The following is a 46,213-nucleotide window of genomic DNA, read 5'->3' on the forward strand; positions in this document are numbered from 1 at the left end:
CAGCATGATGTCCATGCCGACCTGGCCCGAGGCGCCGGTGACGATGCCGCCACCGCCGAGCAGCACGCTGCCTGCGGGGCAGGACTGGTTCTGCGTCTTGGCCAGGCTGTTGCTCGGGCCGGTGCTGCTCTGTCGGATCAGACCCGGGACCGCCGCCGCCGGTGCGGCGAGCGTCAGCTGGGCGAGCACCACTGCGCTGAGCAGGCCACCAGCAACGGTGGTCACCCGGTTCCGGCGGCTCTGGTCTGGTCGTCTGGGCATGTAGCTTTCCTCCCGAATCGCGATGGGTGGCCGGTTCTGCTCCGTACCGGCCGTCCCGGTCGCGTCAGGCTACACAGTGGACAGTGGTGGTAGGCGGCGTCGAGGTGTTGGGCTGACGACACTGACGGACTTTGGACCCGGGCCGATGGTCAGCGCGGTGGTGGCAGCCGGTCGATCAGCCGGGCCAGGGCGGTGTTACCCAGTGTGGCGCCGAGCGCCGACCCGGTGGCGATGCCCCAACCCACCGGTCCGAGCGGCGTGCAGCCGAAGAAGTGACTGAGCCCCGGGGTCTGCACGATCCCGACCAGCACCCCGATCGACGCGGCGGTGGAGGCGATCACGGCCGGGCTGGCCCCGCCCGCGAGCAGGGTCTGGCCGAGCTGTGTACCGACCAGCGAGGCGAGGGCGACGGTGTCGGCCCGGCGACGGCGACCGGTGTACCGGGCGAGGGTCCAACCGGCGGTGGCGCCGAGAGTGGTGGCAGCGGCGCGCAGCCCGATCTCCCGGCTCAGGCTGGCGCCCAGCGAGGTGTCCGGCCCCTCACCGAGCAGGTCGTCGGTCCGGTCCGGGTTCGGTGGGCGTACCGCGATGGCCAGCGCCGGCACCAGGTCGGTGAGCAGGTTGACCAGCAGCAGTTGCCGGCCGTTCAGCGCCGAGCGCCCGGTGGTGGCGGCGGTGAGCACGCTGAACGCGATCTCCCCGAGGTTTCCGCCGACCAGGATGCTGAGAGCGTGGCGTACCGACGACCACATCGCCCGCCCCTCGACCAGGGTGGCGATGATGGTCTCCAGCCGGTCGTCGGTGACGACCAGGTCGGCGGCGGCCCGGGCGGCGGGCGTACCCCGCCGGCCCAGCGCGATGCCCACGTCGGCGAGCCGGATCGCGGGAGCGTCGTTCGCGCCGTCGCCGGTCATCGCGACGGTACGCCCGGCCTGCTGGAGGGCCTGGATGATGCGGACCTTGTGGGCCGGCGTGCACCGGGCCACGACGTCGGTGGCGGCGAGCCGGGCGGCGAGTGCCGCGTCGTCCAGGTCGTCGAGTTCGGTGGCGGTGACGACCCGCTGGTCGGCGCCGTCCGGGCTGATGGTGTCGGCGATCGCCTCGGCCGTGGCCGGATGGTCTCCGGTGATCATGATGGTGTGCACACCGGCGGCGCGGATCCGCCGGACGGCCGGGGCGGCGCTGGCGCGGATCCCGTCCGCCAACGCGAGGAAGCCGACGAAGACCAGGTCGCGGACATCCTCGTCGGTGACCCCGGGGTCGGTACCCGCCGGTAGTGGGCATTCGGCGACCGCCAGGATCCGGTGTCCGCCGCCGGCATGCCGGGTGAGGACCTGCTGAAGCTCCGCCCGACCCGACTCGTCCAGCGGCCGGTCCCGGCCGCCGACCCGGCGGCTGGTACATCGCGGCAGCACGGTCTCCGGTGCCCCCTTGACGCTGAGCAGCAACCGGCCGCCGCAGGTGGCGGTGGTGGCGTGGTACCCCCGGGAGGGCTCGAAGGGCAGCCCACCGGCCGGTTCCCAGCCCGTCGTGCCGGTGTCGGGACGTACCTCGGCCTGCTGCGCGCCGAGCAGCACCGCCCGGTCGGTCTGCTGCGGCAGGTCCTCCGGTCGCGCCGCCACCGGGGTGGCCCGCAGTGCCGCGGCGAGGACGCGTTGGAGCGTACCGTCGAGGCGGTCGGGCGGGCCGTAGTCGACGCCGTCGCCCACCCCGGCGAGCCGGAGCTCCCCCTCGGTGAGGGTGCCGGTCTTGTCGAAGCAGAGCACGTCGACCCGCCCCAGCGCCTCGATGGTGCGCGGGTTGCGGACCAGGGCGCCGTGCTCGGCGAGCCGACGGGCCGCCGCGAGCTGGGCAGCGCTGACCAGGAACGGCAATCCCTCCGGTACGGACGCCACGGCGAGGTTGGCGGCGGTGGCGGCGGTCTCCGCCAGGGGTACGCCCCGCAGCAGTCCGGCCCCGGCCACGGCGACCGCCGAACTGGCCGCGAGCGGGATGGAGGCCCGGGTCAACCGGCCCAGGCGTGCCTCGACGCCGTTGACCGGTGCCGCCTGCCCGGCCAGGGCCATGCCCCGACCCACCTCGGTCGCCGAGCCGGTGGCCACCACCACCGCCACGGCCTGCCCGGCGGCCACGGTGGTCCCTTCGTAGAGCATCGAGCGCCGCTCGGCGACGGCCGGGGCGACCACCGGCCTGGTGGTCTTGGCGACCGGCAGGGACTCACCGGTCAGGGACGACTCGTCGGCCTCCAACCCGACCGACTCGACGATCCGGCAGTCTGCGGGGACCGCGTCACCCGGTTCGAGCACGATCAGGTCACCGGGTACCAGATCCTCGGCGGGAAGGACCTGTTCGGTGCCGTCCCGGCGTACCCGGGCGGTGACCGCCGAGCGGGACAGCAGTTCCGCCAGCGAGCGTTCCGTACGGACCTGGTGTGCGGCACCGATCAGCGCGGAGCCGCCGACCACCCCGCCCACCAGGGCGGCATCGACGAACGACCCGAACGCGGCGGAGAGCGCCGCTCCGGCGACGAGTACCGGGGTCAACGGGTTGGACAGCTCGTCGACGAAGGCCCGGAGCAGGCCTGCCGGTCCGGGTGCGGCCGCACCGTCGGGGGTGTGCCGCCGGCGTGCCTCGGCGGTGGTCAGACCGTCCGGGCCGGTGTCCAGCCGGTCCAGCACCACGTCCACCGGCATGAGATGCCAGGCGGTGGAGACCGGTGCCGGCGGGTGCGGGCGGCCGTGGACGCGGTGCGCGGACCAGACCCCGTGGGCGAACGCCAAGCCGGCGGCACCGTTGACCGCTGCCAGGGCCCGGGACGGGAGCTGCGCCGGGTCGGTGGTGAACGCGGCGATGCCGGCCAGGCCACTGCCGGCAGCGGCCAGGCCGATGCTCTGCCTGACGAGCCGTCGGGCCGCCCCGGTCGCCTCGATGACCAGGGCGGGTACCCGCAGGTCGGCGCCGACCAGCAGATGCGCGCCCCACGGCGGCGGGTCGTCCGGCCCGCCCACGCCGAGCCCGCAGTCGGCGGCGGCCAGCGCGGTCCGGTCGGCGGAGACCAGCAGCACCATGGCCCCGTCGGCCTGGAGCGAACGGACCGACTCGGCGAGCCGGGCCCCACCGGGCAGCACGGCGTCGGCGTAGCCGTACCGGGACCCGTCGTCGGTGGCCACCACCAGCCGGAGACCGGCCTGCCGGGCGGCGGCGGGCAGGGCGTCCGCGCCGGAGGCCGGTTCCGGGTCGACCCGGATCACCGCCGCCAGCCGGTCACCCTCGGCCAGCCCGAGCACGGTCCCGCCCCCGGTACGGATCCGCCGGACGTCGTCGCTCTGCGCGCCCCCGCTGTCCGTTTCCCCGGTGGCCGCCTCCCCGGTGCCCGGCGGTCCGGGCACGTCGAGGGCGGCGAGTGGACCGAGCCGCCACCCGTCGCCCTGTTGCAGGGCGTCCGGGGCGGTCGGGTCGAAGAGGGCGAAGGCGCGTACCGCCACCTGCTCCGGGTCAGCACCGGGCAGCGGAGCCAGGTCGGTGAGGATACCCCGGGAGGAGAGCAGCACCGCAGCGTCCAGGACGACCGTGTCGATCCGGTCGAGTTCCCGGAGCACGGAGCGGTCCATGGCGACCACCCCCCGCCGGGCGAGCACCATACCGAGGTGGGCGGCGTACCCCTCACGACCGGAACCGGGCGCCTTCGGCAGGGTCGCCAGGCCGAGCGAGGCGGCCCGCTTCCGGCCGATCACAGGAGCCGCGACGGCGGCAGCGGCGGCTCCGGCGGCCAGTACCCGACTCGTGTACCGCTCGACCGGCCCGTCCGGCTTCGGTCGGGGCCGGCCGGCCACCGGGATCGGGGCGGCAGCCCGTTCCGGGGTACCGGTGAGTGCAGGCTCGGCCCGACCCCACGCGCGCAGGTGGGCGTGTGCCTCCTGCCACTGCACGATCCGCTGCGCGCCGTCCAGCACGATGCCCGCCCAGCCGCCGGTCAGCCCCTGCACCACCGCTTCGGCCAGCGGGAAGAGGTTGTCCGCCCAGTGGTGTCCGGGAAGTTCCCGGTTGGCGAGGTCGTGCAGCCTGGGATGCAGGTCGACGGCGGTGAGCAGTCCGGCGACCTCGCCGGGGACCGGGGTGAACGGCAGGATCCGGGTGGCGGCGCTGATGGTCAGACCGAGAGCGTCCGCCGCCAGGGTGCCGACCGCCCGCCGGGTCCGGGGACCCTCCTCGGGCGGATGCGGTGTCGGCGCGTCGGGATCCGGTTCGTGATCCGAGATGCGCTCCACCGCCGCGACCATGGCGATCAGGTCCCGCAGTCGTGGTTCCGGTGGTTGCACCGCCACCACGACCCGTCCGGTCGGTGCGTTGACCCGGGCCCACGCCACCCCCGGTAGCCGTTCCAGAGCGTGCTCGACCTGTCGGGCCAACCGGTCGCCGCCGTCCTGGCAGACCCCACGGACCTCGATGTGGTGCCGACCGGGCCGGGACCACACGCCACGTGGGGTCAGGCCGGCGGCCCGGGCGAGCCGACCGGCTGCCGCACCGGCCTGCCGGGAAAGGCCCGCGAGGTCAGGCAGGCGTACCGGTGGGCGTCCCTGACCCATCTCGCCTCCCGTGCCGCATCTCGGGTCGGCTGGCTTCCCGGCGTACCGCCCGTTATGCCCCCGGGACCCGGGGAAGTTTCCGACGTCGGCCGGGCATGGTGCGGTCCGGTCGTGGAATGCGCCGGGAGGATCACGAGGGGAGAGAGCACGATGAGCGAACTGACCCGGCACCTGACGGAACCCGGCAGAGCGGTACGGAGGTACGGCCACCGGGTGGAGGTGCCGTTGCTGGGTGAGGTGGCGGTGCCGACGCCCGACAAGGTGGCGTACTACGCCGGCCTGGGGGTGCTGGCGGCGTTGCAGGTGATCGAGTGGCCGCTCGCCCTGGTGATCACCGCCGGTCACCTGCTAGCCGACCAGCATCTCTCCGGACTGGCCAAGGGGCTCGGCGAGGCACTCGAAGCCGCCTGACACCCGCCGACCCTTGACCTGAAGTCCGCTTCAACCCGCAGGCTGGGACGGGGCGGCCCGATGGCCCGCTGTCGGGACGCCTGCGAGACGGTGGGTGCCGGCCTGTCGCGCGACGGGGGGCGGCAGGGCGGCACCCGACCGAATCAGCCCGCACCGTCACATCCGCTGCCGCTGTCCCGTCCGATCCGGTGCAGGCGTGCCGGGGGTCGGCACGCAGGTACGGAGGGAGAGTCGGATGCGGGTACTGGTGACCGGAGCGAGCGGCACACTGGGCAGTGCTCTGGTACCCCGGCTGGTCGACGCGGGGCACCAGGTTCGGGCCATGAGCCGGCGCCCGCGTACCGGATCAGGGTTGCAGTGGGTGACGGCGGACCTGGCCACCGGCGCGGGGATCACCGGGGCGGTGGCCGGTGTGGACGCGGTGGTGCACCTCGCCTCGGTGCCGTTCCCCGGCCGCCGTACCGCCCGGGTCGACGTCGCCGGGACCCGCCGCCTCGTCACCGCCGCGACCTCGGCCGGTGTCGGACACCTGCTCCACGTCTCCATCGTCGGCGTGGACCGGGTGCCGTTCGGCTACTACCGGCACAAGGTGGCGGCGGAGGCGGTGGTCCGCAACGCGCCGGTGCCGTGGACGGTCCTGCGGGCCACCCAGTTCCCACAACTGCTGGACACGATGCTGCGGGTGGCCGGCACGCTCGGACCGGTGATCGGGGACCCGGCGATCATGGCTCAACCCGTCGACCCCCGCGACGTCGCCGAGCGGATCGTCACCCGGCTGGCCACCGGTCCCCTCGACGACCTGGAGGAGTTCGGTGGACCGCAGGTACTCCGCTTCGACGAGGCGGCCCGGGCGTGGCTCGCCGCGCGGCACTCGACCCGCCCCCTGCTGCGGGTACCCGCCCCGGGGCAGCTCGGCCGCGCGCTGCGGGCCGGCCGGCTGACCACCACGGCGACCCCTCGGGGCAGCCGGACCTGGGCGGACTACCTTGCTGACACGTACGGGGGAGCGCACCGGAAATGACACCGACCCGGAACCGTCCGGACCTAACGTGACGCCATGTTCATCTTCGTCGCCACGGTGCTCCTCTACGTGTTCGGCTTCGTCTTCCTGTACGGCGTGATCCGGCTGGCGGTCCGGCACGGCATCGAGGACGTCGAGTCGCGGCGGTCGGACACCCCGGACGCAGCCCGTTCGACCGCCCGGGACACCCGCGCCCTGGTGTAGGGATGTGCGGTAAGGAAGGGCCCCCGCTTAACGCTTTCGGTAGAGGAAGGGCCCCTTATTAACACCTGTGCACAACCGCCCCCGTGTGCCGTCGCCGCTGGCATGGGCGGCGGGCGGTCCGGGGTGCGAGGATCACAGACGTGATGGGGACCCTGAAGACCGAGCCGGCCCGGAGCCGGCTCGACCTGCTCGCGCAGCCGGTGGCGGCAGCGGTCGAACAGTGGCCGACGGATGCACCGGTGGACGTCGACGACGTGCTGGTGGCTCCGATCGACGCGGATCTCGCCGACACGGCAGCCTTCTGCGCTGCGTACGACGTGGGGCTCGACGTCTCGGCGAACTGCGTGATCGTGGCGGGGAAGCGCGAGGGTGGGATCAGATACGCGGCCTGTCTCGTCCTGGCCACCACCCGTGCCGACGTCAACGGGGTGGTCCGCCGGCACCTGGGCGTACGCAAGGCGAGCTTCGCGCCGATGGCCGACGCGGTCGAGTCGACCGGCATGGAGTACGGCGGGATCACCCCGATCGGCCTGCCGGAACAGTGGCCGATCCTGGTCGATCCGCGGGTGATCGCTACGCCGTACGTCATCATCGGGTCCGGTCTGCGGCAGAGCAAGATTGCCCTGCCCGGACCGGCGTTGGCTGCCCTGCCCAATGCCGAGGTGGTGGAAGGCCTGGCCAGGCCGGTCGACTGAACGGCAGTGGTCGATACCGTTGCACGTGAAACCATGCCGGACGGCAGAAACCACGCCGGAACGTGAGACCGGGCTGAACCGCGAGGCCGTGCCGGACGCGCGAGACGCGCGAGACCGTCAGCTGCCCGTCTCGCGGCGGGTCACCTCGTCCAGAGCTGCCCGAAGGGTCGCCGGCTCCTGAGCCCCGGTCACCGCGTACCTGCCGGCCAGGACGAAGGTGGGCACGCTGCTGACGCCCAGCTCGCGGGCGGCCTCCAGTTCGGCGCGTACCTCTGCCGCGTCAGCGGTCGACGTGAGGAACGCGGCGGTCTCGTCGCGGTCGAGGCCGACCCCGACGGCGAGCGTGACCAGCGCCGCATGGTCGCCCACGTCGACCCCTTCGGTGAAGTGGGCCCGGTAGAGGGCCTCCACCAGTTCGGCTTCCCGGCCGCGCCCTGACGCGAACCGGACCAGCCGGTGCGCGTCGAAGGTGTTCGCCGCCACCGCACGGTCGAAGTTCATGGTGATCCCGACGCTGGCAGCCACCCCGGTGACCTGTGCGGCAATCGCGCGGGCCCGGTCCGGACCGCCGAACTTGTCGGCCAGCGCGTCCAGCAGTGGCTGGGGATGCGCCACCGGTCGGGGGTCGAGCTGGAAGGGGCGGTAACGCACCGTCACCGGGTGGTTGTACGACTCCAGCGCCTGCTCCATGCGGCGCTTGCCGATCCAGCACCAGGGGCAGACCACGTCAGCGTAGATCTCGATCTCCATGACGTGGGACAACCCGCAGGTCAGGTGATCTGTTCCCGTACCTGTCGCTTCAGCCGGGCCAGGATGGCGTTGCCGCCGCGCACCCGGAGCGGACTGATCGCCTGAGCCAGACCCATCCGTTGGTAGAGATCGTCCGGCACGGCGAGTACCTGCTCGGCGCTCGCATCGGCCAGCCCGTCGGCGAGGATGCCGGCGAAGGCCCGGGTGGTGGGTGCCTCGGGCGGGCAGTCGAACCAGGTGGTGACCGTCCGGTCAGGGTTCACCCGGGCGCGCAGGAAGAAGGCGGTCTGGCACTCCGGTACCTGCTCCATGCCCGCCCGGTCGGGGAACTCGGCCGGCAGCGGCGGGATCTCGTCGGAGAATTCGAGCAGCATCTCCAGCACCACCTCGCGGGGCGCGGCGGCGAACTCCTCGACGATCTCGGCGAGCCTCGTCGGCATGGTGGCGTCGGCAGACATGTGCCCAGGTTACCGGTGTTAATAAGGGGCCCTTGCTCTACCGAAAGCGTTAACAGGGGGCCCTTCCTTACTGCCGGGCGGGGGCCTTTTCGGCGATGTCGCTCAGCGCGGAGTTGGGGTCCAGGCACATGGCCAGGTCGCCGAGGGAGATGATGCCGACGAGTTGCCGCTCGGCGTCACAGACGAGGACCCGCCGTACCCCCCGCTCCCGCATCAGGTTCGCGGCGTCTGCAGCGTTGGAGTGCTGCTCGATCATCACGACCTCCCGGGTGGTGATCGAGCCGATGGTGGTCGACCTCGGGTCCTTCCGCTCGGCCACCGCCCGGACCACGATGTCCCGGTCGGTGACCATGCCGACCAGGCTCGCGCCCTCGGTCACCACGATGTCGCCGATGTCGGCCTCCCGCATCGCGATCGCCGCCTCGTCCAGAGTGGTCTCCGCCGGGAGGTAGATCACCTCTTTGGTCATCACGTCGGCGACGCGGTAGGTAGTCATCGGAACCCTTTCACAGCACACCGGAGCGGATGCCCGTTCTGATACCCCGTCAGCGGTGTGTTACACCCTGTCGGCGTTGCGATACCGGCGCGACCTGCGGAATCACCTACCGTGAAGGCCATGAAGGCCACCGAACTGTCGATACCAGGTGCCTGGGAGTTCGTACCCCAGCAGTACCCGGACGACCGGGGTACGTTCCTGGTCTGGTACGACGCGACGGTCTTCGCCGACGTGCTGGGCTTCACCCTCGACGTGGCCCAGGCCAACCACAGTGTCTCCCGACGGGACGTGGTGCGGGGCGTGCACTGGGCCGACGTGCCACCCGGTCAGGGGAAGTACGTCTACTGTCCCCGGGGGGCCGTGCTCGACGTCGTCGTCGACCTCCGGGTCGGCTCGCCCACCTTCGGCCGGCACGAGACGGTACGGCTGGACCCGGTGGAGCACCGGGCCCTCTACCTCTCCGAAGGGCTGGGGCACGCGTTCGTCTCCCTCGCCGACGACAGCGTGCTCTGTTACCTCTGCTCGACCGGGTACAACCCGGGTCGGGAGCACGTGGTGAACGCGCTGGACCCCGACCTCGCCCTGCCGTTGCCGGCCGACCGGCCACTGGTCCGGTCCGCCCGGGACACCGACGGCCCCGGGCTGGCGGAACTCGCGGCGGCCGGCCGGCTGCCGTCGTACGAGCAGTGCCAGCAGCACTACCGCGAACTGCGCAGCCGGCACCGCACCCGCTGAGAGAGCAGGCCAGCCGACCAGGGCCATCGGTGACGCCGTCGCTGAGATCAGCGGCGACCACCGGTCGAGCCGACGGTCACGCTCCGGTCAGCCGGGCCACCAGGGTATCCACCGGCACCTCGTCGCGCTCCCCCGTGGGCCGGTCACGCAGCTCGACGTACCCGTCGGCGAAGCGGCGGCCGACCACGACGGTGCGGGGGATGCCGATCAGCTCGGCATCGGTGAACTTCACCCCGGCGGAGACGTGGGTCCGGTCGTCGACCAGCACCCGCAGGCCCCGGCCGGCGAGCTGCCCGCCGAGGTCGAGCGCCGCGTCGACCTGCGGCCCCTTGCCGGCCGCCACCAGGTGTACGTCGCACGGCGCGACCTGCGCCGGCCAGACCAGTCCCCGCTCGTCGTGGTGCTGCTCGGCGATCGCGGCGACCGCCCGGGACACCCCGATCCCGTAGCAGCCCATGGTCGGGCGGACCGGCTTGCCGGCCGGACCGAGCACGTCGACCGCGAACGCGTCGGTGAACCGGCGTCCGAGCTGGAAGATGTGCCCGATCTCGATGCCCCGCCGGATGGTCAGGGTGCCGGCGGCGCAGGCGGGGCAGGGGTCGCCGGCCCGCACCTCCGCCGCCTCGACGGTGCCGTCCGGGACGAAGTCCCGCCCGCAGACCACGTCGACGGCGTGCCGGCCGGGCTCGTTCGCGCCGGTCAACCAGGCGGTACCCGGGACCACGCGCGGATCCACCAGGTACCGGATGCCGAGGCCGGCCAGGACCTGCGGCCCGATGTACCCGCGCACCAGTTCCGGCCGGTCGGCGAAGCCGTCGAACATGGTCACCGTGGCCGGATGCAGGGCCGCCCCGACCCGCTTCAGGTCCACGTCGCGGTCCCCGGGTACGCCGACGACCAGCAGCTCCGGCTCGTCGGCGCCGGGCCGCCGGACGGACAGCACCACGTTCTTGAGGGTGTCGGCGGCGGTCCAGCCCGTCCGGTCCCCGAGCCGGCGGGCGTTGGCCAGCTCCACCAGGCTGTCGATGGTCGGGGTGTCCGGGGTGTCGTACACCCGCATCGGCGGTGCGGCGTGCGGGTCCCCGGCCGGCGGGGCGGGGGTGGTCACCGCTTCGGTGTTCGCCGCGTAGTCGCAGCCGGTGCAGGCGACGAAGGTGTCCTCGCCGACCTCGCTGGCCGCGACGAACTCCTCCGAGACCGAGCCGCCCATCGCACCGGAGGTGGCGGCGACGACCGTGTGGTCCAGGCCGAGCCGGTCGAAGACCCGCCGGTACGCGTCGCGGTGCCGTTCGTACGCGGCGGCGAGACCCGCCTCGTCCAGGTCGAAGGAGTACGCGTCCTTCATCAGGAACTCGCGTCCGCGCAGCAGCCCGGCCCGGGGACGGGTCTCGTCGCGGAACCTGGTCTGGATCTGGAACAGCGTCACCGGAAAGTCCCGGTACGACGTGAAGAGGTCCTTCACCAGCAGGGCGGCCATCTCCTCGTGGGTCGGGGCGAGCAGGTGCTCCGCGCCGCGCCGGTCGGCGAGGGTGAAGATGTCGTCGCCGTACTCGACCCACCGGCCGCTGGTGCGGTAGGGCTCGGCCGGCAGGAGCGCCGGGAAGAGCACCTCCTGGTCGCCGATCGCCGTCATCTCCTGCCGGACGACGTCGGCGACCCGGTCCAGCACGAGCTTCCCCAGCGGCAGCCAGGTGTAGCCGCCCGGTGCGGCCCGGCGCAGGTAACCGGCCCGCAGCAGCAGCCGGTGGCTCGGCACCTCGGCGTCCGCCGGGTCCTCGCGGAGGGTCCGGAGCAACAGGGTGGACATGCGCAGCAGCATCCGGGCAGCGTACGACCGCAGGGCCGGGACGCTCGGCAGAATTTCCCGGCCGACTGCCGAGTTTCACGTCGACTGTCGGAAATCGGCGGATCGACCGGCAACCGTGCCGGACCAGGGTGACGTCTGGAAAGGCATCGAAGTCGCGCACCATTACCCAAGGATCGGCTCGTGTGGATGCTCTCCTGACTGAGTTCGACTCGTTCGTACGGACCCGAACCCCCGCACTACTGCGGTCGGCGTACCTGCTGACCGGGGACCAGCACCTGGCCGAGGACCTGGTGCAGTCCGCGTTGGCGCGTACCCACCGGTCGTGGCGCCGGCTGCACCACAGCGGCAACGCCGAGGCGTACACCCGCAAGGTGATGTACCACCTCCAGGTCTCCTGGTGGCGGCGTCGCCGGATCGCCGAATCCATGCCCGGCGACCTGCCCGAGCCGAGCGGAGGCGGCTCGGCCCCGGACCACGCCCAGCAGACCACCCTCCGGCTCACCCTCCGGGCCGCGTTGCAGAAACTGTCGGCCCGGCAGCGGGCCGTCCTGGTGCTGCGGTTCTACGAGGACCGCAGCGAGACCGAGGCCGCCGAACTGCTCGGCGTGACCGTCGGCACCGTCAAGAGCCAAACGTCGAAGGCCCTGGCCAGGCTCCGCACCGTCGCCCCGGAGATCGTCGAGCTGTACGTACTGGAGGGAAGCACCCGATGACCCCCGACCGTTTCCGTGCCGACCTGGCCGACCTGGCCGACGAGGTGACCTCGGTCGACCTGCGTGACCGGGCCGTGCGTACCTCCCACCGGCTCCGCATCCGGCGGGTCGTCGCCATCTCCGCCGCCGCGCTGGTGCTGCTCGGTGCCGCCACCGGTACCGCGATCGTGCTGCGTTCCGGCGGTACGGCCGCGCCACAACTACCGGCCGGGACGCCGTCCGTCACCGCTCCGGTACAGCCGGCTCCCGTGCCGTCGACGGCCGACCCGTCGGTACCGGCCGGCGGCGGCCCCTCGAATCTGCCCGGTGCCCCGTTCGGCCAGCTCTTCTACGGTCAGGGACCGGAGATGACGGACGCGGAGCGCGGCCGGGTCTACTCGCTCCGACCCGGCTCGACCCCGGCCCGGCTACTGGAGCTACCACGCATGGCGGCGCTGCTCAACGCCGCGGTCTCACCGGATGGCCGGCGGATCGTCTGGGTGGACGAGCAGGCGGCGCTCTGGCTCGCCGACGTGGACGGTACCGACCGGCGCAAGCTCCGGGACGGGGTGGACGGCCAGTGCTGGGGTCCGACCTGGGCGCCCGACTCGGACCGGCTTGCCGTCGCACTGGTCACCCCGACCAGCCCGGGTGATTACCGGACCGGGGTCCTCGACGTCGGGTCGGGGACGTTCACCGAGGTCGGGAAGCTCAAGGGCTGCCACCCCCTCTGGTCGGCCGACGGCCGGGTCCTGGCCTTCCCGGACGGGGACACCGGCCGGGTGGTTGTCGCCGACCCGGACGGTACCGGCCAACGCTTCATTCCGGACCTGGGTGGTGACGCCCGGTACGACAGCTTCGACGTGGCCGGTCTCTCCCCGGACGGGACCCGGATCGCACTCCTGCGCCGGGGCCCCGACGTACCCTCCGGCGACGTCGCCCGCGAGTTGGCCGTCAACGCCGTACTCGACACCCGCACCGGAGCCGAGATCGGACTACCGCTGGGTGGGCACCGGCTGCTCCAGGCGTACTTCCAGAGCGACGGCAATCTGCTGGCCCGGGTACGGGCCGGCACCGGCAACCGGCTGATGCTGATCTCCCCCGACGGCCGGAAGCTCGCGGAGACCGCCGAACCGGCGGCGCTGAAGGACATGCAGATCATCCAGGTCACGGGCTGATCCGGCCGACGTGACCGGCGCCGGCTGCAGCGGTGCCGGTCACGTCGGGACGCAGACCGGAGCACGTCGTTGCGGACCGGATGACAGACTTGCCGGCGCACGGTAAGCGGGGAGAACGGCAGGGGGGACACCTGTGCGCTGGCGCAGCTTCGTGGCGGTGGGTGACAGTTTCACCGAGGGAATGGACGACACGTACCCGGACGGCAGCTACCGGGGTTGGGCGGACCTGGTGGCGACGCGGCTGGCCGCCGGGGCCGGACCGGACTTCGGGTACGCGAACCTGGCGATCCGGGGTCGGCTCTTCCCGAGCGTCGTCGCCGAGCAGGTCCCGGCTGCCCTGGCCATGCGTCCCGACCTGATCAGTTTCGCCGCCGGTGGGAACGACGTGCTGCGCCGCAGCTTCGACCCGGACACCCTGGTGGAACGCTTCGACCAGGTGGTCGGCCGGCTCCGGGGTACCGGCGCGGACCTGCTGCTCTTCCGGTTCGCCGACGTGATGGCCCGGCTGCCCGGGCAGCGCCTGGTGGCGCCCCGGGTGCAACTGCTCAACCGGGCGGTCGGGGAGATCGCCGACCGGCACGGCGCGATCCTCGTCGACCTCTTCGCCGACGACACCTTCCTCAACCCGGCGCTGTGGAGCGCCGACCGGCTGCACCTGTCCGCCGCCGGGCACCGGCGGGTCGCCGGTCGGGTGCTCGACGCCCTCGGGGTCGGCTGCGACGAGGAGTGGCTCCTGGTACCGCCGCACCCGGAGCCGACGCCGTGGCTGTCCGCCCGCGCCGCCGACCTGCGCTGGGCCGGTCGGCACCTGGCGCCGTGGATCAGGCGGCGACTGACCGGCCGGTCCTCCGGTGACTTCGTCACCGCGAAGCGCCCGGTACTCACCCCGTTCACCGACTGACCGGCCGGGGGGCGGGTTCCGGCGTACCTTGGGGATCATGCCACTGCCGAGTGATCCCGCCCCCGCCCTGCAGTCGTACGCCGATCCGCAGCGACTCGTCACCACCGGATGGCTCGCCGAGCATCTCGGGGCCGACGGGCTGGTCGTCGTCGAATCCGACGAGGACGTGCTGCTCTACGACACCGGGCACATCCCCGGTGCGGTCAAGGTCGACTGGCACCTCGAACTCAACGACCAGGTGACCCGGGACTACCTCGACGCGGCCGGGTTCGCCGAGCTGTGCGCCGCCAAGGGCATCGGGCGGGACGACACGGTGGTCTTCTACGGCGACAACTTCAACTGGTGGGCGGCGTACGCGCTCTGGGTCTTCTCGCTCTTCGGCCACCCGGACGTGCGGCTGCTCGACGGTGGCCGGCAGAAATGGGTCGCCGAGGGGCGGGAGCTGACCCGGGAACGGGTCGCCCGGCCCCGTGCCGACTATCCCGTGCCGGTCCGCGACGACGCGCCGATCCGGGCGTACCGGGACCAGGTGATGGCACACATCGCGGCGGCCCGGCCGTTGGTCGACGTCCGGTCGCCCGGTGAGTACACCGGCGAGATGCTGCACATGCCGGACTATCCGCAGGAGGGTGCGCTGCGTGGCGGGCACATTCCCGGTGCGGTCAACAAGCCGTGGAAATCGGCGGCCAACGACGACGGTACCTTCCGGTCGGCGGAGGAACTGCGGGCGATCTACGCCGACCAGCTCGGGCTGGACCCGTCCGACGATGTGATCGCGTACTGCCGGATCGGGGAACGGTCCAGCCACACCTGGTTCGTGCTGCGGCACCTGCTCGGCTATCCGCAGGTCCGGAACTACGACGGATCGTGGACGGAATGGGGCAACCTGGTCCGGGCTCCCGTCGTCCGGGGCGACCAGCCGGGCGGCCTGGCCGGCGGCTGAGAGCCACCCCGGAAACCGGTACCCCGGACGTCGCCCCCTACCGGTACGGTGGGCGCCGGCATTCCAGGTGGGGAGCAATCAGGCGTGGACCGTACCTTCCAGGTCGACCTCCGTGGTGTGGTCGACCTGCTCAGTCATCACCTGTACGGCAGCCCACGGGTCTTCGTCCGTGAACTGCTGCAGAACGCCGTCGACGCGATCACCGCGCGCCGGTCCGCCGACCCGGGCGCACCTGCGGTGGTCTGGATCGAGCCGCCGGAGCTGACCGGCGACGGCACGCTGCGGGTGCACGACACCGGGATCGGGTTGACCGAGGCGCAGGTGCACGAGCTGCTCGCCACGATCGGCCGCAGCTCCAAGCGGGACGAGCTGGGGTTCGCCCGGCACAAGTTCCTCGGCCAGTTCGGCATCGGGCTGCTCTCCTGTTTCCTCGTCGCCGACGAGATCCGGGTGGTGACCCGGCACGCCGACGAGCCGACCGTGCTCTGGACCGGTCACTCCGACGGCCGGTACGCGGTCGAGGTAGCCGCGCCGGACGCCCAGCGGATCGAGCCGGGCACCACGGTGACCCTGGTCCCGCGCCGGGACGCCGACCAGTGGCTCTCCGTACCGACCGTCACCGAACTGGCCCGGCTCTACGGTTCGCTGCTGCCGGTCACCGTGCGGGTCGGTGACGTGGAGACCACCGCCGGGCCGCCGCCGTGGTCGGCCGTTGCCGGCCGGTCCCCCGCCACCCGGCGGGACGACCTGATCCGGTACGCCCGGGAGCACCTCGGCTACACCCCGTTCGACGTGGTGCCGTTGTCGGTTCCCGAGGCGGGACTGACCGGGGTGGCGTACGTGCTGCCCGCCCCGGTGAACCCGGCCGCCCGCGCCGGTCACCGGGTCTACCTGAAGCGGATGCTGCTCACCGAGAGCGCCGACGGCCTGCTGCCGGACTGGGCGTTCTTCGCGCACTGCGTGGTCGACGCCAGCGAACTGCGGCCGACCGCCAGCCGGGAGTCACTCTACGAGGACAGCCTGCTGGAGAGCACCCGGGAGGCCCTGGGTGACCAGTTGCGGGGCTGGCTGGTCCGGTTGGCCGGGGGCGAGCCGCGTCGGCTCGCCGAGTTCCTCCAGATCCACCACCTCGGGGTCAAGGCGTTGGCACTGCACGACGACGAGATGCTCCGCCTGGTGGAGCAGTGGTGGCCGATGGAGACCAACGCCGGCCAGTCGACGCTCGCCGAGTTCCGTGAGCGGCACGGCGTGATCCGGTACGCGGCCAGCATCGACGAGTTCCGGCAGCTCGCGGCGGTCGCGGCGGCGCAGGACCTGGCCGTGGTCAACGCCGGGTACACGTACGACACCGAGCTGATCGAGCGGCTGCCCACGGTGGACCGGTCGGTGCTGATCGAGCGGCTGGAGCCGAGTGACCTGACCACCCGGTTCGACAGTATCGACCCGGCGACCGAGCTGGCTCTGCGGCCGTTCCTCACCGCCGCCCAGCGGGTCCTGGACCGGCTCGGTTGCGAGGTGGTGCTGCGGGCCTTCGACCCGGTGTCGTTGCCGGCGCTGTACCTGGTCAGCCGGTCGGCGCTCTTTCACGACCAGCTCGCCGAGACCCGGCAGCGCGCCGACGACCTGTGGGGCGGGGTGCTCGACGCGCTCGCCGCGTCCGGCCCGCCGGAACGGCCACAGCTGGTGCTCAACCACCGCAACCCGCTGGTCCGGCGGGTCACCACCCTCGGCGACCCGGAGCTTGCCGGCCTCGCCGTCGAGGCGCTGTACGGGCAGGCGCTGCTGCTCGGGTACCACCCGATCCGGCCGGCCGACGCCGCGTTGTTGAACAGTTCCTTCCTCGGCCTGCTCGGCCGGGCGGTGCCAGGACAGGGGAGTGAGGCGTGACCACCAGCGAGGACCTGTGGCGGGTGCTGCACGAGGTCTACGAGATGCCGTACGGGCCGGGCCAGGTGGCCGCCGTCGAGCAGCTCGTCCGCCGGGCCGACGCCGAGGGTGACGCGCACCTGGCCTTCGCCGCCCGGATGCTCGCCACCACCGCCTACGTCTACGGCGGTGAGCCGGCGAAGTCGTTCGTCAGCTTCTCGTGGTGTCTGGCGGACTTCGACCGGGCCCCCCAGCCGTACCACGCCCGGCACGCGGGCAACCTGTTGTGGCACTTCAAGTACATGATCAACGCCCTGCTCGACTTCCCCGAGGTGCCGTTGGACCGCACGTACGCGGTCCTGGACGACATGGAACGGCGTTACCGGGACGGCGGGCACAGCCTCCAGACCGTCTACAAGCACCGGCACCGGGTCGCCCGGCACCTCGGCGCCGACGAGGAGGCGGCCGAGTGGTACCGGCGGTGGGTCACCACCCCCCGCGACGACCTCTCCGACTGCGCCGGCTGCGACCCGTCGGCCCAGGCCGGGTACCTCGCCGCCACCGGGCAGGACGAGGCGGCGGTGGCGCTCGCCGAACCGGTGCTCGCCGGCCGGCTCTCCTGCACCGAGCAGCCCCAGGGCATCCTCACCGCCCTGCTCCTGCCGTACCTGCGGACCGGCCGGCGGGACGCGGCCCGGGACGCGCACCGGCAGGCGTACCGGCGGATCCGGGGCAATCTCGCCGACCTCGGGCAGATCGGTGAGCACCTGGAGTTCTGCGCGCTCACCGGCAACGAGGCGCGTGGCCTGGAGATCGTGGAACGACACCTGGAGTGGCTGGACCGGGCCCCGTCGCCGGGTGCTGCGCTGGAGTTCTCCGGTGCGGCGGCCCTGGTGCTGCGCCGGCTCGACGCGGCCGGGCACGGCGACCTGACCGTGCACCGCCGGGCCCACGCCGACCGCCCGGCCGCCGACGTACCGGTCGGCGCGCTCGCCGTCGAGCTGGCCGACCTGGCGACCGGGCTGGCTGCCCGCTTCGACGAACGCAACGGTACGGACACCCAGTCGCGGCGGCTCGCCGCCCGGCTGACGGCCGAGCCGGTCGGCGCGCACCTGCCGCTCTCCGCCAGCCTGCGGCGCCAACCACCGGTCCGGCCCGGGACGGACCCGGCGACGGCCACTCCGTCCGGCACGGATCCGGCGACGACCACCCCGTCCGGGACGGCAGCCACGGCCACCCCGGCCGGTGCGGGTACGGCCGGTGGTCCGGCTTCCGTCGCCCGACCGGCCGTCGAGATTCCCGCCGACGCGACGGCCGGCGAGCTGCTCGACCTTGCCGCGCAACGGTGGCGGGCGGACCGGCTGGACGAGATGGCCGCCGTCCTGGCGCGGTACGACGAACGGTTCACCGACGACCCCGGGGTGCCCGAGCTGGTCCGGGTACGCCGGGTCGAGCTGCGGGCCGCCGAGTTCGACAGTGCGGAGGAACTGCCGGCGGCCCGGGCCGCCAACGAGGAGGCGATGCGCCGCTACCGGGAGTTGGGCGAGCCGGTCCGGGAGCAGATCGTCGCCGGTCGGCTCGGGGTGCTGTGCTGTGCCCTCGGGGAGTCCGACGAGGGGCTGCGGCTGGCCCGTACGGCGGCGGAGTACCTGGCCGAGCACGGTGACCCGGTCGAGCGGGCCGGTGGCCACGACCGGCTGGCCTCCGCCCTGATCCGGCAGGAACGCTGGGCCGAGGCGCTGGACGCGGTCGGGCGGGCCGAGGAGGCGGCCAAGGCGAGCGACGACCCGTACCTGCCCGCACTTCTCGTCCTGCGGCGTACCCAGTGCCTCGAACAGCTCGACCAGCCGGCCGAGTTCCGGGCTGCGGCCCGCCGCGCCCGGGAGCTGAGCCGGGAGTTGGCGATGCCCCGGTTCCTGACCGCGTCCTGCCTGGCGTACGCGCGGGCGGTGGACGACCCGGCGGAGGCGGTCGACGCCTGCGACGAGGCGCTACGGGTGGCGCCGGCCGAGGCGGCGTTGCCGGTCCGGCTGACCCGGGGCCGGCTGCTGATGGCGGCGGACCGGCCCGCCGAGGCGGTCGAGGACTTCGTGGAGGCGGTCGCGCTCTGTGTGGAGCGGGGCGTCGTCGACGGTGCGGCGTTCCTCCGCTGGGAGCTGGCCAACGCGTACCGGCTGGCCGGGCGGCTCGCCGAGGCGGCCGAGGTCGCCGAGGAGGCGGTCGGCGCGCTGGACCGGCTCGGTCACCAGTCGGAGGCCGACCAGTGCCGGCATCTGCTGGCCAACATCTATCTCGCGCTCGACGAGGACCAGCCGGCCCTGGCACTGCTCGACCAGCTGGCCGAGAACCTCGACGGGCCGGACAACCTACCGGGGCGGGCACAGGTGCTTGAGGAGGCCGGCGGAGTGCTGTACGACCGAGACCGGGACGTTCTGGCGGCACAGCGGTTCGCCGCTGCGGCGACCGCGTACCAGTTGGCCGGTCTGTCGGTGGACGAGTTGCGGTCGCGGCGGCGGGAGGCGGCGGCGCTGCTCTGGTCCGGTGACGTGACCCAGGCGTTGGCTGCCGTCGACCGGGCCGACCAGGTCGCCGCCGCGCTCCCCGCAGCCACCGTCGAACAGCCGGCGGTGCTCTGGGAGCTGGCGATGCTCGCCGACGCGGCGGCCCGCGTACTGCTCGGCGCCGACCGGCCGGGTGAGGCACTGGACCGGCTGGCCGGGGTGGCCGGGCAACTGCGGGCGATCGATGCGTTCGGTGAGGCGTTGCAGGTGGAACTGCTCACCGGTGAGCTGCTGCTGCGGCTGGACCGGCCGGCCGAGGCGGAGCCCGTGCTGCGCCGCGCGTTGGGGGCGCTGCCGAAGACGTCCGGCGCGGTACCCAGGGCGGCCTGGCTGCTCGCCCGGGCCCTGACCGGACTGGGACGGACGGCCGAGGCGGAGGCGCTGCGCGACGAGTACCGCCTGGCCGACGGCGACTGACCCGGTGCCGCCCGGGCTGCCACCGGCGGGGACAGGCCGCCCCGGCTGTCAGTGGCGGGGGGACCGGGCCGCCCCGGCTGCCAGTGGCCGGGGCCGTGACGTCGATGGGAACGGTGTGGGAAGTGGGCGGCAAACCGCTGGTGGGGGCGACGATTGACAGCGGATTAGGCTGACCGGGTGACGGTGGAGCAGCAGGCGACGGGGACGGCGGCGAAAGGGCCGGTGGGGACCGGCCGACGGCGGTCACGCCGCGACGAGATCCTGGAGATCGCGGTCGGGCTCTTCGCCGCCCGTGGTTACCACGGTGTGTCGATGGACGACATCGGTGCGGCGGCCGGGGTCACCGGGCCGGCGTTGTACCACCACTTCGCCGGCAAGGAGGCGATGCTGGTCGCCGCGCTCATCCCGGTGAGCGAGGGACTGCTCGCCGGTGGCCGTGAGCGGGTGGCCGCGCATCCGGCGGACCCGCGTACCGCACTGGAGTCGCTGATCGACTTCCACGTCGACTTCGCGCTGGCCAACCCGGCGGTGATCGCCCTGCACCTGCACGAGCTGGACCGGTTGCCGGAGGAACCGCGCCGGCAGATCCGCCGGTTGCAGCGGCTCTACGTGGAGGAGTGGGTGGCGGTGCTCACCGCCCTGCACCCGGGGCTGCCCGCTCGTGAGGGCCGGGTGCTGGCGCACGCGGCGTTCGGTCTGATGAACTCCACCCCGTTCCTCGGGGGTGAGGTCGACCAGGCCCGGCGGGCCCGGCTGCTGCGTACCGCCACGCTCACCGCGCTGCTCGCCGACCCCGGTCAGTGATCACCCCGCGCCTTTCTCCACCGCGCCTGTCCTGATTCGCCGCCCCGTTCCGACGGCCGGATCCGTTCCGCCGGCCGGATACGCAGAGAGGGAACCATGATCGAGTCGTTGCTCGTCGCCAACCGGGGCGAGATCGCCCGCCGGATCATCCGTACCGCCCGACGGCTCGGAATCCGCACGGTCGCGGTGCACTCCGAGGCGGACGCCGGACTGCCCTTCGTCACCGAGGCGGACGAGGCGGTCTGCGTCGGCCCGGCCAACCCGGCCCTGAGCTACCGCAACGTCGACGCGATCCTCGCCGCTGCCAAGTCGACCGGTGTGCAGGCGATCCACCCCGGCTACGGCTTCCTGTCGGAGAACGCCGACTTCGCCCGTACCGTCGAGGCCAACGGCCTGATCTGGGTCGGGCCTCCGGCAGACGCGATCACCGCGATGGGCGACAAGATCAATGCGCGGAACCTGATGGCGGAGGCCGGCGTGCCGGTGGCACCGGGCAGCCCCGACCCGGCCGCCGACGTGGAGGCGGCGGTGGCTGCGGCGGGCGGGATCGGCTACCCGGTGATGGTCAAGGCCGCCGCCGGTGGCGGTGGCATGGGCATGGCCGTGGCCAACGACGAGGCGGCGCTGCGCACCGAGTACGACAAGGTCCGCTCGTTCGCGGAGCGGATGTTCGGCGACGGCTCCGTGCTGATCGAGCGGTACTTCCCCCGGGTACGGCACGTCGAGGTGCAGATCCTCGGCCTGGCCGACGGTCGGGTGGTGGCGCTCGGTGAGCGGGAGTGCTCGGTGCAGCGGCGCAACCAGAAGCTGGTCGAGGAGTCGCCGTCCCCGGCGGTCTCCCCGGAGCTGCGGGAGCGGTTCCTCGCGGCGGCGGTACGCGCGGGCGAGGCCGTCGGCTACCGCAACGCCGGTACCGTCGAGTGCCTGCTGGTCCCGGGTGACCGGGACTCCGACGGTGCGGCGGACGAGTTCTTCTTCCTGGAGATGAACACCCGACTCCAGGTGGAGCACCCGGTGACCGAGCTGGTCTACGGGGTGGACCTGGTCGAGGAGCAGCTGCGGGTGGCGTCCGGGCTGGCGCCCACCTTCGACCCGGACGCGCTCGCTCCGCGGGGGCATGCGATCGAGTTGCGGATCAACGCCGAGGACCCGAAGCGGTTCCTGCCCGGTCCGGGTGTCATCGGGACGTGGGTGGAGCCGACCGGCGAGGGCGTACGCGTCGACTCCGGCTACGTCGCGGGCAACACCGTCACCCCGTTCTACGACAGCCTGATGGCCAAGTTGATCATCTCTGCGCCCACCCGCGCCGAGGCGATCGACCGGGCCCGCGTCGCCGTCGCGCAGTTCGAGGTTGCCGGTCCGAAGTGCAACCTGCCGTTCTTCGCCGAGTTGCTGGAGAACGCCGAGTTCGTCTCCGGCGACTACGACACCGGCATCGTCACCCGGATGCGCTGACCCGCCGTCCCGCTGCCCCGCTGACCCGCCGTCCCGCTGCCGCGCTGACCTGCCGTCCCGCTGCCGCGCTGACCTGCCGTCCCGCTGCCGCGCTGTCCCCGTCGATCATGAAGTTGTTGTCACGACACGCCGGCAGGAGTGACAACAACTTCATGATCGACCCAGGGACGGGGCGTGCTCCAGCGGGAGGCGAGAGACAGGAGCCGGGACGGGGCAGGCGTGGTGGAATGCTGGAGGGACCCATCACGTAAGACCGTCACAGTGAGGTGACCCCTTATGGCGGAACTGCCGGACTTCGTCTCCATCCGCGAGGTCGGACCACGGGACGGGCTCCAGAACGAGGAGCCCATCCCGACCGACGCCAAGGTGCGGCTGATCGACGCGTTGTCGCGTACCGGCGCGCGACGGATCGAGGCCGTCTCGTTCGTGCACCCGAAGGCCATCCCGCAGATGGCCGACGCCGACGAGGTGTGGCAGCGGGCCTCGAAGGCCGACGGGGTGCGCTACTCGGCACTCGTGCCGAACACCCGGGGTGCCCAGCGTGCCCTCGCTGCCGGCTTCGCCGAGATCGAGGTGGTGGTGTCGGCCAGCGACACCCACAACCGGCGCAACGTCAACCGGTCCACGGACGAGTCGCTGGACGACATCGCCGAGCTGATCGACCTGCTGCACGGTGCCGGGGCCACCGCCGAGGTGATCGTGGCGACCAGCTTCGGCTGCCCCTACGAGGGGGACGTCGACCCACAGCGGGTCGCCGGCATCGTCGACCGCGTGGTCCGCGACGGCGCCGACCGGGTCGCGTTCGGCGACACCACCGGCATGGGTACGCCCCGGCGGGTCCGCGAGCTGCTCACTGCGGTACGGGACCGGAATGCGCACGTTCCGGTCCTGCTGCACTTCCACAACACCCGGGGTACCGCCCTGGCGAACATGCTGACCGCGCTGGAGTTGGGGGTCACCGAGTTCGACGCCAGCGTCGGTGGCCTGGGCGGCTGCCCGTACGCACCGGGGGCCAGCGGCAACCTGGCCACCGAGGAGGCGGTGCACATGCTGCACGACATAGGCATCGACACCGGCATCGACCTTGCTGCCCTGATCGAAGCTGCGGAACTGGCCGAGGAGCTGGTCGGCAGGAAGCTCCCCTCGGGTGTGCTGCGGGCCGGGCCGCGTACCCGGCTCACTCCGCTGCCTGCCTGATCCGATGCTGGCGGTCCTGAGGGCCGGTTCCGTTACCGGGGCCGGCCCTCGGCCTTGCCGACACTCCGCTCGTCGGGCGGCGGTCGATTGGGGGCGGCGGTGCGGCTCGCCGGAGGATGGGACGATACGCTAGCCTAACGATCGTTCAGGTCGGTAGGCCGGTTTGTCCGGCACGCGACGAGGGAGTCGGCGTGACGCTCGACGGTGAGGCACTGGAGCAGCTGCGCAAGCGCGCCAAGGCCGGTGGTGCGGACAGGTACCACGCGGCGAACGCCGCCAAGGGCAAGCTGTTCGCCCGGGAACGGGTGGCGCTGCTGGTCGACGAGGGTTCCTTCGTCGAGGACGGCCTCTACGCCAACGCGATGGCCGAGGGTCTCCCCGCCGACGGCGTGGTCACCGGTACCGCCACCATCGACGGCCGGCAGGTCTGCCTGATGGCGAACGACTCCACGGTCAAGGCCGGCAGTTGGGGCGCCCGTACCGTCGAAAAGATCATCCGGATCATCGAGCGGGCGTACGCGACCGGTGTGCCGATGGTCTACCTGGTCGACTCGGCCGGGGCGCGGATCACCGACCAGGTCGACCTCTTTCCCGGCCGGCGGGGCGCCGGCAAGATCTTCTGGAACCAGGTACGCGCCTCCGGTTCGATCCCGCAGGTCTGCGCGTTGTTCGGGCCGAGCGCCGCCGGTGGGGCGTACATTCCGGCGTTCTGCGACGTGGTGGCCATGGTGGACGGCAACGCCAGCATGTACCTCGGCTCGGACCGGATGGTCGAGATGGTGACCGGCGAGAAGACCACCCTGGAGGCGATGGGCGGGGCGAAGGTGCACTGCGCCGAGTCCGGCGTCGGGCACTTCCTCTGCAAGACCGAGGCCGAGGCGCTCGACGTGGTCCGGCGCTACCTGTCCTACCTGCCGGCCAACTGGACCCAGCAGCCGCCGGTCGCCGAGGCCGTACCGGCACCGGAGAAGGCGGACCTGGCCGCCCTGGTACCGGCCAGCGAGCGGCAGGCGTTCGACATGCGCCGGTACGTCAAGGGCCTGCTCGACGACGGTAGCTTCTTCGAGATCCAGGCGCTCTGGGCCAAGGAGCTGACCATCGGGTTCGGCCGGCTGAACGGCGAGGTCGTCGGCGTGGTCGGCAACAACTCGATGTTCAAGGGTGGCGTGCTCTTCGTCGACTCGGCAGACAAGGCGACCCGGTTCGTGCAGCTCTGCGACGCCTTCAACGTGCCGCTGCTGTTCCTCTCCGACGTGCCCGGCTTCATGGTGGGTACGGCGGTGGAGAAGCAGGGCATCATCCGGCACGGGGCCAAGATGATCACCGCCATCTCCGAGGCGACCGTGCCGAAGATCTGCGTGGTGGTCCGTAAGGCGTACGGCGCGGGTCTCTACGCAATGGCCGGCCCGGGGTTCGAGCCGGACGCCACCATCGCCCTGCCCACCGCCAAGATCGCGGTCATGGGGGCGGAGGCCGCCGTCAACGCCGTCTACGCCAACAAGATCGCCGCCATCGCGGACCCGGACGAGCGCGCCGCGTTCGTCGCGGAGAAGCGCGAGGCGTACGAGCGGGACATCGACATCGTCCGCCTCGCCAGCGAGCTGGTGGTGGACGCGATCGTCGAGCCGCACGAACTGCGGACGGAACTCGTCCGCCGGTTCGCCGCCGCCCGGGGCAAGGAGCGGCACTTCTCCCGACGCCGGCACGGCGTCACCCCGGTCTAGCGGCGCCACAAGCGCCAACCGGGACCGATCCGTACAGGAGGAAGAGGTACCCGATGGACTTCCGGCTCACCGAGGAGCACGAGGCGCTCCGGTCCAGCGTGCGGGACTTCGCCCGCGAGGTGGTCGCGCCGGTCATCGCCGAGCACTACGAGAAGCACACCTTCCCGTACGAGGTGGTCCGCCAGATGGGCAAGATGGGGCTGTTCGGGCTCCCCTTCCCCGAGGAGCACGGCGGCATGGGCGGCGACTACTTCGCGCTCTGCCTGGCCCTGGAGGAACTGGCCCGGGTGGACTCCAGTGTGGCGATCACCCTGGAGGCGGCGGTCTCGCTCGGCGCCATGCCGATCTACCGCTTCGGTACTCCCGAGCAGAAGGAACGCTGGCTGCCGAGGCTGGTCAGTGGGGAGGCACTGGCCGGGTTCGGCCTGACCGAGCCGGGGACCGGTTCGGATGCCGGCGGTACCCAGACCCGGGCGGTCCTCGACGGTGACGAGTGGGTCATCAACGGCTCGAAGGCGTTCATCACCAACTCCGGTACCGACATCACCGCACTGGTGACGGTGACTGCGGTGACCGGCATCCGGCCGGACGGGTCGAAGGAACTGTCCACGATCATCGTGCCGTCCGGTACGCCCGGTTTCACGGTGGCGCCCGGCTACTCGAAGGTCGGCTGGAACGCGTCGGACACCCACGAGTTGACCTTCGACGACTGCCGGGTCCCGGCAGAGAACCTGCTCGGCGAGCGTGGCCGGGGCTTCGCGCAGTTCCTGCGGATCCTCGACGAGGGGCGGATCGCCATCGCCGCCCTGGCGGTGGGTCTCGCCCAGGGCTGCGTGGACGAGTCGCTGAAGTACGCGAAGGAGCGGCACGCCTTCGGCCAGCCGATCGGCAACTACCAGGCCATCCAGTTCAAGATCGCGGACATGGAGCTGAAGGCGCACACCGCGCGGCTGGCGTACTACGACGCGGCGGCCCGGATGCTGGCGGGTGAGAACTTCAAGCGCCAGGCGGCGATCGCGAAGCTGCACGCCAGTACGGTCGCGGTCGACAACGCCCGGGAGGCGACCCAGATCCACGGCGGGTACGGCTTCATGAACGAGTACCCGGTGGCCCGGTTCTGGCGGGACTCGAAGATCCTGGAGATCGGCGAGGGTACCTCCGAGGTGCAGCGCATGATCATCGCTCGGGATCTCGGGCTGTAGCTCCCGACAGCGACCGTCGGGGTGGCGGTGACCGTTCCGGAGCCGTAGCGCCGGCTTCGCGCCTCCCGGACCGGGACGATGGGTGGCTTCTGATCCCTGTCGAGCTGCTGGCACAGACGGAGCAGTCCGGCCGGGTGGTGCTGCTCTAGCAGGGTGGTGCTGCTCTGGTCGGGTGGTGCTGGCCCGGTGCGGCGGTGCCTGCCCGGTCGGCAGCTCGACAGGGCGCCCGCAACCTCTTTGGTACACAGTCGACGGACCGTGTCGTAGGTGGCGCGTCCTCTCGCGTCACCCTCGTCGGGCCGGACCCCGCTCGGGCGCAGCCTGCGTCCGGCGGGGCTCCGTGTCGGATATCCGAACCGGTACCGGTCGGTAGGACGACGTAGTCCTGCCGGATGTCGGTCGCCCTCCGTAGCCTTCCTGCCCATGACTCCGGATCATGATCGCGGGCAGGGTCGGTCCGGTCTGCCGGAGCTGTTGCTCGGGCATCGGCTTGCCGCCGGGTTCACCCAGGCGGAACTGGCCAGCCGGGCCGGCGTCGGGGTCCGCACCGTCCGTGACCTGGAACGCGGCCGATCGGTACGGCCACAGCGGACGACCGTGGAGTTGCTCGCAGCCGCGCTCCAACTTGCGCCAGCCGACCGGGCCGTCCTGCTGGCGGCCGCGCGGGGTCACCGCAGCCCGGCGCCGGCCGACGGATCGGCCAGCCGGATGCCACCCCCGGCCGGGCCGGTCGACCGGGCATCATCCGCCACCGGCCCGGTCGGCCAGTTGCCGCCCGCCACCGAACTGATCGGCCGGGACGACGAGGTCGCCGGAGTGGTGGACCTGCTCGCCCCGGCACCGGACCGGCAACCACCGACCGTGGTCAGTCTGGTCGGATTGGCCGGCGTAGGGAAGACCGCCCTGGCCCTCGCGGTCGCCCGGGCGGTACCGGTACCGCACCGCGCCGGGGTCCTGGTGGGTGAGGGCTCCGACGTCGGGGACGTGCTCACCGCGGTCGCCGGGGTGTTCGGGGCGGCCCGCCCGGCGGAACTCGTCGACCGGCTCGGGGAGGCTCCCGCGCTGCTGGTGATCGACGCCGTGGAGCGGGCCCCGGGTCCGGTGGCCGAGGCGCTCACCCGGCTCACCGGTCACCTGCCCGGTCTACGGGTACTCGCCACCGGCCGGCACCCGGTCGGTCTGCCCGGCGAGCGGGTCTGGCCGGTCACCCCGTTGGACGTACCCCCGCCCGACGGGGTGACCGGGGCACCGGGTGCCGGTACCCCGGTGGACCTCGACCAACTGGCCGGCTACCCGGCGGTCCGGCTCTTCCTGGCCCGGCTCGGGCAGGTACGCCGGGAACCGCCCCGGACGGACGAACTGGCGGCGCTCGGTCTCCTCGTCCGCCGGCTCGGTGGACTGCCGTTGGCGATCGAACTGGTCGCTGCCCGGGGGCGGATCCTCGACCTGAACGACATGCTCGACCGGTACGGCGACCGGGTACTCGACCTGGCCACGGCGACGGCTCCCCGTCCGGCGACAGCGGTGACGATGCGGGACGAGGTGGCGGCCAGCTACCACCTGTTGGCGCCGGACGAGCAGCGGGCCCTACGGGAGTTGTCCGCATTCCGTAACCGCTGGTCCCTGACGCTCGCCGAGGAACTGCTCGCCACCGGTACCGACCTGGTGGCGCTGCTGGACCGCCTGCTCGAACTCGGCCTGCTGAGCGTACGGGGTTCCGGGGAGTTCCGGTTCCGGCTGCTGGACGTGGTGCGGGACTTCGCCGCCGAGCAGGCCACCATCGGCGGTGAGGCGACCGTGGTCCGGCGCCGGCACGCCGTGGTGCTGACCCGGTGGGCCACCCGGACCGCACCGGAGCTGGCCGGTGCCGATCCGGCGTCGGCGGTGTGCCGGTTCGACGAGGTCAGTCCCGACCTGTCCACCGCATTGAGCCATGCCGCGAACGACGATCCGCACACCGCGCTGGCGCTGGCCGCCGCCCTGTCCCGCTGGTGGGGTTTCCGTGGGCGTGACGTGTTCGGCCGGCGGTGGCTGCGTCGGTTGCTGGACGACCCGCGTACCGCCGACGCCGATCCCCGGGTACGCGCCGACGCCCGACTGGGCGTGGCCCGGTTGGCCGCGGAGCACGGGGCGGGTACCGACGAGGTGCCGGCGGTGCGGGAGGCGTTGGCCGGGTACCAGCGGCTCGGCGATCTGCCGGGCGAGGTGGCCGCCCGTACGGTGCTCTGCGCGCTGTTGACCGCCGCAGGCGGGTACGACGAGGCCCGTGCCCATGGTGAGGCGGCACTGGCCCTGGCTGCCGGTGCCGGCCGGAACCGGGACGTGGCGATGGTCCAGCTCGAACTGGGTCGGCGGGATGTCCGGGTCGGTGACCTGCGGGCTGCCCGGCGCCGACTGGCCGTGGTGGGCCGGCTGGCGGCCCGGTGCGGCGATGCGCGGCTGCGGTCCCTGGCCCGAATGGAGTTGGCCGAGGTCGAGCGGCTCGCCCGCCGGTACGACGAAACGGCCCCGGACGCTCGGCTGGCCGAGGCGGTGGCCCTGCTCACCGAGTCGCTCTCCGGCGCACCGTCCGGGTTGACCGCCGATGCTGCGTCTGTCCCGGCGGCCGATGCTCCACCTGCCGCCGAGGCGGGCGCGTTACCCGTGGCGGCGGTCGACGCGGCGGTCGAGGGATGTCTTGCGCTGCGTCGCGGTGAACTGGCGCGGGCGGCGGAGTGGTTCGCTGTGGCTGCTGCGGCGAGTCGTTGAGGACGTCCCCGGTCAGCAGGGTGAACCGGCCATCGCCGCTCGCCCGCTGGCCGGCTCGGGATGGTCCGGCGCGGTCGTCCTGGGGTTCGAGGTGGCGCGGGCGGCGAGCCCCCTGTCCAACCCCTCGCCCGTCGCCCGCGCCACCACCCCCCGGTGCGTTGCCGCTGATGCAGGTTAACTGGCGTTAGCCGACCGTTTTGTCCATTGGATGGGCATTCATGCCATCCCGGGATCGGTTCTGCCGGAACTTCTGCCGGTCGTGTCCGGTTCACCCGCATGGCGCCCGCGTGCCGCCTGGGCGTGTCGGGGCGTCGTGCACCGCTCGGACGTCGGGCGTTGAGCCGGCGCAGCGGATCCGGGCGTCAGGCGTCCGGTACCGGCTCGGTGCTGCCTGCGGTGGCGCCCGGGTGTACCGCGTCGCGGACCTTGCGGAGGCCGTCGAGCAGTGCGGTCAACTCGCGGGCGGTGAGCTGACCGGTGAACCACTGCTCGATGATCTCCAGGTGGCCCGGCAGCGTCTCGTCGAGTCGCCGGAGCCCGGCTTCGGTGACCACGGCGTAGGAACTGCGCCGGTCGGACGGGCAGGCCCGCCGGCAGAGCAGTCCGTCCCGTTCCATCCGGTCCACGACACGGGTCACGCCGCTGGTGGAGAGGGAGGTCTGGGCGGCGAGGTCGGTCATGCGGAGCTGGTTGCCGGGTGACCGCGACAGTCGCATGAGCACCTCGAACTCCACCTGCGACAGGCCGTGCTCCTCGTACTGCGCGGCGAACCGGGCGGAGAGCCCGGCATGCGTCTCGAAGAGCAGGCCGACAGCCGTGATGCGGGGGTCGTCGAACACGTTCCTGGTCACCGGTTCATCCTAGCAGTACTTGACAGGAGGAATATTGCTTCGGCTAAAGTTGCTTCAACAGCCATTGGGTATCTGAACCATCTCTCCCGGAGGGCAGCAACATGACCAGCGGCATCGAATCCGTTACCCGCGAGTGGGACGGCCTCACCATCCCGGCGGCCGGCACCTACCTGCTCGACCAGGCGCACAAGCGGGTCGGCTTCGTGGTCCGGCACATGATGGTCAGCAAGGTGCGCGGCGAGTTCGCCGAGGCGACCGCGACGATCACCGTTGCCGAGGACCCGCTCCAGTCGTCCGTCGCCGCCACCATCCAGGCTGCCAGCATCAGCACCGGCCAGAACGACCGGGACAACCACCTGCGCAGCGGTGACTTCCTGGAGGCCGAGAAGTTCCCGACCCTGGAGTACCGCAGCACCCGGGTCAAGTCCCGCGACGGCAACGAGTTCGTGCTCAGCGGGGAGCTGACCATCAAGGGCGTCACCCGTGAGGTCGACCTTGAGGTCGAGTTCGAGGGTGTCGGGCGCAGCCCGTACGGCCAGGACATCTTCGGTTTCTCGGCCAGCACGGAGATCGACCGTGAGGACTTCGGGCTGACCTGGAACGTGGCGCTGGAGACCGGTGGCGTGGTCGTCGGCAAGAAGATCAAGATCGAGATCGAGGGTGAGGCCATCCGTCAGGCGGCCTGATCCGCTCCCGAGTGACGTGCGCGACGCCCCAGCTACCGGCGCCCCCGGTACCTGGGGCGTCGTGCTGGGTATGGAGGTTCCGGTCGTCCCGGTCACCGCAGATATTCACAAGCGTCACGGTACGACCGTACTGTTGTATCGTCGGCCGCCTCGCTCCGGGAGGGCACATGGGTAGGGACGTCGCGAAGGGCGCCTTCTCCCGAGAGGATCGGATCCGCTACCGGCAGAAGGTCCGCCGGTGTCTCGACGTCTTCGCGCTCATGCTCGACGACTTCGGCTTCGACGCGGACCGGCCCACCACCGGACTGGAGATCGAGCTCAACCTGATCGACGGCGCCGCCGAGCCCGCCATGCGCAACGACCAGATCCTGGCCGACATCGCCGACCCCAACTTCCAGACCGAGCTGGGGCAGTTCAACCTGGAGCTGAACGCCAGCCCCCGGCTGATCGAGGGCGGCGGGTTCGCCGACTACGAGCAGGACCTCCGGGGCAGTCTGCACCGGGCCGACGAGCGGGCCGGCAGGTCCGACGCCGCGATCATCCTGATCGGTATCCTGCCCACCCTCACCGAGCACCACCTGGTGGCCGACAACCTCTCCACCAACGAGCGGTACCGGGTGCTCAACGAGCAGATCGTGGCGGCCCGGGGTGAGGACATCGAGCTGGACATCCGGGGTGTGGAACGGTTGCAGACGCACACCGACTCGATCGCCCCCGAGGCTGCCTGCACCAGCCTCCAGTTCCACCTCCAGGTCGCCCCGGACAGCTTCGCCAACTACTGGAACGCCTCCCAGGCCATCGCCGGGGTGCAGGTGGCGATCGGGGCGAACTCCCCTTTCCTGTACGGGCGGCAGCTCTGGGCGGAAACCCGGATCGCGCTCTTCGAACAGGCCACCGACACCCGGCCGGACGAGCTCAAGGCGCAGGGGGTACGCCCCCGGGTCTGGTTCGGGGAACGTTGGATCACCTCGATCTTCGACCTGTTCGAGGAGAACGTCCGCTACTTCCCGCCGCTGCTGCCGATCTGCGACGACGAGGACCCGGCCGAGGTGCTGCACGGTGGCGGCGTACCCACCCTGGGGGAACTGCGCCTGCACAACGGCACGGTCTACCGCTGGAACCGGCCGGTCTACGACATCATGAACGGCCGCCCGCACCTGCGGGTGGAGAACCGGGTTCTACCGGCCGGGCCGACCGTGGTCGACATGCTGGCGAACGCCGCCTTCTACTTCGGACTCGCCCGGGATCTCGCCGAGGGCGACCGGCCGATCTGGAGTCAGCTCAGCTTCAGTGCCGCCGAGGAGAACTTCCACGCAGCGGCCCGGCGGGGCATCGACGCCGTCCTGCACTGGCCCCGGCTCGGTGAGGTACGCGCCACCGACCTGGTGCTCGACGTGCTGCTGCCGCGTGCGGCGAACGGGCTCGACCGGTTCGGGGTCGCGGCCGAGCACCGGGACCGGCTGCTCGGTGTGATCGAGGGACGGTGCCGGACCGGCCGCAACGGAGCGGTGTGGCAGACGGAGGCGGTGTGGGCGGCCGAACGGCACGCCGGACTGGACCGGCAGGCCGCACTGCACGACATGCTCAGGCGCTACGGCGAGCTGCAACGGACCAACGAGCCGGTGCACACCTGGCCGGTGGGGTGAGCCCTCCGACCCGGCCGGCCCTCCCGCAGCGTGGTGTGCGGATCCGGTCCGGTCGGGCGGTGCAGGAGTTCAGGGTCCACCAGGACGGTCTGGTTCCGCCGCGTCCGTCGGAGCTGTACCGGTCGGCGTGGCTGCGGACTTCGACCGGCGGGTACGCGGGCGCGGCACGACCGGACGGGCAGCGGGCGGATCGGCCGGCGCCGCGTCCGGTTCAGGGGCGGCGACCGGCCCAGCCTCCGGCATGGGCACCGCGTCCGGCACCGGTTCGACGTCCGGCTCAGGGGTGGTGACCGGCCCGGGCTCCGGCAGGGTCACCGGCGCTGGACCAGTGTCCGGTACCAACTTCGCCCGCTGCTCACTCCGCTGGGCCAGCGCCGCCACCAGGGTCGAGCCGGCCAGCCCGGCAAGGACCGCCCAGGGCGCCACCAGGTGCGCCGAGCGCAGCTCGGCCGGCAGCCCGGCCAGAGCCGGCGTGGTCAGCAGATAGGCGACCGCCACCAACAGCGGGCCGGCAGCCCCGGAACCGGCCGTACCCACCCGGCCGGCCGGGTACCGGGACGCCTTCCGCGCGGCGACCATCCCGATCAGCAGGGCGGCACCGAGGGAGAGCGCCGCGTCCGGCCAGTAACCGATGTCGCGGTACCACCGGTCGGCGGGGCCTGCGGGCCAGGTGGCCAGCGGACCGCCCGCCGGCTCCCCACCGGCGACCCGGACCACCACCCCGGTCACCGCCAGTGCCCAGATCCAGGCCATCGTGCCGGCCAGGTTGCGGGCAGCAGCCGGTGACGTGAGTACCCAGTACGCCGCGACCAGACCCAGGAGTACGCCGAGCAGGGCGTGCGCACCCACGACGGTCTGGGCGGGTGCCGCCGTCGTGCCGTCGGCGGTCCGGGCCGGTACGGCGAGCAGGACGACGGTGACCAGTGCACCGACCGCCGAGGCGAGGGCGAGTACCGGTCGACCGGGGCGGCCCACCGGTCGGTGCGTACCCGGTGCCGGTTGGTCGACCCCGAGATTGCCGGCCAACCGGCCGGCGGCCAGCGCCCCGGCGACCGTCGACGTGGCAGCCACCCAGACGGCCCAGGCCAGAGCCTGCACCCAGGCCGTCGACCCGGCCGGATCGGTCGGGGGCAGCCAGGTGACGATGCCCAGCCCGTAACCCAGGCCGAGCTGGGCGGCTCCCGCAGCAGCCGCCACCCCGGTCGCTGTCCCGACCGGCCTTCCCCAGCCTCGTACGGCCATGCCGGGCAGCGTAGCCGTCCCCCGACCGGTGGGCGACCCGTGCGAGGCTGGTCCACGCCCGTTGCCGGTGGCCGGTACGGTCGCCATGGTGACGCGGAGGTCATAGATGGATCAGAGTGACACGGACCGGTCGGGAGTGCCGGTCCGGCGGTCCGGTCGGGGAAAACTGGTGGTGGGTTCGGCCACCGCATTCGTCGTGCTGGCCACGCTCGGGGCGCTCGGCGGTCACCTGCTCGCCACCGGGGAAACCGGACGACCCGCTGCGGATGCCGGGAACGCCCCGGCAGCCAACGCCCCGCCGGCCACCGGCCCGACCCCGCGTACGCCCCGACCGACCACCGGTCGGCCCAGCACCCCGGCTGCGCAGCAGACCACCGGCAACGCCGGAGCGCAGTTGCCCGACCTGGTGGGCAAGGACTTCGAGCAGGCCCGTACCGAGCTGCGGAAACGCCGGCTCGGTTGGCGGCTGGTCTTCGGGTCCGACGGTGCCAGTCGGGCGGTGCAGCGGACCGAGCCCGCCAGCGGGGCACCGGTGCGTCCGGGTGACACGGTCCAACTCTTCGTGGCCGGGGCGGCGCCGGTCGTGCGGGTACCGAACCTCTCCGGAGACGGGTGTGCGGAGGCCGCGCAGAAACTGGTCGATGCGGGCCTCTATCCCCGGTACGCCTCCGGCCGGCAGGGAACGGTGCACGGGCAGGACCCGGCTGCGGACGCCGAGGCCCGGTGGAACGACCAGGTCGAGATCGTCTGCGGCAGTGCCTCACCCGCCGTGCCCACCGCCGGTCCCAGCCCCACCTACTGACTCCGGACACGCCGGGGCCGGGCGCTCGATTCCGGCCCGTCGTCCCTGCTGCGGTTAAGTTTGGGTGGTGGGGCCAGGGGCGCCGGCCCCGTGGAGAGGACGCGCCATGGGCGACGATCGTCAGGATCCACCGGAACAGCCACGACCCGCGCCGGGGGCGGACCGGACGCAGCGCATCCCACCGCCGGTCCCGGACGACACGGACCGGACCCAGCGGATCGCCCCACCGGGAGCCGGCGACACGGACCGGACGCAGCGCATCCCCCCGGGCGGGCAGCCCGACGACGGGGCCTCCTCCCACCCGGCACCCTGGTCGGGGCGGGCCGAGGTCCGGCCACCGCAGCCGGCCGACGATGGCGGCCCGGGTGACTGGTACGTCGACCAGGACCAGTCGGATCGGCGCTGGTGGCTGCCGATCGTCGTCGGGATCGTGGCGATGCTCCTGCTCGGGGTGCTGGGCTTCGGCGTCTGGCTGATCGTCCGTTCGACGCAGCGGGACCCGGGTCCGTCACCGTTGCCGACGGTCGCACCCTCGGTGACCGGTCCGCCGTCCCCCACCGCACCGGCCGCGCCCTCCGACGAGCCTTCGGAGACCGCCGGTCAGCCCACCGCCCCGCAGACGACTGCGGCGTCGCCCACCACCGCCGCACCCGCACAGGTTCCACCACTGGTCGGGCTCACCCGGGAACAGGCGGTCGCGGTGCTCGAACGGCTCGACCTCGACTACCGGATCCGTACCCGGGAATCGGACCGGCCGCCCGGCACGGTGGTCGCCACCGAGCCGGGGCCGGGTGAACCGCTACCGGAGGACGAGGAGATCACCCTGATCGTCGCGGTCCCCCGGGTCGGTCCGACCCTGGAGCCGAGCACCTCGCCGAGCGTCCCCCGGTCGACCCGCTGACCTGAGCAGGAAGGCACGCCGGGCGGTCACCGGAAGACAGGCGGCACGTCGGGCGGTCACCGGAAGACAGGCGGCACGTCGGGCGGTCACCGGACAGGCGGCACGCCGGGCGGTCACCAGAGCCGACGGCGGTGTCCCACCAGCACCAACCCCACCAGGGAGATCGTCAGTCCGACGAGACCCGAGAGGACCAGTGACCGGGAGAGGTCGACCGGTTCCGGGCGGGGGCGGGGACCGGTAGCCGACAGTGCGGCGGCTGGCCCGTCGGCGGGTACGCCCGTGTCGACGGACCCGCCCGGTTCGGACGGACCGACGGCGTCCGGGACCGACGCCGGGGCCTCCAGTGGCCGGGTGGCCAGGGGCGCGGCTGGCGCGGGTGGATGTGCGGGACCGACCTCCGGTGCGGCCACCGCTCCGGCGGTGACACCGATGAGGACGAGCAACCCGCCGATGATGAGCAGACGGGGTGTGGGGCGCGGGCGTGCGGCGGACTCTCTGAACATGGCCATCCCAGGTTCTGGGTCCGGACCACGCGGTGTTCCTGCCGGGGTGGGCACTGTCGAGTCTATGGCCTCCGACGACTGTCGGCCGCCGATTCGACGTGCTCACCAGGGCGGTCCGCCGGCCGGCCCGCCCTGGCCGACCGCCCTAACCGACCCGGACAGGCGTCCTGGCGACCGGCCGCCGCGGCCGGACGGTGTGCGGGCGCGGCTCCGGCGCCGAGCGGAGGGTACGCAGGCCGGCGAGCTGCACGAAGATCGAACGGCGGCTGACCGCCTCCCCGGTCGGGTTCAGTTCGTACCCTTCGAGCCACACCCAGCCGTCGTAGGTGACCCAGTCGAGGATCCGGATGACCCGGAAGAGGATCGGCTTGACGAACTGCACGCTGGCTGCGCGAGTCACGTGCAGTACGTCACCTGAGCGGGGAGGCACATCGGCTCCTACGAGGATTGGCCGGTGAAGGCACCGGCGAGAGGTCTGTCGGGGCATCGGCGTGCCGGCGGGATTCTGCCGTCCGGCGATCAGTCCGGTGGGTGGGTGTTGGCCGGGGCGTTGCTGGTGGCGTCCGCGCCCGGCCAACACCCGTCCTGCACAGGGGCACCGCTCCCGTCGCCGGAGCCGTCCGGCCTCCGGCAGCGGGGTCATTCAACCCCGGCGCACGTCTAGGTGGTGGTGTGCACGACCCGGGCACCACGCGTCCCGCAGGGGTCGGCGGCGTCCCGCCGACCCGGAGAACCGAAACGCTGAGTCACCCGAGCCATACGGACAGCGTGCATCAGACGAGTGGTTTGGTGCAAGTTGCAAGTGGGCTTTTGCTGTTGGGCGGTCTGAAGGCCGAAGAGTGGTTGATGCCCACCTGTCCCGGACGGCACACTGGACGCCGGTTTCGCCGTTGCGGCCCGGCCGAGGTTCGGTAGCACCTGCCGCGATGATCGCCCGCCGCTCGACGGTCGCGCCCTCGGCGGGCGCCCGACCACACGCGACCCGGAGGTGACTGGTGAGTGCGACGAGCGAGCCTGCGAGCCCCGCATTCCAGAACGGGGCGATGGGCCGGTGACGGAGCGCCGCAGTCCCACCATCCGTCGACGTCGACTGGGAGCCGAGCTCCGTCGGCAGCGGGAGGCCGCCGGCATCACCATCGAGGTGGTGGCCGAACACCTGGAGTGCTCCGCCTCGAAGATCTCCCGGATCGAGACCGGCCACACCAGTGCCACCCCACGTGACGTACGCGACATGTTGCAGATCTACGGCGTCAGCGACGAGGAGAGCGAGGAACTGGTCCAGATCGCGCGTGAGGCCCGGCAGAAGGGCTGGTGGCATCCGTACAGCACGGTGCTGACCGGCGCCTATGTCGGTCTGGAGGCGGCGGCCAGTTCCATCCGGGCATACGAGCAGCAGGTGGTTCCGGGTCTCCTCCAGACGGAGGAGTACACCAAGGCGATGATCCTCGGCGCCCGAACGGATATTTCTGCCGGACAGATCGATCAGATGGTGCGTGTCCGTTTGGGGCGCCAGTCGTTGTTGAGCCAGGACGATCCGATCGATCTGTGGGTGGTGCTCGATGAAGCGGTGGTGAGCCGGCCGGTGGGCGGGGACGCGGTGATGCGTGCCCAGCTGAGGCATCTGGTGGAGACGGCCAATCTACCGAATGTGACGATTCAGCTTCTGCCCTTCGAAGTCGGGGCCCATGCCGGCATGGACGGCAGTTTTGCCATCCTCGACTTCCCCGAAGCCGGTGATCCGGATGTGGTGTACGCCGAGAATGCCACGGGTGGGCTCTTCCTGGAGAAGAGCGACGAGCTTCAGAAGTACATCTTCATCTTCGACCATATTCGAGCAGCGGCCATTCGCCCGGATGAGTCCATAGCTCTCATCGCAAAAATGGCAGAGGAGCCGTTGTGGAAGTGCCGACCAAAGGGTCCCTCGTGGACCTGACGCACGCAGCGTGGTTCAAGAGCTCGCGTAGCGGGCCCAATTGTGACAACTGCGTGGAGGTGGCGTTCGTTACCGGAGGGATCGCGGTACGCGATTCCAAGAACCCGACCGGACCCGCCCTGATCTTCACCCCGGACGAGTGGGACGCCTTCGTAGGCGGCACGAAGGACGGCGAGTTCGACCTGGCCTGACCCGCGTGCGGGGCAGCAGGAAACCTGGGCGTGGCCCCGACCGGTTCCGGAACCGGTCGGGGCCACGTCTGCCGTCCGGGCCACGTCTGCCGTCCGGGTCCGGTCCGCGTACCGGGGCGGACATCCCTGGCAGCGGCCCGTCGCCAGTTCCCGTCTGCCTCGTTGTACGTCTCGGTACGGCATGGCCGGCCAACCCGTGGCAGGGGTCCGCAACTCACACGAGGCAGGCGAGACGGATGACGATCGGGTCAGACAATCTGGGCAACGGCTCCGGTAAGCCGGAGCGCTTCGGCGGAAAGTACCGGGGTGCCCGTCGGGACAGCGTGCTCACCGAGGTGGTCTCGACGGACAGTGACGGTGGTGGCCGTGATTCCGCCCCGCCGGCCCTGGAACTGGCCGAGCCGCCGCCGGCGCCGCTCAGTCTGCCGTCACTCGACCCGGGCACGCTGGCCGAGCCCTCCTTCGCCAGCGGGGGTTGGGGTGAGGTGACCCCACCGCTTGCGGATCATCCCCTGCTCCGTGGTCTGCTGCTGGAGTTGCCGCCGAGGGGGAGCGTTCCGCCGCCCGGGTGGCTCGACCGGTGGTTCGAGGCGACCCGGGCGATTCTGGAACTGCTATACGTGCAGGGCACCGGTCGCGGGAGGTGACGCCGCTCCGGCGGGAGCCGCCAGTTCGGTGAGGCGGCTGTGCCGCAGGGCGTGCCGTACCCCGATCGCCAGGACACCCACCGCAAGCAGGCTCAGGACCAGCCCACCCGGCCCGGTGGTCAGGGCCGCTCCCGGCCGGCTCGCGGGGATCAGGGCGAGGGCGCAGAACAGCGCGGTCACCTGGACCGGCAGGCCGATCATGGGGTGTGCCGCGCCGATCCGCAGGCTGGGTGGTGCGGGGGTGCCGGGTGCGGCGGCGAAGGCCCCGGCACCGGCCCGGATCCGGCCCAGTCGGCGGAGGGTCGACAGGGCTACCACGGCGGCCGGGATCGCCGGTACCGCCAGTGCGGCGCCCGCCCGGTCGGCCGGGGTGAGATCCGTCGTGCCCAGCCCGGCCGCCACGACCGTCGCCGTGCCCGCCAGGGCGGCGAGGACGAGGCCCAGCAACCAGCCGGTACGGTGACGTAGCGTGCGGGCCCGGTCCAGCCCGGGCAGCCGGTCGGCCAGTACGCCGGCGACCGACCAGAGCGCGGCCACCGGGAGCACCATGGCCAGTGAGGTCTGCATGGCCTCACTCTTGCCCTTCGCCGGCTCCGCCGAATCCGGGCCGGGCCCCCGGCGTACCCGGACAGCCGACCACTAGGGGAGGCCCGCCGGTACCGACGGTACGTGAGGGGTCATCCTCCGTACAGTATGGAAGTTTCGGCATGTTTATTTATGTCGATCTAAAGAGATAGCCTCCCCTTGATCGGCCATCGTCGATCCGCTTCCTTTCCGGGGCGGACGCGCGTGCCGGTCGGAGGGGAGGTAGGGAGATGCGTCTCCCGTACAGGTCGATTCTGGTGGGCGTGGCCGCCTTGGGTATGGCGGCTGCGGCGACCCCGGCCATGGCGGCCGAGCCCACCGGGACCATCCGGTCCGCGGGTGGTGCCACGGCCGTGGCGGACAGCTACATCGTCGTCTTCAAGGACACCGCGGTCAGCTCCGCCCGGGTCGGTACCACGGCGCAGGACCTGGTCACCCGGCATGGTGGCACGGTGGCACGCACCTACTCCGCCGCGCTGCGCGGCTTCGAGATCAAGGCGAGCGCCAAGGCGGCCGCCCGGATCGCCGCCAGCCCCGACGTCGCCTGGGTGTCGCAGAACCACACGGTGAGCATCACCGGTACCCAGAGCCCGACCCCGTCCTGGGGTCTGGACCGCAGCGACCAGCGGGCCCTGCCGCTCGACAACTCCTACACGTACCCGAACACGGCGAGCAACGTCACCGCCTACATCATCGACACCGGCATCCGGACCTCGCACAGCGACTTCGGCGGCCGGGCGACCTGGGGTACGAACACGGTCGACACCAACAACACCGACTGCAACGGGCACGGGACGCACGTCGCCGGGACCGTCGGCGGCAACGCGTACGGCCTCGCCAAGGGTGCCCGCCTCGTCGCCGTCAAGGTGCTCAACTGCCAGGGCAGCGGCACCTACGCCGGGGTCATCTCCGGCATCGACTGGGTGACCGCCAACGCGCAGAAGCCGGCCGTGGCCAACATGAGCCTCGGCGGCGGCGCGGACGCCTCGGTGGACACCGCCGTCCGCAACTCCATCAACTCGGGTGTCACCTACGGCCTGGCCGCCGGTAACGACTCGGGCGGCAACGCCTGCAACACCTCGCCGGCCCGGACGGCCGAGGGCATCACCGTCGGCTCGACCACCAACACCGACGCCCGGTCTTCCTTCTCCAACATCGGTACCTGCCTGGACATCTTCGCCCCGGGCTCGTCGATCACCTCGGCGTGGAACACCAACGACACCGCCACCAACACCATCAGCGGTACCTCGATGGCGACCCCGCACGTGGTCGGCGCGGCGGCCCTGGTGGCCAGCGCCAACCCGTCCTGGACGCCGCAGCAGGTCCGGGACTACCTGGTCAACAACGCCACCAACGGCGTGGTGACCAACCCCGGCACCGGCTCGCCGAACAAGCTGCTGTACGTCGTCAACGACGGCACCCCGCCGACCGACGACTTCTCCGTCTCGGTCTCGCCGAACTCCGGCTCGACCGCGCCGGGCGGCTCGGTCACCGCGACCGTGGCGACCGCCACCACCAACGGGTCGGCCCAGTCGGTCAGCCTCTCCGCGAGCGGCCTGCCGAGCGGGGCGACCGCCTCGTTCAACCCGGCCACGGTGACCTCGGGTGGCTCCTCCGCCCTCACCATCAGCACGTCGGCCAGCACCCCGCCCGGCACCTACCCGGTGACCGTCACGGGTACCGGCACCTCGGGCAGCCGTACCGCGACCTACTCGCTGACGGTGACCGGCTCCGGTGGCGGTAGCTGCTCCGGCACCAACGACACCGACGTGGCCATCCCGGACACCGCCGCCGCGATCAGCAGCTCGATCGTGATCAGCGGTTGCGACCGGAACGCCTCCGCCACCTCGACCGTGGCCGTGAAGATCGTCCACACCTACCGGGGTGACCTGGTCATCGACCTGATCGCACCGGACGGCTCGGCGTACCGGCTGAAGAACTACGCCCTCTTCGACGGCGCCGACAACGTGGACACCACGTACACCGTCAACGTCTCCGGCGAGGCGGCCAACGGCACCTGGAAGCTCCAGGTCCGGGACCTCTTCTCCGGTGACACCGGCTACATCAACACCTGGTCCCTGAACCTCTAGGTGAATGCAAGGAAGGGCCCCTTCTTATCGCTTTCGGTATAGGAAGGGGCCCTTCCTAACGTCCGGACGCCGGCCGGTGGTGTCGACGACCGCCGGCCGGTGACGCGGACGACCGCCGCGCGGTCACCCGCCCGGCGGTCGTCGACGCGTCGTCAGACCGAGAAGCTGGCCGGCAGTTCGCTGGCCGGGGCGGGCGGAGCCGCCTTCCACAGGCCGGTCTTCTGGGCGGCCAACCGGGCCAGATAGGCCGGGTTGAGGATCACGTACCGGCGCCAGAGCCGCTTCGGTTCCAGTCCGAGCCGCCAGAACCACTCCAGCCCGGCCCGCTGCATCCACGGCGGCGGCTTGCGCAGCAGGCCCGCGTGGTAGTCGAACGCGGCACCGACCGCCATCAGCGGCATGTCCAGCAGCGGTCGCATGGCGTACGCGAAGACCTCCTGGCGCGGGCAGCCCAGGCCGACCAGGACGAGCCGGGCCCCGCTGGCCCGGATCCGGTCGGCGATCTCGGCGGCCTCGCCGGGCTGGACCGACCGGAACTTCGACGGCTCCACGCCGGCGATCTTCAGGGCCGGGAACATCCGCTCCAACGCCGGGATGAGCCGGGAGAGGGTCTCCTCGGTCGACCCGTAGAGATAGACCGGCAGCCCTTCGTCGGCGAACCGGGAGAGCACGTGCAGCGTCAGGGTCGGGCCGTAGACCCGGTCGGTGAGCCCCGCGCCGTGCAGCAGGTTGAGCGCCCAGCGCACCGGCTGTCCGTCCGGGGTGACCACGTCGAACGAGTTGAGCCGGGCGTTGTGCGCCGGGTCGAGTACGCCGGTCATCACCCCGTGCACCGCGAGCGCGGTCAGCGCCAGCGGACGCCGCTGGTGTGCCGCCGCCACGACCTGCTCGGTGGCTGCCGCGTAGTCGGTCGCGTCGACCAGGACGCCGAGGACGTTCCGCTTGGTCTGCGTGGTCATGCTCCGGGCACCCACTTGTCGACGTTGGCCTCGTAGATCTCCTGCATGATCATCGGTACGTCGTAGACCTGCTTCCACTCCGGGTAGTCGGCCTGGAACGCCTCGTTCGAGCCGATCCACCACTTGTGGTCGCCGATCCGGTTCTCCTCCACGTACTCGGTCACCATCTCCCGGCCGGTGATCCGCTCGGCCAGCGTGAACGCCTCCCGGTTGGAGGTGTTGGAGTGCCGACCGCCGCCCAGGTTGTAGACCGCCGCCGACCGGGGGTTGCGGAAGAACGCCTCGAACGCCGACACCACGTCGGAGCTGTGGATCGCGTCGCGGACCTGCTTGCCCTGGTACCCGAAGATCCGGTACGTCCGGCCCTCCATGTTGGCGCGCATCACGTAGCCGAGGAAGCCGTGCAGCTCGGTGGCCGAGTGCGCCGGCCCGGTCAGGGTGCCACCCCGGAAACAGGCCGTCCGCATGTCGAAGTAGCGGCCGTACTCCTGCACCATCACGTCCGCCGCGACCTTGGACGCGCCGAAGATCGAGTGCAGGCAGGAGTCGATCGACATGTCCTCCCGGATGCCCTGCTCGTACGGGTGGCCCGGCTCGATCTCCCAGCGGGTTTCCAGTTCCACCAGGGGGAGGCTGTTCGGCCGGTCGCCGTACACCTTGTTGGTGGAGCAGTGGATCACCGGCGCCTCGATGCAGTGTTCCCGCACGTTCTGCAGGACGTTCAGCGTGCCACCGGCGTTGACGTCGAAGTCGGTGTAGGGATCCCGGACCGCCCAGTCGTGGGACGGCTGTGCGGCGGTGTGGATCACCACCGCGATGTCCCGGCCGTACCGCCGGAAGATCGCCGCCAGCGCCTCCCGGTCCCGGATGTCGACGTTGTGGTGCGTGTACGCCCCACCGAGGTCGGCGGCGAGCCGCTGCACGTTCCACGCGGTGGACGCCTCGGCGCCGAAGAATGCCTGCCGCATGTCGTTGTCGATGCCGGCGACATCGAGGCCGAGACCGGCGAAATGCCGGACCGCCTCGGAGCCGATCAGGCCACCGGATCCGGTCACCAACGCGACAGCCACACGCCACTCCTGGGTCTGGGGGGAGGCAGGAACCACCGGAGCATAACGCCCCCGCGAGCGTGACCCGGAACGAAGGAAGGGCCCCGCGTTTCTGCGGAGCCCTTCGACTCTGGTGGGGAAGGGGGGAGTTGAACCCCCACGCCCTTTCGGGCACACGGACCTGAACCGTGCGCGTCTGCCATTCCGCCACTTCCCCGTGGCTTGACCAGGATCAGTGTAATCTGTCCCGATCCCTCCCCTTAGTGGGGGGTGCCCGGACATATTACGCTGTCCCCAGCCTCTGCTGCGAAAGATCGCTCGTTCGCGGCGGAGGGAAGAGTAGCACGACATGAGCGGCCCGGTGGAACGGGCCGGTGACAGGCGGCCGAGCGGCGTGTGAGCTGCGCGAGCGACGGCCGGATACCATCATGTCCTCGGGACCCGAGGAGGAGCCGGTGAGCGTGCTGCAACGCTTCGAGAAGCGTCTGGAAGGCCTGGTTGAGGGGGCCTTCGCCAAGGTCTTCAAGGGGGTCGTCCACCCCGTGGAGATCCTCAACGCCATGCAGCGGGAGGCAGAGGCGCACAAGGCCATCCTGGCTGGTGGGCGCACCCTGGTGCCCAACCGCTACGTGATCGATCTCTCGCCGTACGACCACAGCCGGCTGGCGCCGTACGCCGCGGCGTTGGCCCAGGAACTGGCCCAGTCGCAGGCGGAGTTCATCGGCGAGCAGGCGTGGACCGTGTACGGGGACGTCATCGTCGAGATCGAGCGCGGCGAGGGGCTGGACACCGGCATGTTCCGGGTCACCGCCGAGGTCTACACCGGCGGGGAGGTCGCCCCGGTCTCCGGTCCCGGCTACGACGCCCCGCCCGCCTACCCGGCGTACGACCAGGGTGGCGGCTACGGCCCTCCGCCCGGCCACGGTGGCGCCCGCAACGTCCGGCTGGTCTCCGGCGACGGCCGGACGTACCCGCTCCAGATGGGCTCCACGGTGATCGGCCGTGGCGACCAGGCCAACCTGCGCCTGCCGGACGTCGGCATCTCCCGGCGACACGCCCGGCTCGACTTCGACGGTGGCCAGGTGGTGCTGACCGACCTCGGTTCGACCAACGGGACCATGGTCAACGGCCAGCGGGTGTCGGCCGTGGCGCTCAACCCGGGCGACATGATCCAGCTGGGGACGACCACCCTGACGTTCCGCGTGGACGGTTAAGCGACTTGCCCCCTCTCGTCATAACCGTCGCGCGCTTCGGCTTCCTCATCCTGCTGTGGATCTTCGTGTTCACCGTGGTGGGAGTGATCCGTCGGGATCTCTTCGCCGGGGCCAGGTCCAACCGGCTGGTCGCGGCACCCCGCGCCGTCGGGGCCTCGACGGGGCAGGCGGCCGCCAAACCGGCGAAGGTCAAGCGGGGCCGGGCCGCCCACCAGCTGGTGGTCACCGCCGGTCAGCTCGCCGGCACCCGGATCACCCTCGGCGAAGCCCAGATAACCATCGGCCGGGCAGAGGATTCGACGCTCGTCATCACCGACGACTACGCCTCCGCGCGCCACGCCCGGCTGGTCCCCCGGGCGGGGCAGTGGTTCGTCGAAGACCTCGGCTCGACTAACGGCACCTATCTGGATCGCGCTAAGGTCACCGGACCAACCCCCGTCCCCCTCGGCGTGCCGATCCGGATCGGCCGCACTTCTCTCGAATTACGGCCATGACACTGACCCTGCGCTATGCGGCCCACAGCGACCGCGGTCTGATCCGAGACGGAAACCAGGATTCCGTCTACGCCGGGCCGCGGCTGCTCGCCGTCGCCGACGGCATGGGCGGCATGGCCGCCGGTGACGTCGCCAGCAACATCGTCATCGGCGCACTGGCGCCACTCGACGAGGACGTTCCCGGTGATGCGCTCGTCGATGCGCTGCGCTCGGCCGTGGACACCGCCAACCAGCAGCTGCGGGACACCGTGGACGCCAACCCGCAGCTGGAGGGGATGGGCACCACGCTGACCGCGACCCTCTTCTCCGGCAGCAAGATCGGGATGGTGCACATCGGGGACTCCCGCGCCTATCTGCTGCGTGACGGCGAGTTCTCCCAGATCACCAAGGACGACACGTACGTCCAGATGCTCGTCGACGAGGGTCGGATCAGCCTGGAGGAGGCGAGCAGCCACCCCCAGCGCTCGCTGCTCACCCGGGCCCTCGACGGGCGGGACATCGACCCGGAGTACTCCGTCCGTCAGGTGCTGCCCGGCGACCGCTACCTCATCTGCAGCGACGGGCTCTCCGGCGTGGTGAGCGCCGAGACGATCGCCGAGACCATGCGGGAGTACGCCGACCCGCAGCAGTGCGTCGAGCGGCTGGTGCAGCTCGCCCTGCGCGGCGGTGGCCCGGACAACATCACCGTGGTCATCGCGGACGCCACCGACCAGGACATCGTGGAGGCCGCCCCGATCGTGGGCGGGGCCGCCGCCCGGGACCGGGGCATGGCGACCTCCGCCGACCGCTCCACCCCGGCGGCCCGGGCCTCCGCGCTCTCCGCGCCCCGCCCGGCGGCGCCCGAGCCGGCCCCTGCGCCCGGCCGGGACGACGACGACCGCCCCCGTCGCCGACCGGTCCGCACCGCGCTGCTCCTGGTGGTGCTGCTCGGTCTGCTGGGCGCCGGCCTGTGGGGTGGCTGGAGCTACACCCAGCGGCAGTACTACGTCGGGGCCACCGAGGACGGCCAGCTCGCCGTCTTCCGTGGCGTGCCGGGGCAGATCGCCGGGCTGGACCTGTCCAGCGTCCACACGACCAGTGCGGCCGAGCTCGACGACCTCACCGCCGCCGCCCAGGAGCAGGTCAAGCAGGGCATCCAGGCCAAGAGCGAGCCGGACGCCGAGCGGCGTCTCGCCGAACTGACCAACGACGACCCGGCCAACCCGAACCTGAAGCCGATCTGCCCGCCGAGTCCCGCGCCGGGTGTGACCGCGTCCGGGGTACCCGCACCCAACGGCACCCCGGCACCGGCTGCGACCCCCTCCCCGG

Annotated in this window: 41 protein-coding genes, 1 tRNA gene and 1 pseudogene (1 of these 43 running past the window's edge); 28 read left to right on the top strand and 15 right to left on the bottom strand. The window is 72.0% G+C overall.

The genetic code is table 11. The features are described 5' to 3' along the window. A protein-coding gene (locus GSF22_RS00680; protein WP_208810610.1) for a hypothetical protein crosses the window boundary here: on the bottom strand, positions 1–261 show its 5' portion. Its footprint begins 606 nt before the window's first position; the window shows 261 of its 867 coding nt (coding positions 1–261); its start codon is at positions 259–261; its stop codon lies beyond the left edge, outside the window. Positions 262–410: 149 nt separating this feature from the next. After that, positions 411–4,847 carry a cation-translocating P-type ATPase gene (locus GSF22_RS00685; RefSeq protein ID WP_208810611.1) on the bottom strand — a complete coding sequence of 1,479 codons (4,437 nt, stop codon included), beginning with the start codon at positions 4,845–4,847 and terminating at the stop codon, positions 411–413. Between the two features lie 150 nt (positions 4,848–4,997). Between GSF22_RS00685 and GSF22_RS00690 the strand changes: the two genes are divergently transcribed. The 4 genes from GSF22_RS00690 (at position 4,998) to GSF22_RS00705 (ending at position 7,178) form a co-directional block, all read left to right on the top strand. Further along, a complete protein-coding gene (locus tag GSF22_RS00690; protein ID WP_208810612.1) occupies positions 4,998–5,258 on the top strand; it encodes a hypothetical protein in 261 nt (86 codons plus the stop codon). Between the two features lie 235 nt (positions 5,259–5,493). Further along, the gene (locus tag GSF22_RS00695) at positions 5,494–6,279 is read left to right on the top strand and encodes an SDR family oxidoreductase (protein WP_208810613.1); all 786 of its coding nucleotides are present in this window, start codon (positions 5,494–5,496) and stop codon (positions 6,277–6,279) included. Between the two features lie 36 nt (positions 6,280–6,315). After that, positions 6,316–6,483, top strand: coding sequence for a hypothetical protein (locus GSF22_RS00700; protein ID WP_208810614.1), 168 nt, complete (start codon positions 6,316–6,318; stop codon positions 6,481–6,483). A gap of 143 nt (positions 6,484–6,626) precedes the next feature. Further along, a complete protein-coding gene (locus tag GSF22_RS00705; protein ID WP_208810677.1) occupies positions 6,627–7,178 on the top strand; it encodes a YbaK/EbsC family protein in 552 nt (183 codons plus the stop codon). A 117-nt stretch (positions 7,179–7,295) separates the two neighbouring features. Here GSF22_RS00705 and GSF22_RS00710 read toward each other — a convergent pair whose 3' ends face one another. From GSF22_RS00710 to GSF22_RS00720, 3 genes are all read right to left on the bottom strand, one after another. Next, complete coding sequence (locus tag GSF22_RS00710) at positions 7,296–7,928, bottom strand: DsbA family oxidoreductase (RefSeq protein ID WP_208810615.1); 633 nt, start codon at positions 7,926–7,928, stop codon at positions 7,296–7,298. Between the two features lie 20 nt (positions 7,929–7,948). Beyond that, positions 7,949–8,368: a SufE family protein gene (locus tag GSF22_RS00715; protein WP_208810678.1), complete on the bottom strand. Its 420-nt coding sequence runs from the start codon at positions 8,366–8,368 to the stop codon at positions 7,949–7,951. A gap of 85 nt (positions 8,369–8,453) precedes the next feature. Continuing rightward, the gene (locus GSF22_RS00720; RefSeq protein ID WP_208810616.1) at positions 8,454–8,882 is read right to left on the bottom strand and encodes a CBS domain-containing protein; all 429 of its coding nucleotides are present in this window, start codon (positions 8,880–8,882) and stop codon (positions 8,454–8,456) included. A gap of 120 nt (positions 8,883–9,002) precedes the next feature. Between GSF22_RS00720 and GSF22_RS00725 the strand changes: the two genes are divergently transcribed. Continuing rightward, positions 9,003–9,617, top strand: coding sequence for a dTDP-4-dehydrorhamnose 3,5-epimerase family protein (locus GSF22_RS00725; RefSeq protein WP_208810617.1), 615 nt, complete (start codon positions 9,003–9,005; stop codon positions 9,615–9,617). Positions 9,618–9,693: 76 nt separating this feature from the next. Here GSF22_RS00725 and GSF22_RS00730 read toward each other — a convergent pair whose 3' ends face one another. Then, positions 9,694–11,436 (bottom strand): proline--tRNA ligase, encoded by a 1,743-nt coding sequence (locus GSF22_RS00730; protein ID WP_208810618.1) that lies wholly within the window; start codon positions 11,434–11,436, stop codon positions 9,694–9,696. Between the two features lie 170 nt (positions 11,437–11,606). Here GSF22_RS00730 and GSF22_RS00735 point away from each other — a divergent pair, with 170 nt between their 5' ends. The 8 genes from GSF22_RS00735 to GSF22_RS00770 all read left to right on the top strand — a co-directional run bounded on the left by GSF22_RS00735 (position 11,607) and on the right by GSF22_RS00770 (position 22,241). Beyond that, the gene (locus tag GSF22_RS00735) at positions 11,607–12,137 is read left to right on the top strand and encodes a SigE family RNA polymerase sigma factor (protein ID WP_208810619.1); all 531 of its coding nucleotides are present in this window, start codon (positions 11,607–11,609) and stop codon (positions 12,135–12,137) included. Further along, positions 12,134–13,294: a PD40 domain-containing protein gene (locus tag GSF22_RS00740; RefSeq protein ID WP_208810620.1), complete on the top strand. Its 1,161-nt coding sequence runs from the start codon at positions 12,134–12,136 to the stop codon at positions 13,292–13,294. The genes GSF22_RS00735 and GSF22_RS00740 overlap by 4 nt, the downstream gene beginning before the upstream one ends. A 133-nt stretch (positions 13,295–13,427) precedes the next feature. Continuing rightward, entirely contained in the window at positions 13,428–14,195 is a 768-nt protein-coding gene (locus tag GSF22_RS00745) for an SGNH/GDSL hydrolase family protein (RefSeq protein ID WP_208810621.1), read from the top strand. A gap of 37 nt (positions 14,196–14,232) precedes the next feature. Continuing rightward, a complete protein-coding gene (locus GSF22_RS00750) occupies positions 14,233–15,138 on the top strand; it encodes a sulfurtransferase (RefSeq protein ID WP_208810622.1) in 906 nt (301 codons plus the stop codon). An 84-nt stretch (positions 15,139–15,222) separates the two neighbouring features. Continuing rightward, positions 15,223–17,025, top strand: coding sequence for an HSP90 family protein (locus tag GSF22_RS00755; RefSeq protein WP_208810624.1), 1,803 nt, complete (start codon positions 15,223–15,225; stop codon positions 17,023–17,025). Beyond that, a complete protein-coding gene (locus tag GSF22_RS00760) occupies positions 17,022–19,982 on the top strand; it encodes a hypothetical protein (protein ID WP_307803660.1) in 2,961 nt (986 codons plus the stop codon). Before GSF22_RS00755 ends, GSF22_RS00760 begins: the two co-directional genes overlap by 4 nt. A gap of 222 nt (positions 19,983–20,204) precedes the next feature. Then, positions 20,205–20,786 (top strand): TetR/AcrR family transcriptional regulator, encoded by a 582-nt coding sequence (locus GSF22_RS00765; RefSeq protein ID WP_208810681.1) that lies wholly within the window; start codon positions 20,205–20,207, stop codon positions 20,784–20,786. Between the two features lie 96 nt (positions 20,787–20,882). Beyond that, on the top strand, positions 20,883–22,241 hold the full coding sequence (locus GSF22_RS00770) for an acetyl-CoA carboxylase biotin carboxylase subunit (RefSeq protein WP_208810626.1): 1,359 nt from the start codon (positions 20,883–20,885) through the stop codon (positions 22,239–22,241). Here the strand turns inward: GSF22_RS00770 and GSF22_RS00775 are convergent. Next, a complete protein-coding gene (locus tag GSF22_RS00775) occupies positions 22,225–22,386 on the bottom strand; it encodes a hypothetical protein (protein WP_208810628.1) in 162 nt (53 codons plus the stop codon). The two genes, GSF22_RS00770 and GSF22_RS00775, sit on opposite strands and share 17 nt — an antisense overlap. 140 nt (positions 22,387–22,526) lie before the next feature. Here GSF22_RS00775 and GSF22_RS00780 point away from each other — a divergent pair, with 140 nt between their 5' ends. From GSF22_RS00780 to GSF22_RS00795, 4 genes and pseudogenes are all read left to right on the top strand, one after another. Beyond that, a complete protein-coding gene (locus GSF22_RS00780) occupies positions 22,527–23,438 on the top strand; it encodes a hydroxymethylglutaryl-CoA lyase (RefSeq protein WP_208810682.1) in 912 nt (303 codons plus the stop codon). A gap of 191 nt (positions 23,439–23,629) precedes the next feature. After that, positions 23,630–25,162, top strand: coding sequence for an acyl-CoA carboxylase subunit beta (locus tag GSF22_RS00785; RefSeq protein ID WP_208810629.1), 1,533 nt, complete (start codon positions 23,630–23,632; stop codon positions 25,160–25,162). Between the two features lie 53 nt (positions 25,163–25,215). Further along, complete coding sequence (locus GSF22_RS00790; RefSeq protein ID WP_208810631.1) at positions 25,216–26,364, top strand: acyl-CoA dehydrogenase family protein; 1,149 nt, start codon at positions 25,216–25,218, stop codon at positions 26,362–26,364. A 423-nt stretch (positions 26,365–26,787) separates the two neighbouring features. Continuing rightward, positions 26,788–29,094 (top strand): annotated as a pseudogene (locus GSF22_RS00795) (ATP-binding protein); the annotation flags it as partial. A gap of 380 nt (positions 29,095–29,474) precedes the next feature. Here GSF22_RS00795 and GSF22_RS00800 read toward each other — a convergent pair. Continuing rightward, positions 29,475–29,963 carry a MarR family winged helix-turn-helix transcriptional regulator gene (locus GSF22_RS00800; RefSeq protein ID WP_208810634.1) on the bottom strand — a complete coding sequence of 163 codons (489 nt, stop codon included), beginning with the start codon at positions 29,961–29,963 and terminating at the stop codon, positions 29,475–29,477. 101 nt (positions 29,964–30,064) lie between these two features. On the opposite strand from GSF22_RS00800, the gene GSF22_RS00805 reads away from it, so the two are divergent. After that, positions 30,065–30,649: a YceI family protein gene (locus GSF22_RS00805; RefSeq protein ID WP_208810636.1), complete on the top strand. Its 585-nt coding sequence runs from the start codon at positions 30,065–30,067 to the stop codon at positions 30,647–30,649. A 167-nt stretch (positions 30,650–30,816) separates the two neighbouring features. Next, complete coding sequence (locus GSF22_RS00810; protein WP_208810638.1) at positions 30,817–32,295, top strand: glutamate--cysteine ligase; 1,479 nt, start codon at positions 30,817–30,819, stop codon at positions 32,293–32,295. A gap of 69 nt (positions 32,296–32,364) precedes the next feature. On the opposite strand, the gene GSF22_RS00815 is transcribed toward GSF22_RS00810, so the two are convergent. Further along, entirely contained in the window at positions 32,365–33,537 is a 1,173-nt protein-coding gene (locus tag GSF22_RS00815) for a hypothetical protein (protein ID WP_208810639.1), read from the bottom strand. 106 nt (positions 33,538–33,643) lie between these two features. Between GSF22_RS00815 and GSF22_RS00820 the strand changes: the two genes are divergently transcribed. Next, positions 33,644–34,339 carry a PASTA domain-containing protein gene (locus GSF22_RS00820; RefSeq protein ID WP_208810641.1) on the top strand — a complete coding sequence of 232 codons (696 nt, stop codon included), beginning with the start codon at positions 33,644–33,646 and terminating at the stop codon, positions 34,337–34,339. Positions 34,340–34,445: 106 nt separating this feature from the next. Beyond that, positions 34,446–35,240, top strand: a complete 795-nt coding sequence (locus tag GSF22_RS00825; RefSeq protein ID WP_208810643.1) for a PASTA domain-containing protein — start codon at positions 34,446–34,448, stop codon at positions 35,238–35,240. 113 nt (positions 35,241–35,353) lie between these two features. Here the strand turns inward: GSF22_RS00825 and GSF22_RS00830 are convergent, their stop codons facing one another. After that, complete coding sequence (locus GSF22_RS00830) at positions 35,354–35,749, bottom strand: hypothetical protein (RefSeq protein ID WP_208810683.1); 396 nt, start codon at positions 35,747–35,749, stop codon at positions 35,354–35,356. Positions 35,750–35,888: 139 nt separating this feature from the next. Then, the gene (locus GSF22_RS00835) at positions 35,889–36,173 is read right to left on the bottom strand and encodes a hypothetical protein (RefSeq protein WP_208810645.1); all 285 of its coding nucleotides are present in this window, start codon (positions 36,171–36,173) and stop codon (positions 35,889–35,891) included. A gap of 621 nt (positions 36,174–36,794) precedes the next feature. Here GSF22_RS00835 and GSF22_RS00840 point away from each other — a divergent pair. From GSF22_RS00840 to GSF22_RS00850, 3 genes are all read left to right on the top strand, one after another. Then, positions 36,795–37,676 (top strand): helix-turn-helix domain-containing protein, encoded by an 882-nt coding sequence (locus tag GSF22_RS00840; RefSeq protein ID WP_208810646.1) that lies wholly within the window; start codon positions 36,795–36,797, stop codon positions 37,674–37,676. Further along, complete coding sequence (locus tag GSF22_RS00845; RefSeq protein ID WP_439957724.1) at positions 37,646–37,867, top strand: DUF397 domain-containing protein; 222 nt, start codon at positions 37,646–37,648, stop codon at positions 37,865–37,867. The genes GSF22_RS00840 and GSF22_RS00845 overlap by 31 nt, the downstream gene beginning before the upstream one ends. A 236-nt stretch (positions 37,868–38,103) precedes the next feature. Next, a complete protein-coding gene (locus GSF22_RS00850) occupies positions 38,104–38,514 on the top strand; it encodes a hypothetical protein (RefSeq protein ID WP_208810650.1) in 411 nt (136 codons plus the stop codon). Here the strand turns inward: GSF22_RS00850 and GSF22_RS00855 are convergent. Then, positions 38,482–39,081 (bottom strand): hypothetical protein, encoded by a 600-nt coding sequence (locus tag GSF22_RS00855; protein WP_208810652.1) that lies wholly within the window; start codon positions 39,079–39,081, stop codon positions 38,482–38,484. The two genes, GSF22_RS00850 and GSF22_RS00855, sit on opposite strands and share 33 nt — an antisense overlap. A 248-nt stretch (positions 39,082–39,329) precedes the next feature. Between GSF22_RS00855 and GSF22_RS00860 the strand changes: the two genes are divergently transcribed. Then, the gene (locus tag GSF22_RS00860; protein WP_208810654.1) at positions 39,330–41,189 is read left to right on the top strand and encodes a S8 family peptidase; all 1,860 of its coding nucleotides are present in this window, start codon (positions 39,330–39,332) and stop codon (positions 41,187–41,189) included. Between the two features lie 152 nt (positions 41,190–41,341). Here the strand turns inward: GSF22_RS00860 and GSF22_RS00865 are convergent, their stop codons facing one another. The 3 genes from GSF22_RS00865 to GSF22_RS00875 all read right to left on the bottom strand — a co-directional run bounded on the left by GSF22_RS00865 (position 41,342) and on the right by GSF22_RS00875 (position 43,414). Beyond that, entirely contained in the window at positions 41,342–42,148 is an 807-nt protein-coding gene (locus tag GSF22_RS00865) for a WecB/TagA/CpsF family glycosyltransferase (protein ID WP_208810656.1), read from the bottom strand. Further along, positions 42,145–43,218: an NAD-dependent epimerase/dehydratase family protein gene (locus GSF22_RS00870; RefSeq protein ID WP_208810663.1), complete on the bottom strand. Its 1,074-nt coding sequence runs from the start codon at positions 43,216–43,218 to the stop codon at positions 42,145–42,147. Before GSF22_RS00870 ends, GSF22_RS00865 begins: the two co-directional genes overlap by 4 nt. Positions 43,219–43,328: 110 nt before the next feature. Then, positions 43,329–43,414: transfer RNA gene (locus GSF22_RS00875), tRNA-Leu, on the bottom strand. 211 nt (positions 43,415–43,625) lie between these two features. Between GSF22_RS00875 and GSF22_RS00880 the strand changes: the two genes are divergently transcribed. The 3 genes from GSF22_RS00880 to GSF22_RS00890 all read left to right on the top strand — a co-directional run. Further along, the gene (locus GSF22_RS00880) at positions 43,626–44,411 is read left to right on the top strand and encodes an FhaA domain-containing protein (protein ID WP_208810665.1); all 786 of its coding nucleotides are present in this window, start codon (positions 43,626–43,628) and stop codon (positions 44,409–44,411) included. Positions 44,412–44,416: 5 nt separating this feature from the next. Beyond that, positions 44,417–44,905 (top strand): FHA domain-containing protein FhaB/FipA, encoded by a 489-nt coding sequence (locus tag GSF22_RS00885; RefSeq protein WP_208810667.1) that lies wholly within the window; start codon positions 44,417–44,419, stop codon positions 44,903–44,905. Beyond that, on the top strand, positions 44,902–46,213 hold a 1,312-nt coding region (locus tag GSF22_RS00890; RefSeq protein WP_208810669.1), incomplete at its 3' end, for a PP2C family protein-serine/threonine phosphatase. The genes GSF22_RS00885 and GSF22_RS00890, both read left to right, overlap by 4 nt.

Source organism: Micromonospora echinofusca (assembly GCF_017614955.1).
Lineage (GTDB): Bacteria > Actinomycetota > Actinomycetes > Mycobacteriales > Micromonosporaceae > Micromonospora > Micromonospora echinofusca_A.

Bases quoted from the DNA above. Each gene is read 5' to 3' on its own strand.
- GSF22_RS00685 (WP_208810611.1), bottom strand. From the start codon at position 4,847: ATGGGTCAGGGACGCCCACCGGTACGCCTGCCTGACCTCGCGGGCCTT.
- GSF22_RS00690 (WP_208810612.1), top strand. From the start codon at position 4,998: ATGAGCGAACTGACCCGGCACCTGACGGAACCCGGCAGAGCGGTACGG.
- GSF22_RS00695 (WP_208810613.1), top strand. From the start codon at position 5,494: ATGCGGGTACTGGTGACCGGAGCGAGCGGCACACTGGGCAGTGCTCTG.
- GSF22_RS00700 (WP_208810614.1), top strand. From the start codon at position 6,316: ATGTTCATCTTCGTCGCCACGGTGCTCCTCTACGTGTTCGGCTTCGTC.
- GSF22_RS00705 (WP_208810677.1), top strand. From the start codon at position 6,627: ATGGGGACCCTGAAGACCGAGCCGGCCCGGAGCCGGCTCGACCTGCTC.
- GSF22_RS00710 (WP_208810615.1), bottom strand. From the start codon at position 7,928: ATGGAGATCGAGATCTACGCTGACGTGGTCTGCCCCTGGTGCTGGATC.
- GSF22_RS00715 (WP_208810678.1), bottom strand. From the start codon at position 8,368: ATGCCGACGAGGCTCGCCGAGATCGTCGAGGAGTTCGCCGCCGCGCCC.
- GSF22_RS00720 (WP_208810616.1), bottom strand. From the start codon at position 8,882: ATGACTACCTACCGCGTCGCCGACGTGATGACCAAAGAGGTGATCTAC.
- GSF22_RS00725 (WP_208810617.1), top strand. From the start codon at position 9,003: ATGAAGGCCACCGAACTGTCGATACCAGGTGCCTGGGAGTTCGTACCC.
- GSF22_RS00730 (WP_208810618.1), bottom strand. From the start codon at position 11,436: ATGCTGCTGCGCATGTCCACCCTGTTGCTCCGGACCCTCCGCGAGGAC.
- GSF22_RS00740 (WP_208810620.1), top strand. From the start codon at position 12,134: ATGACCCCCGACCGTTTCCGTGCCGACCTGGCCGACCTGGCCGACGAG.
- GSF22_RS00750 (WP_208810622.1), top strand. From the start codon at position 14,233: ATGCCACTGCCGAGTGATCCCGCCCCCGCCCTGCAGTCGTACGCCGAT.
- GSF22_RS00770 (WP_208810626.1), top strand. From the start codon at position 20,883: ATGATCGAGTCGTTGCTCGTCGCCAACCGGGGCGAGATCGCCCGCCGG.
- GSF22_RS00790 (WP_208810631.1), top strand. From the start codon at position 25,216: ATGGACTTCCGGCTCACCGAGGAGCACGAGGCGCTCCGGTCCAGCGTG.
- GSF22_RS00805 (WP_208810636.1), top strand. From the start codon at position 30,065: ATGACCAGCGGCATCGAATCCGTTACCCGCGAGTGGGACGGCCTCACC.
- GSF22_RS00810 (WP_208810638.1), top strand. From the start codon at position 30,817: ATGGGTAGGGACGTCGCGAAGGGCGCCTTCTCCCGAGAGGATCGGATC.
- GSF22_RS00815 (WP_208810639.1), bottom strand. From the start codon at position 33,537: ATGGCCGTACGAGGCTGGGGAAGGCCGGTCGGGACAGCGACCGGGGTG.
- GSF22_RS00820 (WP_208810641.1), top strand. From the start codon at position 33,644: ATGGATCAGAGTGACACGGACCGGTCGGGAGTGCCGGTCCGGCGGTCC.
- GSF22_RS00825 (WP_208810643.1), top strand. From the start codon at position 34,446: ATGGGCGACGATCGTCAGGATCCACCGGAACAGCCACGACCCGCGCCG.
- GSF22_RS00830 (WP_208810683.1), bottom strand. From the start codon at position 35,749: ATGGCCATGTTCAGAGAGTCCGCCGCACGCCCGCGCCCCACACCCCGT.
- GSF22_RS00850 (WP_208810650.1), top strand. From the start codon at position 38,104: ATGACGATCGGGTCAGACAATCTGGGCAACGGCTCCGGTAAGCCGGAG.
- GSF22_RS00855 (WP_208810652.1), bottom strand. From the start codon at position 39,081: ATGCAGACCTCACTGGCCATGGTGCTCCCGGTGGCCGCGCTCTGGTCG.
- GSF22_RS00860 (WP_208810654.1), top strand. From the start codon at position 39,330: ATGCGTCTCCCGTACAGGTCGATTCTGGTGGGCGTGGCCGCCTTGGGT.
- GSF22_RS00865 (WP_208810656.1), bottom strand. From the start codon at position 42,148: ATGACCACGCAGACCAAGCGGAACGTCCTCGGCGTCCTGGTCGACGCG.
- GSF22_RS00880 (WP_208810665.1), top strand. From the start codon at position 43,626: ATGTCCTCGGGACCCGAGGAGGAGCCGGTGAGCGTGCTGCAACGCTTC.